This window comes from Actinophytocola sp. (genome assembly GCF_049647105.1).
In the GTDB taxonomy this organism is placed as follows: Bacteria; Actinomycetota; Actinomycetes; order Mycobacteriales; family Pseudonocardiaceae; genus Actinophytocola.
Genome location: NZ_JBARWZ010000280.1, coordinates 1 through 46,740 on the forward strand (window position 1 = coordinate 1; position 46,740 = coordinate 46,740).

35 protein-coding genes are annotated in these 46,740 nt (G+C 70.8%); 21 read left to right on the forward strand and 14 right to left on the reverse strand.

Annotated features, from left to right (window positions below; translation table 11 throughout):
- The 7 genes from WBA97_RS33040 to WBA97_RS33070 all read left to right on the forward strand — a co-directional run.
- Positions 1–814 (forward strand): hypothetical protein (locus WBA97_RS33040; protein ID WP_424234907.1); only part of this gene is annotated, 814 nt, incomplete at its 5' end.
- A 941-nt stretch (positions 815–1,755) separates the two neighbouring features.
- Positions 1,756–2,619 carry an ABC transporter ATP-binding protein gene (locus WBA97_RS33045; RefSeq protein WP_424234940.1) on the forward strand — a complete coding sequence of 288 codons (864 nt, stop codon included), beginning with the start codon at positions 1,756–1,758 and terminating at the stop codon, positions 2,617–2,619.
- Positions 2,616–4,412: an ABC transporter ATP-binding protein gene (locus WBA97_RS33050; protein WP_424234908.1), complete on the forward strand. Its 1,797-nt coding sequence runs from the start codon at positions 2,616–2,618 to the stop codon at positions 4,410–4,412. The genes WBA97_RS33045 and WBA97_RS33050 overlap by 4 nt, the downstream gene beginning before the upstream one ends.
- Complete coding sequence (locus WBA97_RS33055) at positions 4,409–8,377, forward strand: non-ribosomal peptide synthetase (protein ID WP_424234909.1); 3,969 nt, start codon at positions 4,409–4,411, stop codon at positions 8,375–8,377. Before WBA97_RS33050 ends, WBA97_RS33055 begins: the two co-directional genes overlap by 4 nt.
- Positions 8,374–8,601 (forward strand): MbtH family protein, encoded by a 228-nt coding sequence (locus WBA97_RS33060; RefSeq protein ID WP_424234910.1) that lies wholly within the window; start codon positions 8,374–8,376, stop codon positions 8,599–8,601. The genes WBA97_RS33055 and WBA97_RS33060 overlap by 4 nt, the downstream gene beginning before the upstream one ends.
- Positions 8,598–13,613, forward strand: a complete 5,016-nt coding sequence (locus WBA97_RS33065) for an amino acid adenylation domain-containing protein (RefSeq protein WP_424234911.1) — start codon at positions 8,598–8,600, stop codon at positions 13,611–13,613. Before WBA97_RS33060 ends, WBA97_RS33065 begins: the two co-directional genes overlap by 4 nt.
- Positions 13,614–14,447: a phytanoyl-CoA dioxygenase family protein gene (locus tag WBA97_RS33070; RefSeq protein ID WP_424234912.1), complete on the forward strand. Its 834-nt coding sequence runs from the start codon at positions 13,614–13,616 to the stop codon at positions 14,445–14,447.
- Positions 14,448–14,496: 49 nt separating this feature from the next.
- Here the strand turns inward: WBA97_RS33070 and WBA97_RS33075 are convergent, their stop codons facing one another.
- Positions 14,497–15,039 (reverse strand): NUDIX domain-containing protein, encoded by a 543-nt coding sequence (locus WBA97_RS33075; protein WP_424234913.1) that lies wholly within the window; start codon positions 15,037–15,039, stop codon positions 14,497–14,499.
- 116 nt (positions 15,040–15,155) lie between these two features.
- Between WBA97_RS33075 and WBA97_RS33080 the strand changes: the two genes are divergently transcribed.
- From WBA97_RS33080 to WBA97_RS33095, 4 genes are read left to right on the forward strand one after another with little or no spacing between them, the layout of a single operon-like run.
- Positions 15,156–15,992, forward strand: a complete 837-nt coding sequence (locus tag WBA97_RS33080; protein WP_424234914.1) for an isocitrate lyase/phosphoenolpyruvate mutase family protein — start codon at positions 15,156–15,158, stop codon at positions 15,990–15,992.
- Positions 15,989–17,131 (forward strand): phosphonoacetaldehyde reductase, encoded by a 1,143-nt coding sequence (locus tag WBA97_RS33085; protein WP_424234915.1) that lies wholly within the window; start codon positions 15,989–15,991, stop codon positions 17,129–17,131. The genes WBA97_RS33080 and WBA97_RS33085 overlap by 4 nt, the downstream gene beginning before the upstream one ends.
- 32 nt (positions 17,132–17,163) lie before the next feature.
- The gene (locus tag WBA97_RS33090) at positions 17,164–17,931 is read left to right on the forward strand and encodes a PucR family transcriptional regulator (RefSeq protein WP_424234916.1); all 768 of its coding nucleotides are present in this window, start codon (positions 17,164–17,166) and stop codon (positions 17,929–17,931) included.
- A gap of 17 nt (positions 17,932–17,948) precedes the next feature.
- The gene (locus tag WBA97_RS33095) at positions 17,949–19,088 is read left to right on the forward strand and encodes a thiamine pyrophosphate-dependent enzyme (protein WP_424234917.1); all 1,140 of its coding nucleotides are present in this window, start codon (positions 17,949–17,951) and stop codon (positions 19,086–19,088) included.
- On the opposite strand, the gene WBA97_RS33100 is transcribed toward WBA97_RS33095, so the two are convergent.
- Together WBA97_RS33100 and WBA97_RS33105 are read right to left on the reverse strand one after the other, a co-directional pair.
- Entirely contained in the window at positions 19,030–20,181 is a 1,152-nt protein-coding gene (locus WBA97_RS33100) for a glycerate kinase (RefSeq protein ID WP_424234918.1), read from the reverse strand. The two genes, WBA97_RS33095 and WBA97_RS33100, sit on opposite strands and share 59 nt — an antisense overlap.
- Positions 20,182–20,208: 27 nt before the next feature.
- Positions 20,209–21,576 carry a helix-turn-helix domain-containing protein gene (locus tag WBA97_RS33105; RefSeq protein ID WP_424234919.1) on the reverse strand — a complete coding sequence of 456 codons (1,368 nt, stop codon included), beginning with the start codon at positions 21,574–21,576 and terminating at the stop codon, positions 20,209–20,211.
- Positions 21,577–21,711: 135 nt separating this feature from the next.
- Between WBA97_RS33105 and WBA97_RS33110 the strand changes: the two genes are divergently transcribed.
- Genes WBA97_RS33110 through WBA97_RS33135 form a run of 6 tightly spaced genes read left to right on the forward strand, consistent with a single transcriptional unit; the run spans position 21,712 to position 28,065 of the window.
- Positions 21,712–22,752 carry a FomB family phosphonate monophosphate kinase gene (locus tag WBA97_RS33110; RefSeq protein ID WP_424234920.1) on the forward strand — a complete coding sequence of 347 codons (1,041 nt, stop codon included), beginning with the start codon at positions 21,712–21,714 and terminating at the stop codon, positions 22,750–22,752.
- Positions 22,742–23,707 carry a hypothetical protein gene (locus WBA97_RS33115; RefSeq protein ID WP_424234921.1) on the forward strand — a complete coding sequence of 322 codons (966 nt, stop codon included), beginning with the start codon at positions 22,742–22,744 and terminating at the stop codon, positions 23,705–23,707. Before WBA97_RS33110 ends, WBA97_RS33115 begins: the two co-directional genes overlap by 11 nt.
- Before the next feature lie 20 nt (positions 23,708–23,727).
- Positions 23,728–24,462, forward strand: coding sequence for a hypothetical protein (locus WBA97_RS33120; RefSeq protein ID WP_424234922.1), 735 nt, complete (start codon positions 23,728–23,730; stop codon positions 24,460–24,462).
- Between the two features lie 19 nt (positions 24,463–24,481).
- Complete coding sequence (locus WBA97_RS33125) at positions 24,482–26,278, forward strand: nucleotidyltransferase family protein (RefSeq protein WP_424234923.1); 1,797 nt, start codon at positions 24,482–24,484, stop codon at positions 26,276–26,278.
- Position 26,279: 1 nt separating this feature from the next.
- Positions 26,280–26,783, forward strand: a complete 504-nt coding sequence (locus tag WBA97_RS33130) for an NUDIX domain-containing protein (protein ID WP_424234924.1) — start codon at positions 26,280–26,282, stop codon at positions 26,781–26,783.
- 22 nt (positions 26,784–26,805) lie between these two features.
- Positions 26,806–28,065, forward strand: a complete 1,260-nt coding sequence (locus WBA97_RS33135) for an MFS transporter (RefSeq protein ID WP_424234925.1) — start codon at positions 26,806–26,808, stop codon at positions 28,063–28,065.
- Between the two features lie 147 nt (positions 28,066–28,212).
- Here the strand turns inward: WBA97_RS33135 and WBA97_RS33140 are convergent, their stop codons facing one another.
- Positions 28,213–28,926, reverse strand: coding sequence for a TetR/AcrR family transcriptional regulator (locus tag WBA97_RS33140; RefSeq protein ID WP_424234926.1), 714 nt, complete (start codon positions 28,924–28,926; stop codon positions 28,213–28,215).
- Between the two features lie 96 nt (positions 28,927–29,022).
- Here WBA97_RS33140 and WBA97_RS33145 point away from each other — a divergent pair, with 96 nt between their 5' ends.
- Both WBA97_RS33145 and WBA97_RS33150 read left to right on the forward strand, forming a co-directional pair.
- On the forward strand, positions 29,023–30,480 hold the full coding sequence (locus tag WBA97_RS33145; RefSeq protein ID WP_424234927.1) for an MFS transporter: 1,458 nt from the start codon (positions 29,023–29,025) through the stop codon (positions 30,478–30,480).
- A gap of 153 nt (positions 30,481–30,633) precedes the next feature.
- Entirely contained in the window at positions 30,634–31,173 is a 540-nt protein-coding gene (locus WBA97_RS33150) for a DUF3558 family protein (protein ID WP_424234941.1), read from the forward strand.
- Positions 31,174–31,336: 163 nt separating this feature from the next.
- On the opposite strand, the gene WBA97_RS33155 is transcribed toward WBA97_RS33150, so the two are convergent.
- The 10 genes from WBA97_RS33155 to WBA97_RS33200 form a co-directional block, all read right to left on the reverse strand.
- Positions 31,337–31,522 carry a hypothetical protein gene (locus WBA97_RS33155; protein ID WP_424234928.1) on the reverse strand — a complete coding sequence of 62 codons (186 nt, stop codon included), beginning with the start codon at positions 31,520–31,522 and terminating at the stop codon, positions 31,337–31,339.
- A gap of 105 nt (positions 31,523–31,627) precedes the next feature.
- Positions 31,628–32,677 carry a histidinol-phosphate transaminase gene (hisC, locus tag WBA97_RS33160; RefSeq protein WP_424234929.1) on the reverse strand — a complete coding sequence of 350 codons (1,050 nt, stop codon included), beginning with the start codon at positions 32,675–32,677 and terminating at the stop codon, positions 31,628–31,630.
- Complete coding sequence (locus WBA97_RS33165; protein ID WP_424234930.1) at positions 32,674–33,717, reverse strand: HAD-IIIC family phosphatase; 1,044 nt, start codon at positions 33,715–33,717, stop codon at positions 32,674–32,676. The genes hisC and WBA97_RS33165 overlap by 4 nt, the downstream gene beginning before the upstream one ends.
- Entirely contained in the window at positions 33,714–34,844 is a 1,131-nt protein-coding gene (locus WBA97_RS33170) for an acyl-CoA dehydrogenase family protein (RefSeq protein WP_424234931.1), read from the reverse strand. The genes WBA97_RS33165 and WBA97_RS33170 overlap by 4 nt, the downstream gene beginning before the upstream one ends.
- Before the next feature lie 10 nt (positions 34,845–34,854).
- Positions 34,855–35,130 (reverse strand): acyl carrier protein, encoded by a 276-nt coding sequence (locus tag WBA97_RS33175; protein ID WP_424234932.1) that lies wholly within the window; start codon positions 35,128–35,130, stop codon positions 34,855–34,857.
- Complete coding sequence (locus WBA97_RS33180) at positions 35,127–35,996, reverse strand: 3-hydroxyacyl-CoA dehydrogenase family protein (protein ID WP_424234933.1); 870 nt, start codon at positions 35,994–35,996, stop codon at positions 35,127–35,129. The genes WBA97_RS33175 and WBA97_RS33180 overlap by 4 nt, the downstream gene beginning before the upstream one ends.
- Positions 35,997–36,020: 24 nt before the next feature.
- Positions 36,021–41,318 carry an SDR family NAD(P)-dependent oxidoreductase gene (locus tag WBA97_RS33185; RefSeq protein ID WP_424234934.1) on the reverse strand — a complete coding sequence of 1,766 codons (5,298 nt, stop codon included), beginning with the start codon at positions 41,316–41,318 and terminating at the stop codon, positions 36,021–36,023.
- Positions 41,315–41,695, reverse strand: coding sequence for a LuxR C-terminal-related transcriptional regulator (locus WBA97_RS33190; protein WP_424234935.1), 381 nt, complete (start codon positions 41,693–41,695; stop codon positions 41,315–41,317). Before WBA97_RS33190 ends, WBA97_RS33185 begins: the two co-directional genes overlap by 4 nt.
- Positions 41,692–42,876, reverse strand: coding sequence for an FAD-dependent oxidoreductase (locus tag WBA97_RS33195; protein ID WP_424234936.1), 1,185 nt, complete (start codon positions 42,874–42,876; stop codon positions 41,692–41,694). Before WBA97_RS33195 ends, WBA97_RS33190 begins: the two co-directional genes overlap by 4 nt.
- Complete coding sequence (locus tag WBA97_RS33200; protein WP_424234937.1) at positions 42,867–44,150, reverse strand: DegT/DnrJ/EryC1/StrS family aminotransferase; 1,284 nt, start codon at positions 44,148–44,150, stop codon at positions 42,867–42,869. The genes WBA97_RS33195 and WBA97_RS33200 overlap by 10 nt, the downstream gene beginning before the upstream one ends.
- A 618-nt stretch (positions 44,151–44,768) precedes the next feature.
- On the opposite strand from WBA97_RS33200, the gene WBA97_RS33205 reads away from it, so the two are divergent.
- A complete protein-coding gene (locus WBA97_RS33205) occupies positions 44,769–45,002 on the forward strand; it encodes an acyl carrier protein (protein WP_424234938.1) in 234 nt (77 codons plus the stop codon).
- Positions 44,999–46,657 carry a (2,3-dihydroxybenzoyl)adenylate synthase gene (locus WBA97_RS33210; protein ID WP_424234939.1) on the forward strand — a complete coding sequence of 553 codons (1,659 nt, stop codon included), beginning with the start codon at positions 44,999–45,001 and terminating at the stop codon, positions 46,655–46,657. Before WBA97_RS33205 ends, WBA97_RS33210 begins: the two co-directional genes overlap by 4 nt.
- Positions 46,658–46,740 lie beyond the last annotated feature (83 nt).

Here is a 46,740-nt window from a genome sequence, read left to right on the forward strand (position 1 = left end):
GGCCGGGGAACAGCGCTCGCCGGCCGCACGGCCGCGCAGGCACGCGGCCGTCGGCTACTGGCGCACGTTGCTGCGGGCCCTTCCCGACGACATCTTCCCGGTGTCCCGTTCGGCGGGTGAGTCGCCGGGGCGCATCGAGGCGGTCCTGCGGTCGCGGCGCGCATGGTCGAGTCTCGCCGCGGTGAGCGCGGCCACGCGTGTCTCGCCGCAGAACGCGCTGCTGGCGCTGACCGTGGTGGCCGCCGCCGCGGTGACGAGCAGTCATCGGGTGGTGCTGACCCTGCAGTCGGGCAACCGGTTCACGCCCCGGTGGAAGGGGCTGGTGAGTTCGATGAACCAGTACGTACCGCTGCATGTCGACCTGGCCGCAGGCAGCACACCGTTCGCCGGGTTCGCGGGGAGCGTGCAGGCCGCGGCGTTGAAGGCCTACCGGCAGGGGTCATACGACATCGACGTCGTCACCGACCTGGTCCGGTCCGAACGGGACGTGGAACTGGGTTTCGACAACTTCTACAACTTCATGGCGCACGACGTGCCGTCGGTCGCGGGCCTGGCGACCGAGGCGCCGGGACGGATCGAGGAAACGGTTCCCCACCGCCAGATCGGGCCGCGGTTCGACATCAAGGTGCGCAGCGGAGCCGAGTTACCGATCGTCGCGCGGGTCGATCCCGGCCTGCTGCCGAGGGCGGGGCTGCACGGCCTGCTGCGGTGGTACGACGACGAACTGCACCGGCTCGCCGCCTGTCCTGTTGCGACGGTGGACGAGGTACTCGCGAGGTGCGCGCTCGCCGCGGGGAACCGGAGGGCGGCGTGAAGGAGATGTTCCGTGACCGGCTGCGGCTGCTGGCCCTCCTGCCGAGTGCGGGGCGTGGACTGCTGGCCGGCCTGCTGGGCACCTATGTCGTGACCGCGGTCGCGACGGCGGCGACCGCGGTGGCGACGGGCTGGCTCCTCGACAACGCGCTCACCGGGGACGCCGTCGGCGATGTCGTGCCGCCGCTGGCCGTCGTCGCCGTCCTGGTGCTGGCCGGGCAGTGCGTCGAGATCGCACGTGAACCGCTGCAACTGCTGGCCGCGCGCCGGATCGACGGCGCGCTGCGGGCGCGGGTGCGCCGGCTGGTGGCCGAACCGGGCACCATCTCCCACCTCGACGAACCCGCCTACAGCACGGACGTGTCCCGGGCCTGCGAACTCGGCGGCTGGCGGACCAGGACACCGGGTACCGGTGCGGTCGGCCAGATCCTCCTGTCGGGCAGGCTGGCCGGTGCGACGCTCTGCGCGCTCGTGCTCGCGTGGTTCGCGCCACTGCCGGCGGTGGGTCTGCTCGGGCTCACGCTCCTGATGCGGGCGACCATCCGCAGGCAGTGGGTGCGGCTCAGCGTGACCTGGGACGCCCACGCGGGGAACCGGTATCGCATGGAGTACTGGGCCGACCTGCTCACGGGTGCCCCCGCCGCCAAGGAGATCCGGCTCTTCGGCCTTGGCCCCTGGTTCGCGGACCGGCACCGGGCTCAGGCGCGGGGCTGGCTCGATGAGATCTCGTCGCAGCGGCGGGGGATTCTCCGCCGCCAGTGGTGGACGTTCCTGCTCGCGCTGGGCGCCGGGTTCGCGGCCCTGTACGTCCCAGGTGCGGCGCTGGCCGCCGGTGACATCGGCTATGGCGACCTCATCACGATGGTGCTCGCCGCCTGGGGTGTCTTCGCCGCGGGTGCCATGGGCCACGAGGCGTTCGACATCGAGTACGCGATCGGTGCCATGCGGGCGTTCGACCGGCTCACCGAGCACGAGAGCAGCAGCCCGGCGCGCGACACCACCGTGGTGGGTGCCACCGGGCCCGCGGCCATCCGGCTCGAAGGAGTCGGTTTCCGCTACCCAGGAACGGACCGGCTCATCCTCGACGGGCTCGACCTCGAGATCCGCCCTGCCGAAGTGCTGGCGGTGGTGGGGCGCAACGGCGCGGGCAAGACGACGATGCTCACGCTGCTGGCCGGACTGCGCCGGCCAACGGCGGGCCGGATCACGATCGACGGCGTGGACCTCGCGGACATCGACAGTGTCTCGTGGCGCAGGCAGGTCACCATGGTGTTCCAGGACTTCCTGCACTACCCGCTCACGTTCCGGGAGAACGTCGCCCTCGGCGCACCCGAGGTGGAACCCGACGACGACGCGATCCTCGCCTCGGTCGCCGCGGCCGGTGCCTGCGAACTCGTGGACATGCTGCCCGACGGCCTGGACACGCTGCTCACCCGGGAGCACTCCGGCGGCGTCGATCTGTCCGGCGGTCAGTGGCAGCGTGTCGCGATCGCCAGGGCGCTGTTCGCGGTCGCCCACGGCCGGACCGTGCTGGTTCTTGACGAGCCAACCGCCCACCTCGACGTCCGGGCGGAGGCGGAGTTCTACGACCGGGTCATCTCGGCGGTGTCCGGGGTGACCGTGGTGCTGATCTCCCACCGGCTGGCCACGGTGCGCCGCGCCGACCGCATCGTGGTGCTGGACGGTGGCCGGACGACCGAGTCCGGGAGCCACGTCGAGCTGATGGGCCGCGGTGGCCGCTATGCGGACCTGTATCGCCTGCAGGCCAACCGGTTCGCCGCAAGCACGACGGAGGTGTCCACATGAGACGGACGCGTGTGGTCACGGAGATGCTGGGGATCGCCTACGCGGCCGATCCTCGCGCGACGGTCACCGTCCTGGTGCTCGCGTCGATCAACGCCTTCGCGGTCGCGGGAACCGGGCTCAGTGTCCGGCAACTGGCCGACTCGGGCGGTCCCGGCCCCGGCAGGCTGCTGTTCGCGGCCTCGCTCGGCGCGGTGGCCTACGCGGCGATCGCTGCCGTGCACCGGGTGCAGCACAACCTCCAGGTCGACCTGACCGAACGGGTGGACGTGGTCCTCTCCGGGCGTCTTTTCCGCCTGACCTCGACCGTGCCGACGGTCGAGCACCTGGAACGGACGACGTTCCTCGACCGGCTGAGCCAGATCCGGTCCAGCACCGAGACCCTGGCCGGCGCCTGCTGGGGCGCCGCGGGTGCGGCGTCGTCGTTGCTGAGCCTCGGACTCAGCGTGTGGCTGTTGACCGCGGTCCACCCCGCGCTCGTCCTGCTGGTGCTCCTCGCCGTGCCCCCGCTGGTGTTCTCCCGGCGGGCGTCCTCGGCCCTCGGCGACGCGCGGGACCGCACCGCCGACGCCGACCGCCGCGAGGCGCACCTGCACCGGCTGGGCACGCAGGCCGCGGCGGCAAGGGAGCTGCGGATCAGCGGTGGCGACCGCGTGGTGAGCGACCGCGCGAGTGGGTACTGGCAGGCGGTCACGACAGGGCTGGTCCGTGCACAGGGCCGGGCGGCGCTCTGGCAGGCGGCGGGCTGGGCCTGTTTCGCCGTTGGCTACCTCACCGCGCTGGCGTTCGTCGCGTACCTCGTCGCCAAGGGCAGGAGCACTCCCGGTGACCTGCTGATGGTCGCGAGTCTGTCCGGGTACCTGCGCAACCAGCTGCAGACCACGGTGGCCGGGGCGAGCCAGCTCGCCGAGGGCAGGCACACGGTGCGGCACCTGCGGTGGCTCGAGGAGCACGCGGCGCGGACGCGGCACCCGGGCACGGAGCCCCCGCCCGACCGCCTCGACCGAGCCATCTCGCTGCGCGGGGTGAGCTTCACCTATCCCGGGACGGACCGCGAGGTGCTGGCCGACGTCGACCTCGACCTGTCCGCCGGGTCGACGGTGGCCGTGGTCGGCGTGAACGGTGCGGGCAAGACCACCTTGGTGAAGCTGCTGACCGGAATGTACGAACCGACTGCGGGGGAGATCCTCGTCGACGGCGTGCCGCTGCGTGAGCTGGACCTCGAACGGTGGCGTGGCCGGGTCACGGCCGCCTTCCAGGACTTCGGCAAGCCCCAGGTCACCGTGCGGCACGCGGTGGGCATCGGCGATCTGCCCCGTGCGGACGATCGCGACGCGGTGGCGCGCGCGATCGAGATCGCGGATGCCGGTCCGGTCGTCGACCGGTTGCCGTCCGGTGTGGACACCCAGCTCGGGCGGACCTTCGACGGTGCCGAGCTGTCCCATGGACAGTGGCAGCGGCTGGCGCTCGGCCGCGCCGTGATGCGGGGAACGCCGTTGTTGTCGGTGCTCGACGAGCCGACGGCCGCACTCGACCCGCAGACCGAACACGACCTCTACGAACGGTTCGTCGGGGTGGGCCGGGACCGGCGGGCCGACGCGGGCGGGGTCACTCTCCTGATCTCCCACCGCTTCTCCACGGTGCGGATGGCCGACCACATCGTGGTGCTGTCGGCGGGCCGGGTGGCAGAACAAGGCACGCACGACGCGCTCATGGCGCTCGGCGGCCAGTACGCCGAGCTCTACGAGACCCAGAGCCGCGCCTACGCCGCAGGCCAGGAGGACGACGTGCGATGACGGTCCACCACGAGGAGACGACGGCCCTGCCCCTGTCCTTCGCCCAGCGACGGATGTGGTTCCTGCAGTGGCTTTCCGCGCCGCCGTCGACCTACAACCTGCCAGTCGTGCTGCGGCTCACCGGGCCGGTCGACCGCCGCGCGCTCCAGACGGCGCTCACCGATGTCGTCGCCCGGCACGAGCCACTGCGCACGGTGTTCCCCGACCTGGACGGTGAGCCCGTCCAGCACGTCCTGCCGCGATCGGCGGAGCTCACGCCGCTGGTCATGGCGCCGGAGCCGGTGCTGGGTCTCGACAGGGCCCTCCGCGACGCGGCGTCGGCACCGTTCGACCTCGGCACCGGCGTTCCGCTGCGGGCCACGCTGTTCGCACAGGACGACCGCGAGGCCGTGCTTTTGCTGGTGCTGCACCACATCGCGGCGGACGGCTGGTCCATGGCCCCGTTCCTCGGCGACCTCGCGTCGGCGTACCGCGCCAGGGCAGGCGGTGCCGCGCCGACATGGTCCGAGCTACCCGTCCAGTACGCGGACTACGTGTGGTGGCAACAGGATCTGCTTGGTGATCCGGCCGATCCGGACAGCCTGTTCACGCGGCAGGCGACGTTCTGGCGGCGCACGCTCGCGGGTCTCCCTGAGGTGGTGACGATCCCCGCCGACCACCAGCGGCCCTCGGTGGCGAGCCACCGGGGAGCGGCGGTCCCGGTCCGGTGGGACCGCCGCACGCACGCCGCGCTCGGCGAGCTCGGCCGCGCGCACGGCTGCACGGAGTTCATGGTGCTGCACGCCGCACTGGCGGTGGTGCTGGCCCGCCTGGGCGGGGGCACCGACATCCCGGTCGGTACTCCCGTCGCCGGGCGCACCGAGGACGACCTCGACGGGCTCGTCGGGCTGTTCGTCAACACCCTGGTGCTCCGCACCGACCTGTCCGGCGATCCCAGCTTCCGCGAGGTGCTCCGCCGGGTCCGGCGAAGCGACGCCGCCGCGTTCGACAACCAGGAACTGCCCTTCGACGCGCTGGTCGAGTCGCTCGACCTGCCGCGAAGCCTGTCCCACCACCCGTTGTTCCAGGTCATGCTCGCGTTCGAGACCAGCGATGACGCGGTGCCCGACTTCGGAGCGACCACGGCTGCCCGCGTGCCGCTGGATCTCCCGGTGGCGAAGGTGGACCTGACCCTTCAGCTCACCGGCCACCGCGGCGGCCACGGCGAACCCGAGGGAATCGACGGCTACCTCGAGTACGCCACCGACCTGTTCGACGAGCACACCGCGACCGCGCTGTTGGCGCGGCTCGGCAGGCTCCTCGACCTGGTCGTCGCGAACCAGGACCTGCCGATCTCGCGTCTGGACCTGCTCTCGGACCGCGAGCGCCACCAGGTGCTGACCGGGTGGAACGACACGAGCGAGCGGCTGCCAGTGTCCACCCTGCACGCCGAGTTCGAACGGCAGGTCGAGCGCACACCGCACGCGACCGCGCTCGTCGCAGGGGACCGCTCGGTCAGCTACGCCGAACTCGGCGACCGGACGGCGGACCTGGCAAGCAGGCTGGGCGAACTGGGCATCCGGCCGGGCGACGTCGTCGGCGTCGCGCTGCCGCGCTCGGCCGACCTCGTGGTGTCGCTCCTCGCCGTCCTGCGAGCCGGCGCCGCGTACCTCCCGCTGGACCCGGACCTGCCCGCTGCCCGGTTGAGCCACATGGTGCGGGACGCCCGGCCACGGTGCGTGCTCACCGACCGGGTGACCCGCGACGTGCTCCCGCCCGGCACGAACGCCGTGGTGGATCTCGACGGCCGTGCCCTGCGTGGTGACCACCCCGCCGGGCGGCCGACACCGCACCACCCCGCCTACGTGATCTACACGTCTGGCTCGACCGGCACACCCAAGGGCGTGGTCGTCGCGCACTCCGCCATCGACAACAGGCTCCGTTGGATGCAGGACGCCTATCCGCTCGGCTTGGGGGACCGGGTGCTGCACAAGACGCCGACCGGGTTCGACGTGTCGGTGTGGGAGCTGTTCTGGCCGCTGCGCGTCGGCGCCACGCTGGTGCTGGCCGATCCCGGTGAACACCAGGACCCACGCAGGCTGGCCCGCACCATCGAGCGCCACGGCATCACGGTGATGCACTTCGTCCCGTCGATGCTGCGGCCGTTTCTCGCCGAGGTCGTGGACTTCCCCGCCGTGACCCCGAGGCTGGTCGTCTGCAGCGGCGAGGAGCTGCCCCGCGACACCGCGGACGAGTTCCACCGCGTCCTCCCCGGCACGCGGCTCGAGAACCTGTACGGGCCGACCGAGGCCGCGGTCGATGTCACCGCGTACGGGTGTGCGCCCGGCGGTCACGGCCCGGTGCCCATCGGGCGTCCGGTGTGGAACACCAGGGTCCTGGTGCTGGACGCCGGGCTGGGGCCGTGCCCCGTCGGCGTCCCCGGTGAGCTGTACCTCGCCGGGGCGCAGCTCGCGGACGGGTACCTCGGTCGAGCAGGGCTCACCGCGAGCCGGTTCGTCGCCTGCCCGTACGGCGCGGCGGGCGAACGCATGTACCGCACCGGCGATGTCGTCCGGTGGCGGGCCACCGGGATGCTCGAGTTCCTCGGGCGCGCGGACCAGCAGGTCAAGATACGCGGGCAGCGGGTCGAACTCGGCGAGGTCGAGAGCGCGCTGCTGGCCGTCGACGGTGTCGCCGCCGCGGGTGCCGTGGTGCGGGACGACGGCGCGGGCAGAACTCTGGTCGCGTACGTCGCTCCGGTGGCGGGCCGGCCGCTCGACCCGGCGGCGTTGCGGCAGGGCCTGGCCGACCGCCTGCCAGGCGCGATGGTGCCCGCGGTGGTCACGGTCCTCGACGCCCTCCCGCTCGGGCCGAACGGGAAGCTCGACCGGGCGGCGCTCCCCGCTCCGCACCTCGCGGCCTCAGGCGGCCGCCGGCCGGACACCCCGCTGGAACGGCGCCTCGCCGCCCTGTTCGAGGAGGTGCTCGACGTCCCCGGCATCGGCCTCGACGACGACTTCTTCGCGCTGGGCGGTCACTCGCTGCTCGTGGTCCGGCTCGTCCGCCGCATGCGCGCGGACCTGGGTGCCGAGCTGCCGGTGCAGGAGGTGTTCCGAGGACCGACCGTGGCCGCGCTCGCCCGGCGGCTGATGACCGGCGGCGCGTTCCCCGACGACCACCCGGCGCTGCTGACCTTGCGGTCCGGCGGAGGCGGACCGCCACTGTTCTTCCTGCCGCCCGCTGCCGGTCTGAGCTGGTGCTACCTGCGTGTGCTGCCGTACGTCGACAGTGACCGCCCGGTGTACGGGCTCCAGACCCGGCCAGGCGGGCCAGCTCGCTCGGTCGACGAGCTCGCGGCGGAGTTCCTCGTGGAGATCCGGCGGGTCCAGCCACGGGGACCGTACGACCTGGCCGGATGGTCCTTCGGCGGTCACGTGGCGCACGCCGCCGCTGTCCGGCTGCGTGCGGAAGGGGAGCGCGTGCGCGGACTCGTCGTGTTCGACAGCTATCCGAACACGCTGGGCGAGACGCCGCCCGCCGGCGCGGAGCTGCTGGCGGTGGCGCTGACCGACCTGGTCGGCCGCCCGGACGCCTGGCCTGACGGGACCGGCGACCCCAACCACCTGCCCACGAACGTCCTGGACCGGGTGCGGACGGACTTCGCACCGCTTGCCGACGCCGACGACGACGAGATCCGCGCGCACCTCCGGATGGTCATGGAGAACGTGCGGATGCAGGCCAGGTTCTCGCCGGGAACACACGACGGCGACCTGACCGTCGTGGTCGCCGGCCGGGGCCAACCCGCGGATGCGCGGTGGGCGGACGCGTGGGGCGCGTTCGTCAGCGGACGGCTGACCGTCCACACCGTCGACACCGGACACCACCAGATGTTCGACACCGCGTCGGCGGCCACGGGCGCCGCACTGGCGGCCGCGCTGCGCGGCACCGTCCAGCCCGCCGCAGGCAGCGAGGAGGAGCAACCGTGAGCAACCCGTTCGACGACGAGACGTCGTCCTTCCACGTGCTCGTCAACGACGAGCGCCAGTACTCGCTGTGGCCCTCGGGCATTCCCGTGCCCGAGGGCTGGGCGGTCGTCCTCCACGACCGGCCGCACACCGAGTGCCTCGCCCACGTCGAGTCGGTGTGGACGGACCTGCGGCCGCGCGGGCTCGTCGAGGCCATGGCCGCGGCGGACGAGGAGCGGCGGTGAGCACACCATCCGCGGGCGGCTACGCGTCGCCGGTGCGGCTGGTCGAGGACCAGGCTGACCGGACGCCCTCGGCCGTTGCGGTCGAGTGCGGTGGCCGCGTCCTCACCTACGTCCAGCTGAACGCCGCGGCCGACCGACTCGCGTGCCGACTGCGCCGCCGTGGCGTGGGGCCGGAACGACTGGTCGCCTTGATGCTGCCCCGGTCCGTCGACCTGGTGGTCGCCCTGCTGGCGATCGGGAAGACCGGCGCGGCCTACCTCCCGGTGGACCCTCGGCACCCCGCAGAGCGCAACCTCCTCGTCCTGGGCGAGGCCCGCCCGGTGCTGCTCATCGGGGAGGAGGACTCGGTGCCCGGCCCGTACCGCGCAGCCGTGCCGACGCTCATGGTCGGCGCGGACGACACGGATGTCGCGTACTCCGCCGACGAGCCGCCGCCGTGCCGGCCGGACGACCTCGCGTACGTGCTCTACACGTCCGGTTCCACCGGCAGGCCAAAAGGCGTCGCGGTCACCGTGGCCAACCTCGGCTCGATGCTGAGCGCGTTCACCGGCCTGCTCGACCTCGGCGGACACGACCGGCTCCTCGCCGTCACGACGATCGGGTTCGACATCGCGGGGCTCGAGATCTTCGCGCCGCTCCTGTGTGGTGCCCGGGTCGTGCTGGCAACCGACGACGAGCAGCGCGATCCCCGCGGGCTCGCCGCGATCCTCGGTCGCGGGGAGATCACCGTCATGCAGGCGACACCGACGCTGTGGCAGGCGATCGTGGAGTCGGGGCCGGTGAGGTTGGCCGGCGTGCGAGTCCTGGTGGGTGGGGAGGCGCTGCCGGAGAGGCTCGCCGCCTCGCTCGTCGCGGCGGCCCGGGAGGTCACGAACGTCTACGGCCCCACCGAGACGACGGTCTGGTCGACCGCGAGCACACTGCGCCCCGGTGTGCCGGCGGCATCCATCGGCGGACCCATCGAGGGCACCCGTGTGCACGTGCTGGACGGCGAGCTCCGGCCTGCTGAGTTCGGTGAGCTCTACATCGCCGGTCCCGGCGTGGCCAGGGGCTACCTCGGCAGGCCTGGTACGACCGCGGGACGGTTCGTGGCCGATCCGTTCGGCCCACCGGGATCCCGGATGTACCGGACGGGTGACCTGGTGCGGCGAGCCACCGACGGCGACCTCGAGTTCGTCGGCCGCTCCGACGACCAGGTCAAGATCCGTGGCTACCGTGTCGAACTCGGCGAGGTCGAGGCGGTCGCGTCCGCGCGCCTGCCCGTGTCCCGCGCGGTGGCGGCGGTCCGCGAGGACAGCACCGGTGTCCCGAGGCTCGCGGTGTACGTCGTTCCCGTCGCCGGCGCCGACATCGACCCGGTCGCCTTCCGCCGTGTCCTGTCGGGACACCTGCCCGAGTACATGGTTCCGTCCACCGTGGTGGTGCTGACGGAGCTGCCGCGCACACCCAACGGGAAGGTGGACCGTGCGGCCCTTCCCGCCCCCGGTGTGGCGCGGGTGGCGAACGGTGGCGCGCCACGTGACGACCGCGAGGCCGCGTTGTGCCGGATCTTCACCGAGGTGCTCGGCGTGCGGGCAGGACCGGCAGACCACTTCTTCGACCTCGGCGGACACTCGTTGCTCGCCTTTCGGGTGATCGGCCGGATCCGCGCCGAGCTGGGCGCGGAGCCGACGGTCCGCGACCTGTTCGCGGCTCCCACGGCCCGGTCGCTGGCGAGCAGGCTCGACCGTCTCCCGGCCGGCAGGACGCCCCCGGGCAGGCAGTACCGGCCGGACAGGGTGCCGTTGTCGTACGCACAGCGGCGGCTGTGGTTTCTCGACCGGATCGGGTTGCCCGACGGGACGTACAACGTGCCGTTGACCCTGCACATGCGCGGTCCGCTCGATGTCGGCGCGCTACGCGCCGCGCTCGGTGACGTGGTGGCCCGGCACGAGTGCCTGCGCACCGTGTTCCCCGAGGCGGCGGACGGGGAGCCGTGGCAGCGAGTCCTGGACGCCGAGGCGGCCGTTCCCCGCCTGTCCGTCATGGACGGCGAGGACGTGCCCGCGTTCCTCCGCCAAGGGTTCGACCTCGCAGGCGGGCCGGTACTGCGTGCCGGGCTCGTCCGGACCGGCCAGGCGGCGCACCTGCTCTTGCTGGTGGTGCACCACATCGCCTGCGACGGCTGGTCGATGGGACCGCTCGTGGCCGACCTGTGCCACGCGTACGCGGCGCGCAGTGTGGCCGAGGTGCCCGGGTTCGCCCCGCTTCCGCTGCAGTACGCCGATGTCGCGCTCTGGCAACGTACACAGCTCGGCGACCCGGATGAACCCGGGAGCAGGCACGCCCGCCTGCTCGGCTTCTGGCGGACGGCGCTGGCGGGGCTGCCAGAACAGCTGGCGCTGCCCTACGACCGGTCGCGCCCCACCCGCGCGTCCTACCGGGGCGACTCGGTCACCTTCTCGATCGGCGCGGAACCGCACGAGGCGCTCGCCAGGACAGCGCGGCGGGAGGGCGCCACGGTGTTCATGGCGTTCCACGCCCTGCTCGCCGCGCTGCTCACGAAAATCGGCGCCGGCACAGACATCCCCATCGGGACCCCTGTCGCCGGACGGGACGACGAGGCGCTCGCCGATCTGGTCGGGTTCTTCGTCAACACGGTGGTGCTGCGGGCCGATACGTCCGGCGACCCGGACTTCCGCGAGCTGCTGCGCCGTGTCCGGGGTACCGACCTCGACGCGTTCGAGCACGGCGAGCTGCCGTTCGAGTCGCTGGTGGAGGCACTCAACCCGCCGCGCTCGCTGGCACGGCACCCGCTGTTCCAGGTGCTGATGGTCGCGCAGGACACCGGTCCCGCCGCCCGCGCCGCCGCCGGACTCGAGGTGGTGGCCGAGGAGCCCGGAATCGGTGTCGCGAAGTTCGACCTGACCTTCCACCTGGCCGAACGGCCTCCGGTCCACGGCACGCGGTCCGGTGTGGACGTGACGGTGGAGTACTCGACCGATCTGTTCGACGAGAGCACGGTCCGGCGGCTGGCGGCCTACTTCCAGCGGTTGCTGCATGCCGTGCTGGCCACACCGGACGCGCCGGTCAGCGGGCTCGACGTGCTGGCACCCGACGAGCGAAGGCGGGTGCTGATCGAGTGGAACGACACGGCGCACGAGGTCGCTGCGTCGACACTGCCCGGCCTCATCGAGGCGCAGGCGGCCAGGACGCCGGACGTGCCCGCCGTCGTCCACGAACAGGAGTCGGTCACCTACGCCGACCTCAACGCACGGGCCAACAGGATGGCCCGGCTGCTGGCCGCGCGCGGTGCCGGACCGGAAGAGACGGTCGCGCTGGTGGCGCCCCGATCGGTCGACATGGTGGTGGCCCTGCTCGGCGTGGTGAAGACGGGTGCGGCGTACCTGCCAGTGGACCTCGGACACCCCGACGAGCGCATCGAGCTGATGCTCCGCGACTGCGCGCCGATCCTGGTGCTCACCACGACGGACCTCGCGGCACGGATCCCGCCGACCGCCGGCCGGCTCGTCGTGGACAGCGCGGAGGTCGCCGAGAGCCTCGCCGGGCTCGACGGCGCCGACCTCACCGACGCGGAGCGGACCACGCCACTGCTCCCGGAACACCCGCTGTACGTCATCTACACGTCCGGCTCCACGGGCAGGCCGAAGGGCGTGGTGCTGCCCGCCTCGGCCATGGTCAACCTCCTGGCGTGGCACGCCGAGGTGATGCCGGGAGGGACGGGAGTCACGACGGCGCAGTTCGCGTCGCTGGGTTTCGACGCGGCCGCGCAGGAGATCTTCTCGGCGCTGACGTCCGGCAAGACGCTGGCGGTGCCGCGTGATGAGATCCGCAAGGACGTCGACAGGCTGGTGTCGTGGCTGGACCGGTACCGGGTCAACGAGCTGTTCGCCCCCACCCCCGTGGTCGAGGCGGTCGGTGAAGCCGCCCGGCGGCTGGGCGTGGAACTGCCGCACCTGCGGCACATCGCGCAGGCGGGGGAGGCCCTGACGCTGCACCGGTCGATTCGCGAGTTCTGCGCGGCCGGCACCGCGCGGCGGTTGCACAACTACTACGGCCCCACCGAGACCCACGTGGTGACGGGGTGCACGGTGCCGGCCGCCGCGATCGAACGCGGTGAGACGCCGCCGATCGGACCACCGATCTGGAATACCAAGACGTACGTGCTCGACAGTGCACTGCGGCCGGTCCCGGTCGGCGTGCCCGGCGAGCTTTACCTGGCCGGCGTCCAGGTCGCCAGGGGATACCTGAACCGGCCGGGCCTCACCGCCCAGCGATTCGTAGCCGATCCCCACGGGCCGGCGGGGACTCGCATGTACCGCACTGGCGATCTGGCCCGCTGGCTGCCGGACGGTTCGATCGAGTTCCTTGGCCGCACCGACTTCCAGGTGAAGGTCCGCGGTTTCCGGGTCGAGCTGGGCGAGATCGAGACCGTGCTCGCCGGTCACCCCGACGTGGCGAGGGCGATCGTCCTCGCACGGGAGCGGGGGCCAGGTGACAAGCGGCTGGTCGGCTACGTCGTGCCACGGGCCGGTGTGCGCCCCGACCCGGTGGATGTGCGGCGCGCGGTCGCGAGGTCGTTGCCGGAGTACATGGTGCCATCGGCGGTCGTGGTACTCGACACCTTCCCATTGACCCAGAACGGAAAAGTCGACCGAGCAGCCCTGCCGGAACCGGACTACGCCAACGGGGTGCGCGGCACCGCGCCGCGCGGAGAGCGCGAGGCCGCGCTGTGCCGCCTGTTCGCGGCCACGCTCGGCATCGCCGAGGTGGGTGTGGACGACGACTTCTTCGAACTCGGCGGGCACTCGTTGCTCGCGACCAGGCTCATCAGCCGGATACGGGGGGAGCTGCGCTGTGAGCTGAGCATCATCGACCTGTTCGACCGGCCGACGGTCCAGGGCGTCGCCGAACGGATGACCGACGTGCTGCCCCGGCGCCCGGCGTTGCACCGCAGGACATCGGTACGGGTTCCGGACGCCGGAGTGACAAGAGTAGATGGGGGTTTGTGAATGTCCACACAGTACGAACTGTCCGCGGCGGACATCGAGTCATTCCGGGTGAACGGGTTCCTGGAATGCGGGTTCTCCTTCGACGATGCGGAGGTCGAGTTCCTCCGCGAGCTGGCTGACGACGAGTTTCACCGCGACTCGCCTGCCAGGGTGCTCGAGAAGGACGGGCACACCGTCCGGGGCGTCCATGGTTCGCACCTGGTGAACGACGGGTTCGCCCGCCTGGTGCGGAGCCTGCGGACACTCAGGCCCGCGATGGCGGTGCTCGGTGGTGAGGTGTACGTCCACCAGTTCAAGATCAACGCCAAACGCGCGATGGTGGGCGACGTCTGGCCGTGGCACCAGGATTTCATCTTCTGGCACCACGGTGACGGCATGCGGGAGGCCAGGGCGATCAACGTGGCCGTGCTCCTCGACGAGGCCACCGACATCAACGGTCCGCTGCTCGTCCTTCCCGGCTCGCACCGGATCGGCATGCTGGACATCGACAAGCGCCACTCGGACGACGTGTGGGAGACGCACCTGTCGGCGGACCTCGACTACGCGATCGACGCGCCGTTGCTGTCCACACTGACCGCGGACCGCGACATCGTGCCGATCAAGGGGGCGGCGGGCAAGGTCTTCCTCTTCGACCCGCTGCTGGTGCACGGTTCCGGCGCCAACATGTCGCCGATCGACCGACGGATCGTGTTGATCACCTACAACCGCACCGACAACGTCCTGGAAGAGGTCGCCGAACCACGGCCCGAGTTCCTGGCGGCGCGGGACTGCACACCGCTCGTGCTGCTGGACAACGAGAGCGAGGGAGGTTTCGCGCCGGCACGGGTGTGCTGAGCGGGAGATGTCAAGCTGCGTGACAGCGTCGGATCGGGGAGACGTGGGGTCATTCCGCGCGAATGCGGTGAGCGGTCATGAGCAGGCCGGCGATGGTGCGGGCCTCGGTGATCCGGCCATCGACGCACATGGCGACCGCATCGGCCAGTGGGAGCCGTACCGGGCGGAGATGGTGGGTCTCGTCGCCGTCCCGGTGGGCCGGAACAAGGTCGGTGGCGAGGTAGAGGTGCGTGCGCTGGGTGAGGTAGCCAGGACTGAGGTCCATAGTGGACAGGAGCTCGAATCGTCCGGTCAGGCCGATCTCCTCGCTCAGCTCCCTGGCCGCGGCCTGGTCCGCGGTCTCACCATCGTCGATCCCGCCTTTCGGCAGGCACAGTCCTCGTTCGCCGGTGCCGCCGAAGAACTCCTGGACGAGGTGCACCTCGGGGCCAGGCGCGATGGCGACGATCGCCACGCTGTCCCCGCGCTTGTCGACCACCTCCCAGGTGACGACACCGCCGTCCGGCAGCTTGATGTCGCGCTCCAGAACGCTGAACACCCTGCCGTGGAACAAGACCCGCTCGGCCAGCACATCTTCGCGGTCGTCGTTCACCCCGTTCTGCTCCGTTTCGTGGGCGTGGTCGATGGTCGGGGAATTGAAACAGCGGAACCGAATTCGAGATCATGAGGGAGACCATGATGGTATCCAGCTCGTCGAAGGCTGCCAAATTGCGACAGCTGATCGAGCAGGCGGAGGTGGGCAGACTCGTCGGTGCGCACAACGGCCTCGGCGCGAAGCTCGCAGAGGAGACCGGGTTCGACGGCCTGTGGGCTTCGAGCTTCGAGATCTCGGCGGCGCGCGGGCTGCCGGACATGAGTCTGCTGAGCATGGCCGACTACCTCGAAGCGGCGGTGCAGGTGAACGAGTCCAGTTCGTTGCCGGTGCTCGCGGACTGCGACACGGGCTACGGCGGACGTCTCAACGTCGCCTACGCGGTGCGGCAGTTCGAGGCGAACGGCATCGCCGGGATCTGCATCGAGGACAAGATCTTCCCGAAGCGGAACAGCTATCTCGTGGGAGGTCAGGTCCTCGAGGATGTCGACGAGTTCGCCACCCGCATCGAGATCGCGAAGCGGTCGCAGGTGAGCAGGGACTTCGTGCTCGTCGCCCGTACCGAGGCGCTGATCGTCGATCTCGGCATCGAGGAGGCACTGCGCCGTGGCTACGCGTACGCGGACGCGGGTGCCGACGCGTTGCTCGTGCACTCGAAGGCCTCGACCGCGGTCGAGATCCTCGGGTTCCTGAGCGAGTGGCGGGGGACCATCCCCATCGTCGTCGTGCCCACCACCTATGGCGGCTGGAACGTCCGTGCGGCCGCCGAGGCCGGCGTCTCGCTGATGATCTACGCCAACCACGGCCTCCGGGCGGCGACCAGGGCCACCCTCGACGTCCTCCAGCAGATCAGGGAGACCGGTGAGATCACCTCGGTCGAGGACCAGATCGCGTCGATGCGGGACATCTTCCGCTTGACCGGTGTGGACGAATGGATGGTCCTCGAAAAGTGACGCCGAGCCTGCCCGACATCGAGGTCGTGGCCGGCGCGGGCGTCGCGGACCGGCTGCCGGAGTTCGTGGAGCGGTCCGGGGCGCGTCGCGTACTGGTCGTGGCCAGCGCCGCCGGGTTGCGGCGGACGGCCGCGGCGGACCGCCTGGCCTGCGCGCGGGTGGAGACCTTCACCGGTTTCCGCCCGAACCCCGACCTGTCCGATCTCCGCGAGGGTGCACTGGTACGGGCCCGGTTCCGGCCGGACCTGGTGATCGGCGTGGGTGGCGGCTCGGCGATGGACGCGGCGAAGGCCGTCGTCGTGCTGCCGCCCGGCGGGGACGGGCCCGCACCCGAGGAGATGACCCCGGCGGACTACGAGCAGGGGCGGGGCGGGTGCGGGCTGGTCCTGGTGCCGACGACCGCGGGTTCCGGTGCGGAGGTCACGAGGTTCGCGAGCGTCTACGTGAACGGGCGCAAACAGTCCCTTGACCACGACCGCGTGCGCGCGGACCTCGCGCTCGTCGACCCGTACCTCACCGCCACCTGTCCGCGGGCAACGGTGATCAGCGGCGCATGGGACACCCTCGCGCACGCGCTCGAGTCGCTATGGTCGGTCCGGTCGTCGGCCCATTCACGCTGCCTCGCCGCCGCGGCCGCGGCGGGAGTCGTCGCGCTGCTCCGCGAGCCCGGTCTGCTCCGCGAGTGTCGCGGCCGGGAGGAGATGAGCAGGCTCGCCACGATGGCGGGCCTCGCCATCGACCTGACGCGGACCACCATCGCCCACGCGTTCGCCTACCCCCTGACCGCCCGTTTCGGGATCCCGCACGGCGTCGCGTGCGCGCTCAACCTGGTGTGGGTGTTCACCGCCGCGGGTGAGTGCTACCGCGAACGGTGCACCGACCCCCGGGGCGCCGACTTCGTGGCGGAGCGGTTGCGGCAGGTGGCGACCATCGTCGGCGCGGCGTCGCCGCGCGACATCGGCGCGGCGCTGGCGGACCTGATGCGGGTGGGTGGACTGGACGACCGGATGGGGGCACACGGGGTCCAGGCCGCCGACCTGCGGCACATCATCGTCGACGGGTCGAGCCACGAGCGTGCGGGGAACTCCCCGGTCGCGCTGGCCGACGGCGCGCTCGAGGCACTGCTTGCCCGGCTCTGACGCGCAAGCCGAATCGATAGAGGAGATCGTCAATGACTGCTGCTGCGAGGTCAGCGACGGCACGGGTGACCGATCCGCACCACCGAGACCCCGTCGTCATGGCCGCGGTCGCGCTGCTGAGCCGCGCGACCGGCCATGAGACATCGCGCTACATCACGTTGCTGGCCGCCGACATCGGCGGGCGGCCGTGGTCATCGCGGGACGGGCGCGCCATGCAGCGTGCCGGTGCCTTCGAGTGTCCTCGGCCGATGGCGGCGGCAACGGCCGACCGTCGGCAGCTCGTCATGCTGGTGCCGGTCCGGCCCGGCGCCGGTGTGCCGGACGTGCGTGCCGTCGCCGACGAGGTGGTGCGGTGGCTGGCGGTCACCGGGCACGAGCCGGTCGTCGTGGGCTCCGGACTGGTGTGCGGTGACGGCGTCGTCGCGGCTGTGGAGGAGGCGTGCCTGATCCTGCGGGTGGTGCGCGCGCTCGCCTACCCGGCCGGCGCGTACCAGCTCGACGACGTCCCGTTCGAGACCGCACTGGCCCGTTCGCCGGACATCGCGGCCAGGCTCGCGGCCCGGATCGAACCACTGACGGCCAGCGACGCGCCACTGCTGGAGACGTTGACGTCCTATTTGGACAACGGGGCGGACCGCCGCCGGACCGCCCGGCTCCTGTACATCCATCCCAACACGCTGCTCTATCGGTTGCGCCGGGTCCGGGAGCTGACCGGGCTCTCGCCGACGGTGCCCAGGGACATCCTGACCCTCCGCGCGGCGATGATCGCGTGGCGGCTCGGCAGCGTGGAATCCGCATGATGACGAGGTGAGCTGAATTGTCACAGGGTGAGACGGTCGTGCCCGCGTTGACGGGTGCCGAGTTCCTTGACGTGCTCGAGGACAACGGGATCCGCTTCTTGTCCGGGGTGCCGTGTTCGTACTTCTCGGCCCCGCTGCGTCTGCTCGAGGACCATCCGACGTTGCGTTACGTGCCAGCCGTCAACGAGGGCAGTGCTCTGGCGATGTCCTCGGGCGCGCGGCTCGCGGGTGTTCCCGGTGCGGTCATCGCACAGAATTCCGGGTTCGGCAACCTCGTCAACCCGTTGACCTCACTGGTGCTGCCCTATCGCATCCCGCAGCTCGTGATCATGAGCATGCGCGGCTGGCCGGCACCGGAGCCTGGCGAGCAACAGCACATGCTGATGGGACGGGTCATCCCGTCCTGGCTCGAGTCGCTCGAGGTCCCACACTGGACGCTCGAGCGGGGCGGGCGCCCGTTCGCCGACATCATGGCCGAGGCGGCGACCGTGCTCGAGGATCGCCGTACCGCGTTCGTCCTGGTCGGCAAGGGCGCGATCGAACCGGCGCCCCCTCGCTCCGCACCGGCAACCGGCGGAAACGTGCTCCGCGAGGATGTGGTCGCGCTCCTGGCCGACGAACTGCGGGCCGAACAGGTGCTGTCCACCACGGGATACCTGTCCAGGGCGTTGCTCGGTGCGGGAGACCGGCCGGGCAACTTCTACATGCAGGGGTCGATGGGACACGTCGCGGGCATCGGTCTCGGCGCCGCTCTCCAGGTACCCGAGCGGCGGATCGTCGTGCTGGATGGCGACGGCTCGCTGCTGATGCACCTCGGGGCCATGGCGTCGGTCGCCGGATGCGCACCGCGAAACCTCGTGCACATCGTGTTCGACAACCAGGCCTACGAGTCGACCGGAGCGCAGCCTTCCGCGGCGCCGATCGACTTCGCCGCCGTGGCCGCTGCGCTCGGCTACAGGTCGACCGCGACGGTGTCCGTCCTCGCCGGGCTGCGGGATGCGATCCGCGGCGTACTCGACGCCACGGGGCCCGCCCTCCTGGTCGTCGCGGGCGCCACTGGCGGTTCGACCGGCAAGCGGGCGTCCGAGAGCCTCGACATCAGCGAGATCGCGACCCGGTTCGAGCAGAACCTGATGCCGAGGGCCGGGACCCGCTAAGCAGGGCGGCCAGCGCAGCCAGGCCGGTGAACGGCTCGGACATGGCTTCCGCGACACTCCCGACGAGTTCCGCGACGGAGTGGGCCGACACACCGGCCCACTCCGCCACCGGGAGGTCGTCCGACACCTGGCCGCCGAGCACGAGGCACGGCACACCGCGCGCGGCCGCGGCTCCGGCCACCACGGCGGGCAGCTTGCCGCGCAGCGTCTGTGTGTCGACCCGGCCCTCTCCCGTGACGACCAGGTCGAAGCCGGGCAGTTCGTCGTCGAGTCCCATGGTCGCCCACACCAGCTCCGCACCGGAGACGCACCGGCCGCCGAGCGCCATGATCGCCGCGGCGAGTCCGCCGGAGGCACCCGATCCCGGGATCGTGACCAGGTCGGCCGGACATCGCGGCGCGGTCCCGGTGAGGTGACCGGCGAACGTCGCCAGAGCACGTTCCAGTGCGCGTACCGCGCGGGGCGAGGCACCCTTCTGCGGACCGAACACGCGTGCCGCGCCGGACGGTCCGAGCAGCGGGATCGCGACGTCGGCCGCGGCGGTGAGGGAGACAGACCCGAGATCCGGCAGCGATTTCACCGCCGCGCAGTCCTGGAGCGGACCACCGCCCGGTGGCAACGGAACGCCACCGGCATCCATCGCCACCGCGCCGAGCGCGGTGAGCATGCCCGCTCCACAGTCCACGGTGGCCGATCCGCCGAGCCCCACCACCACCTCCCTGGCCCCGAGCGCGACCGCCTCTCCCAGCAGCACGCCAAGGCCGTACGAGGACACCCGCATCGGATTCAGTTCGGCCGGGCTGAGCAGATGCAGCCCGCAGGTCTGCGCGCTCTCGACATAGACGGTGTCACCTGTGACGAGCAGCTGTGCTCGGACGGGCCGCAGCAATGGGTCGCACGCGCGCACCGTGACGCGCTCGCCGCCGACCACCGGGTGGATCACGTCGAGGAAACCGGGCCCACCGTCGGCGAGCGGGCGGAGCACGAGGTCGTCGGCGGGTGCGGTCCTGCGCCATCCTGACGCGATCGCGCGCGCCGCACGGCGCGCTGTGAGCGTCCCGGCGAACTTGTCCGGGCAGATGAGGACTCGCACGTCAATCTCTCCTGCCCATGCGGTCGATCACCCTTCCCGGTACCACGGGCGGTCCTCGTGGAGCATTCGTTCCAGACCGCCGGGGTGCATCGCACCCAGAGCGGTGCGCACCTCAGCGGTCACGCTGCCGTTGATCCGGAGTGCCAGCAGACGCGGATGGTCGGGTGTTCCCTCGATCCCGTAGGCGCACGGGACGAAGGGCATCACGTACGCGGAGTCGCCCGGCCGCAGGACCGTGCGGTGCGCCTGCCCTGCGTGCTCCCAGCGCATCACCAGAGGGTCCGATCCCACGTTGTACAGGTACTGGTGCTGGTAGGTGATCAAAGCGTCGCCCACGTCCCCGTTCTCGCGGTGGGGCCGGATCTCCATGGCACGCGTGTGCGGGTGCATGCGGTTGCCCGCGAGCTCGGTGACCGTGTAGTCCTCCCGGTCCGAGGACGGGTGCGGCCACCTCCTGGCATCCGTGGCCCGGACGAGGCAGATGTCGTTCGGCGAGTCGATGCCGATCGGGAGCAGGTCCCGGACCGAGACCCGCAACGCGTCGGCGAGCACCACGAGTTCGTCGCCACTGGGAGTGAGGCCACCGTCGACCAGTTCCACGACCCGACCGGCAGGCCAACCGGTGCGCCGGGCCAGTTCGTCGACGGACATCGACGCGGCGTCGAGGAACGACCTCATCCGCGGACGTGCCGGGACCGCCTGACCGGCCGCTGCCATCGCGTATTTCCTGGACGTGCCGAGACCGAGCGCGGCGAGTTCGTGCCGCGCGTCGCCGGTCAGCTCGCCCCCGTAGGTGAGGGCGAGGATGTAGGCGGGCTCGTCGGCGTTGCGGGCGGTGAACGTGTGCGGCGAGAACGGCAGGCCCCAGATCGAGTCGCCGGTCCGCATGCGCAGCACGTGCGACCGGCCCGCCCAGCGGTAGTAGTAGTTCACCGGTCCGACGAAGTAGGTGAACTGGTAGAGCAGGTGCCCGTTGTTCCACTGGACCGCCGGGTTGTCGGGGTCGTCGTCATCGACGACCGCCAGCATCCGGATCCACTCCGGGCGGAACGACGCGAGCCGGGACATGGCTGTGTCGCGATATTCGTAGTAGTCGGCGCCGCCCCTGGGCAGGACCCGGGCAGAGACGACGGAGTCCTCGACGGCGACCCTGAGCACGCCGTCCGGGCAGTCGTTGTGGATGGGGAGGATGTCGCGTTCGTTGACCGGCCAGCTCCTGCTGATGGCTGCCAGCGCGGTCCCGGAAATCTCCTGTCGGCCGTTCACCAGGTCCTGGTACTCGGCTTCGGAGAGCCCCAGGTCCTTCGAGGCCGCCGCCGAATTCCGCTTCAGGTCGTTCGCGGTGCTCCGGAGCAGCGCACCCATCCGCGCACGATATCCGACGTCATCGGTCATGGTGTCAAACTAGCCAACACCGGATTCCGCGAAATGTGTTGCTCACGTGGGTTGTGCGAACACACAAAGCGCGTTGCGGGTCTCGTGCCCGGGTGTGACGGTGGGAGCACCATCGGAGCGACGGGGAGCCGATCATTGTCCAGTGCGCGCGTTCAGTTCGACCTGTCCGGCACGCTGCCCGAAGTGCCGATCAGGTCGTCCAGAGTTCTCGACCTCAACGTCCTGCGAGCACGTCTCCGGTTCAACACCAAGGACTCCGAGGCATACTCCTACTTCGCGAGCTTCGCGCCGGACGACTCAACGGCCGACTTCGACTTCACGTGCGTGGACCTCGATCACGATGAGCTTGACGAGTCCGTCCTCTCGCGACTGTCCGATCGCACGATCCGGAGCAAGAGATTTCGCTCCGGTTACTACCGCGGCGCCTACTTCGGCGCACCGGCGTACCTGGTCACCCGTGGCCGTGAATGGCACGTGTACGGCCGGACGCTGGAGAAGATCGTCTGGCCGTACCTGCTCAAGCAGGCGTTGAACGTCTTCGCGCTCGACGCGGGCTACGCGCACCTGAAGGCCGCGGCGTTCGCCCATCCGGACGGCGGTGTCACCTTGCTGGTCGGGGCGAAGGGCAGCGGCAAGAGCGTCTTCCTCACCCGCGCCTGCCAGGGCGGCGCGCGGTTCGTCACCAACACCCACGCGCTACTCCGAGACGGTGTGGTGCACGGGATTCCCTCCGCTCTGCGGGTACGTGACGACGAGTGCTTCGGCGACCTCATCCGGGAGCGCGGGCTGCGTGGGCATCTGGTGGACGGTGAGTACCTCGCCACCCCCGATGTCCTCTTCGGGGACGCGGCCGTGCTGTCCGGACCGGTGCGGAACGTCGTCCTGATGAACTACCTGGACGGCCACCCGGCGCGGTTCGAACGCGTGCCGTCCGATACCGCGTTGTCGTTCCTGGAGCAGTTCGCGTTGGCGCTCAACGTGTACGACCTCAGATACGACCTCCTGGAGCATCTGGACCGGGACGTGGACAGGTATGTCGCCGCGTACGGCGCGATGCGCGATGAGCTCGCCACGTTGTGCGGCCGCGCCAAGTGTTACGTGGCGAATGTGGGCATGCAGGACCCAGCGGTGCGCCGGTCCGTGCTGGCCGAGCTGGCGGTGTCCGATGTCCGTTGACCCCACCGGTCTTCCCTCCTGCGCAGACCTGACGACGGTGCACGGCAAGCTCACGTACTTCCGGAACGAGGAGGGCGGCTACCTGGCGCAGGGGCTCACCGCGGCGTCTGGCGCGTTCGGTGCGGACTTCCACGACGAGATGACAGAGCTGACGTTCCTGCTCGTCCAACCTGACGCGATCGCCAGGCGGCTGGTCGGACGCTGCCTCGATTACCTCGCCGGGCACGGGTTCGTGCCGGTTCTCGCGGTACCGGTGACGCTGACCGTGCCGATGGCCCGGCTCCTGTGGCGGTTCCAGTTCAACGCGAAGACCGACGGCAGCAGGGCACTCGGCGAACTCGTGTACTGCCGGGGGCCGTCGCTGCTGCTGGCTCTGCGGGACCTCGAGACGCACACGAACCTGTCGGCGAGCACGCGGCTGACCGAGCTGAAGGGATATTCCGACCCGGGGAAACGTCATGGCGGCGATCTGCGGTCCGCGCTGGGCACGCCCAACCGGATACTCCGCTGTGTGCACAGCCCCGACGAGATCCTCGATGTGCTGCGCGAGTCGGCGATCCTCGTCGGAGAACCGGGCCTGCGCCAGTACTACGACCGGCTCGCGGCCGCCCGCCGCGACCGCGCGCCGTACGACTGCGGGCAGGCGATCGAGGAGGTGTACTCGGTGACGCCAGCACACGACGTCGACGAGGAAGGTGCCTGCAGGCGATTGCTCGGCAGGCTCGACCGGATCGGCGGCGATACGGAACGGGCGGACGTGGTGGCGCGGATGGCCACCACAGTGCGCCGGGTCGGTGAGGGACCCACCGGGCTTGACTGGGCGCAGTACTCGCGCGACCTGGACACGCTCGGCATCTCCCTGGACGACTGGGATGCCCTGCTCGTGGCGAGCAGCCTGGTCGCGTACCAGAAACCCGGGGCGACGAAGCTGATCGCCAGCCTCAGCAGTCCCTGATCGCGATGGCTGTCATGCAGGTGAGTTACGTATCGGCGCCCGGTTCCGCCACCATCGAGAACCAGGACTTCGTCGTCGCGACCGACCGGCTGGTCTGCGTGCTCGACGGGGTGACCCCGCCCGTGTCCGGTGAGACCGGTTGTGTGCACGGGGTGCGGTGGTACGTCGAGGCGCTGGGCCACGCCATCGTGCGCGCCGCGACCGAGGACTCGTTGCCGGACCTCGTCGCGCGCGGGATCGCCGAGGTCGCCCGTGTGCATGATGGCACCTGCGACCTCCGTCATCCTGGCACGCCGTCCGCCGCTCTTGCCGTGTTCCGGGTTGGCGAGGCGGATGCCGACTTCCTTGTCCTGTGCGACTGCGCGGTCATCCTCGATCAGGACGGCGAGGTGACCGTGTACACCGACGCGATCGCGAAGCATGAACGAGCCCGCCGCACCACCTCGGCGGGGCCGCTGTGGAAGGCGGGCGCCGTACCCGATGCGGCCTTCTCGGCGGTGCACGGCAGTGTGCCGCTGACCGGTCCGCGTAGTCCGGGCCGTGTCGCGCTGACCACCGACGGTGTGACGCGTGCGGTGCTTTCCCTCGGCCTGTGTTCCTGGCGGGGCCTGATGAAGCGCTTGACCTCGACGGGCCCCCACGCGCTCGTGTCCGCGATCCGCGCGGCCGAGTCGGCACATCCCGAGGCCGGTGGCCCGCGGCTGAAGAAGAAACACGACGACGCGACCGCCGTTGTCTGCGAACTTGTCCGGTGAACACCTACGGGAGGTTCAGATGCGCTGGGGCTCCGAGCGCGTCGACGAGACGATCAAGAGGGTGCTGCTCGACTCGTCGTGGGTGGATCCTCCCGACGCTGTCCGAGGGGAACGCCTGCTTGGCAACATCGCGGCGGCCGCCGACGGGACCGACCTGGTCGACCGGGTTCGTGAACAAGGAACCATGTGCCTGTTCGGCCGGACGATCGCCGGGCTCGTCGCCGACGGCCACGGTGAGGTGCTCGGCGAGCGCCTCCCGCTCGACCTCGTGGCCGAGGAGTGCGCGCGCACGGCGAGCTGGATCGATCTCTACTACGCGGAACTGGCCGCTATTCTCAACGCGGCCAAGAGCAGGGGGATCCGCCCCGTCGTGTTGAAAGGCCCCGCCTGGCAGATCGAGTTCTACGCGAACACGAGGACGCGGCCGTTCAAGGACCTCGACCTGTACGTCGACACCGACGAGATGGCGCCCTTCGGCGAGGTGCTCGAGGAACTCGGCTACCGGCAGGCGACCTACGACGCCGCCACCCGCCTGCTGGTGCCGGTCGCGGAGGAACGCAACCGTGCCGCGCTGGCGTCCGGCAGGCACGCCACCCCGCACTTGAAGGAGAGTTCGGTGCCCGGGCAGTTGTTCCGGGTCGAGGCACACGGGCCCCGCAACGACCACAACTTCCACCGGATCGACACGTCCAGCTTCTACGCGAACAGCAGGCCGCTCACGATCGACGGGGCCGAGGGCAGGCAACTGTCGGTGGTGGACTCGCTCGTCTACGCCTGTGCCCACATCCACAAGAACCTCTACGTGCACACGCCAGTGGGACAGGTCGCCATGCCGAAGCTGCGGTGGTTCTGCGATGTGCGTCAGATGTTCCGCGTCCTGCCAGGAACCGACGTGTGGCGCGGTCTCCACGACAGGGCGGCCGGACTGGGGCAGGCCGACGCGGTCTTCCAGGTGCTCGAGTACACCGAGCGCCTCTTCCCCGGTGTCGTGCCTGCCACGCTGCGGGTTCCGCCCGCCGCGCTGTCCGGCACCGTGGCCGACGTCGTCGACGACGTGTGGCGGTACCGAGCCGGTTCGAGCTCCTTCGAGCAGCGGCTGTTCGAACCGCACCTCGACGAGACCAGGTACCTGCGGTTGCGGGAGCGGGGGATCGTGGGCGGAAGGGTGACCGTGCCCGGCATCGGTGCCCGGGACGAGCCTCCCGCGCTGCGCGACTGGCCATGGGAGACCGCGGATGTGCAACGACTGTCCGGTCTCACCGCACCGGACTGGCAGTACTTCGGGACGCATGTCAGCGTCGGTGTGAGACCGAAGAGCGACGAGGAGTTCAGCGCTTCGTTCGCTTTGCTGCGCGCCGGATCAGTACTGGGGGTCCGGGCCGAGATCCGGGATGAGCGTCTCTGGTTCGGCCAGAGGTCGGGTTACTACCACGCGCAGGACTGCGTCCAGCTCTTGTTCGAGGTGCCGCCTGCGAGCAGGCGGGTGTGCAACGTCCTGCTGGTGCCGAAGGCAGCGGACCTGGATCACCCTGCGGCCCTGTTCCACTACTCGGGCAGTGAGCTGGCGGGGACCGAACCCGTGCCGGGCACGCACGTCGAAGCGGCGGTGTCCGGGCACGGCTACGTGATCCTCGCCGGCATTCCACTGGCGGCGCTCGGCATCACCGAGGACACCAACGAGATCGGGTTCGACTTCTGCGCCTACGAGAGTGGGGAGCCCGGACAGGAGCGGCGAATCGTCCTGCAATGGTCCGGCGGCCGCAACAACGTGCGAAACCCGAGCTACTACGGCATCGCGACAATCGGGGACGCCTGACGTGCACGGCGCTCCTGGGGACGCGAAGACATCCTGGCTGCGCTCCCTGCCGAAGAAGCGGACGGCGGTCTCGGGTCTCTTCCGCGACCCTCTGGGACGAGTCCTGCTGCTGTCCCGGGTCTACGCACCGGGATGGGTGCTGCCCGGCGGAATCGTCGAGGCAGGCGAGTCGCCCGCCTCCGCCTTTCGGCGTGAGGTGGCGGAGGAGCTGGGACTGGACCGCGCACCTGGCCGGATCCTGTGCCTGGACTGGGTGCCCGGCGAACAGGGCCCGGACCTGGACGGGTTGGTCGTGGTGTTCGATGGCGGCACCCTCACCCGCGAGGACATCGCGAGCATCCGCCTCCCGGCGGACGAGATCGGCGCCCGCCACTTCGTGGCACCGGACGGGTTGCCGGAGTTGCCGGACCTGCACCGCGGTGCGCGGGTGCTCGCCTGCGTGCGTGCCTGGCGGGAGAACACCGCTCTGTACCTGCAGAACGGCTCCGACCGGCCGGCTTCGTGAACGGGGAGTGAACGTGCCGCGGATGAGGTCGATGGTGTCCGGCGACGACTTCGCAGACCTGCGGACCACCCCGTACCGGCTGTTCTTCACCTCCAGGACCGTCTCGACGCTCGGCGACATGATGCGGCCCGTTGTCGTCGTCGCGGCTGTCGTGGAGGCCGGGTACGGGGCGACCGGGGTCGGCTTCGCGCTGGCCGCGGAGATGGTGCCGTATGCGTTGTTCGTGCTGTTCGGCGGTGTGCTGGCCGACAGGTACTCACCCCGGCGCATGATGATCGGCGCGGATGTGTTGCGGTTTCTCACGACTGGTCTGCTCGCCGCCGGGTTCGCGTTCGGCACGCCGCCGCTGTGGCAGATCCTGGTGCTGCTCGGACTGAACGGCCTGGGTTCTGGCCTGTTCCAGCCGGGGGTGGCGAGCGTGATCCCGCGGGTCTCCTCGGATGTGTTGCGCGGGAACGCGATCCTGCGCCTGTCGGAGTCGGTGATGACCGTGCTCGGCCCCGCCTTCGCCGGTGTCCTGCTCGCGGTGACCGATCCGTGGTCGGGCATGGCCGTCGACGCGATCACCTTCGCGGTCAGCGCGATATGCCTGTGGCGCCTGCGGATTCAGGAAACAACCACCGAGAAGGTGTCGCTGCGCCGAGGACTCGGGCAGGGCTGGCGCGAGTTCCGCAGCCGGGAATGGCTGTGGGGCACGATCGTCGTGTGGATGTGGAGCGGCCTCCTCTGCCGCGGCCCGAGCCAGACCCTGGGCGCCAGCTTCATCGTCGCGGAGCGCGGTGCGACCACGTACGGCATCGTCATGGCGATCTACGGCGCGGGAAACGTGGTGGGCGGCTTCGCCGCACTGAGGCGCAGGCCGCCTCGCCCGCTGGTTTCCGGTGCCGCGGCGGTCACGACGTTCGCGATGAGCCCGCTGGTCGTCCTGTGCGGGTTGCCAACGCCATGGATCGCCCTGGGCTTCTTCGTCCATGGCGTCGGTGCCACGTTCTGGTTGGTGCTGTGGCACTCGACGATCCAGACCCACGTACCTCCCGATGCCCTGAGCCGGGTCCACTCCTTCGATGTCGCGGGTTCGCGGGTGGCGACACCGGTCGGGCGGGCGGTGGCCGGCCCAGCGAGTGAGCTCATGGGGCTGCGTCCGGTGCTCGCCGTCGCGGTCGTGACGGCGGTCGCGGTGCCTGCGGCCCTGTTGTCCATCCCGGCGGTGCGCGCCATTCGCGCGAACTCAGCGGACGAGGAGACCGCCGAGATGTCCGACGGGCGGCACCAACGGTCGTGACCGCGGTCTTCAGTCGCTTGTGACAGCCGGAATGGTTCAGCGCCACCGTCACCACGGCCGCACCCACCGGTCGACCTTCGAGCGTCGAACCGCTGATGTTCCGGTCGGGCGCCCGCCACCGCTGTGGCGAGCGCGACGGCACTGGTGTCAGGCCTTGGCCTGAAGGCGCACACCTGCCAGCGTCAGCTCCAGCGCGGCGAGGAACTGCTCCTTGTCGTCATGGCCGTCGAACTCGTCGACGATGTCGTGCACGAACGGGAACTCTCCCGCGTCGAGCGCACGCCACGTCTGTGCGTAGCGGCCGAGGAACTCATCACGATCCACGCTGCCGTTGATCACCTCCTGGGGTGGCTCCTGCCCCATGTCGGCAGCGTTGCCGACCACGACGCCCACGATGGCCGACACGGCATGGAACCGCTGTCGTGGTGTGAGATCGAGCCGGAGCGTCTGCTGCCCCAGTTCCTCGTAGAGACGCAACGCGTTGCCCTGGATGTCGATGTTGCGCATGAAGTGCGCACCCAGCCACGGTCGGTCCACAACCGCGTCGAAGAGCGTGACGGCCATCATGCGCAGGTCGTCGATCGGGTCACCGCTGCCCGTCTGCTCCTTGACGGTGGCCAGTACCCCGCCGAGCACGTGGTCGATGGCGCGCTCCACCAGGTCGTCCTTGCCCGAGACGTACCAGTAGATGCTGCCGACGCCGGTGCCGAGCCGGGTGGCGAGGGCGCGGAGGGTCAGCGCTGACGCGCCAGCCTCGTCGAGCAGGGCCACGGCCGCGGTGAGGACGGTCTCGAGGGAGTGCGAGGCGCGCCGACGTTGCCGGGCTGGACGCTCGGCAGGCCGTGGTCGCGGGCGGGTCATGGTGTCTATCCAATCACAACTCCGCCCCCTGATCGAACCTTGTTCTATAGTAGAACGACGTTCGATAGTCGTAGAGGAACCGAGAGGGGGAACGCCATGACCGTCAGCGCCACCGCGCCCGCCGCATCGCGCACCTACCCGTCCCTGCGCGCGGCCTGGATCCCGCTGGCCGCGCTCTGCCTGGCCTTTTTCGTCGAGATGGTCGACAACACGCTGCTGTCGATCGCGCTGCCCACGATCGGTCGAGACCTCGGCGGCGGCACGACCGCGCTGCAGTGGGTCGCCGGCGCGTACTCGCTCACCTTCGGCGGCCTGCTCCTGACGGCAGGGTCGATGGCCGACCGGTTCGGGCGCCGACGAGTGCTGCTGCTCGGCCTCGCCGTGTTCGGCCTGCTGAGTCTTGGCGTCGTCGCGGTCGCCAGCACCGGGGGACTCATCACACTGCGTGCCGGCCTCGGTATCGCCGCCGCGGCGATGGCGCCCATCACCAACTCACTGGTCTTTCGCCTGTTCGACGACCAGGCACTGCGCATGCGCGCGATGACCCTGATGATCGTCGTCGGCATGTCCGGCTTCGTCCTCGGCCCACTGCTGGGCGGCACCGCCCTGGCCCACGTGGAGTGGCAGTGGCTTCTGATCGTCAACGCCCCGATCGCCCTGATCGCGGCCATCGGCGTCCGTCTCGGCGTCCCTGCCGACCAGCCGCAGGACCTGACCCGCGACAGGCTCGATCTCCCGGGCGCCGTGCTCAGCATCACCGCCATCGGCCTCGCCTGTTTCTCGCTGACCAGCGGCGTCGAACACGGCTGGCTCTCCGTAATCACGGTCGCCTCGGTCTTCGGCGCCACTGCCTCGGCGGCCGCGTTCGTGCGACACGAGCGCCGCAGCGCATCGCCGATGCTGGACCTTCGCCTCTTCTCCAACGGCACCGTCCGCGGCGCGGCCATCGCGCAGATCGGAACGGCCATCGCGATGGCCGCCGTGATGTTCGGGCTGATCCTGCACTTCCAGTACGCCTACGGCTGGAGCCCCGTACGGGCCGGCCTGGCGAACCTGCCGATCATCGTGACCATGATCGTCGCCACCCCCCTGTCCGAGTGGCTCGCGAAGAGGTTCGGCCACCGCATCGCCTGCCTGGTCGGCGCGGCCTGCCTGACCGGCTCCCTGGCCGGCCTCGCCTGGGGCGTCGACCACGGCTACGTCGCCATCGCGGTCTGCATGGTCGTGATGACCATAGGGCTGCGCACCGTCATGACGATCTGCGCGGTCGCGCTCGTCGAGGCGATGCCGGGCAACCGCACCTCGATCGGCACCGCGCTCAACGACACCGCCCAGGAGGTCGGGAGCAGCGTCGGCACCGCCGTGGTCGGCACCCTGATCGCCGCACTGGTCACCACACAACTGCCGGTGGGCACCTGGAGCGACGCCCTGGTCACCTCGTTCTTCCACGGCGAGCGCATCACCTACGCCGTGCTGGCCGTCGTCGTCGGCCTGATCACGGCGGGCGGTGCGCTCTCGCTCACCCACTCAAACGCCACCGAAGAGCCGGCCTGAGCCGGATCGTCGAACGAAGCGGTGGTGTGGGCGGACCACCGGCCCGTCCTGGAGCGGCCGCGGTCTTGTCCAGTGGAGGTGGCGGCTGGTAGACCTTCTCGTCTCGTGAGGATCACTGGGGGAGATGTGCGCGCTCGTGGTGTGGCTGTCGTGATGGCCCTGGTGTTGCTGGGTGGGTGCGCGGCTGAAGAGGGGGCCCCGGCTTCGGCTCCGTCGACGACGGTGACGCAGCCGTCTCGGCCGTCGGCGCCCGCTGTGATGAGTCCGATCGACCTGTCGGCCTACAACGCGTGTGATCTGATCGGTCGTGCTGATGCGGGCATCGTCGGGTACGACGCGGACGTCCACATGGGGCTGGGCGACGATGAATGCCATTACTCCTCCGACAGTGGCGGTGTGGGCGGCATGGTGATCACTGTCTATCGGGACGCGTCGCCGCTGGTGTCGGCTTACAAACGGGACGCGGAGACCTACGAGAAGTTCACGCCGTGGGACTTCCACGGTTACCCGGGGGTGGTCGAGGCGGAGACGATCAAGGGTGGGGTGTGCGTGGTCATCATCGGGACGGCTGACGACCAGGGCGTGATGGCGCTGAAATACCCAAACCAAGGCCACGACCCGGAGAAGAGCGACGTGACCTGCCTACTGCTGACATTGCTCGGCGAGCGGATCGTCGAGAACCTCGGCTTGTGACCAGCCGCCTGTTCGATGATTGATCAGCAAATTGACACCGCGTCGAACGCGGGAACAAGGGGGCTGGTGTCACCCGATGGGAGTAATAATCCGGTATTTTCGCCGGGCTTGACGCTGGATATCCCGTGCGCAGGAAACGTCCTGTTGGGACGGACGTGATCGATCAGATGATGCCGCCCTGACCGGAAAGCCGGGCGCGAAGCTCTGCGCGAGTACGTTCCGCGTCGCGGTCCTGGACGTCGCAGCTCCCGGTCAGTCGTGGTGGTGGCGTGACCTGCACCCTGCGATTGCGTTCCAATCCGTAAACAACAGCGGATACGAGGATCGCAACTACGAGGTAGGCCATCATGTCTATATGATGCTCCTCACCTACTCCCTCGCGCCAGTCCGCAAAGGCCGCTAATGGGTGCCACCCGGATGGATTAAGCGAATCCTGGAATGTGGACGGCTGGAATCAAGTGACGGATTCCGCGGCCTTGAGGAGGCGGTCGTTCTCCTCGGGTAGGCCGATCGTGATTCTGGCGCCATCGCCGGGGTAGCAGCGGGTGACGATGCCGTTGGCGAGGCAGTGTTGGTCGAAGCTCGTGGTTCGGTCCCCGAGGGGGAGCCAGACGAAATTGGCGTGAGGAGTGGGGACGGGCCTGCCCAACGCCGCCAACGCGGTGGCTACCCGGTCGCGCTCGACGCCGAGGGTCGCCGCGGTCCTGGCTACTTCGGGTGCCACTGACAGGGCGGCGATGGCGGCTGCTTGCGCGACACTGCTGAGGGCGAAGGGGATCCGGACCTTGTCGACCGCCTCGATCACCTGCTTGTCGGCGACGAGGTAGCCGACTCGTATTCCCGCCAGGCCGTACGCCTTCGAGAAGGTCCGGAGGACCGACACGTTCGGATACCGTTCTCGCAGCGCGATTCCGTTGACCGGGGTGGCCGCGTAGTCGTGGTACGCCTCGTCCAGTACGACCAGCACGGTCGGCGGCACGGCCGCCAGGAAGGCTGCCAGCGACTGGCGGCCGACCGTGGTCGAGGTCGGATTGTTCGGGTCGCACACGAATATCACGCGGGTTCGCGGAGTGATCGCCGCCAGCATCGCGGGAAGGTCGTGGGTCCAGTTCGTGTCGAGGGGGACCGCGACGGGAACCGCTCCCGCGATGCTGGTGACGATCGGGTACGCCTCGAAGGAGCGCCAGGCGAACATGACCTCGTCCCCGGCGCCGGGCACACAGCACGCCTGAACCAGTTGCTGGCACAGTGCCACGGATCCGCAGCCGACCGCCAGCTGCTGGACGGGAACACCCACGTGCTCGGCGAGGCGGGCACGCAGGGCGGTGGCGGCCGGGTCCGGGTAGCGGTTGATCCGGCCGGCGGCGCCGGCGACGGCCGCGATGACCTCTGGTGGTGGCGGGAGCGCGGACTCGTTGGCGCACAACAGGATTGGGTCCGGCGGCAGTGGTCCGGACACGTAACCGGGCAGCTGGGCGAGATCCACGCGGAGGTGAACGGTCATGACCGCGCCACCTCGACGAACGGCGGATCCGCCGGAATGGCGGCCAGGTCCGCGGTGAAACGCACCAGGTCGCCATCGCGGCCGGTTTCCTGGAAGCCGTTGAACCTGAACGACACCAGCATCATCCGGTTGCGGTCGGTCGGCCGGAACTCCGCCTCCAGCACGGCCCCGGCGTCGCGGGCGGCCCGTTTCAGGTGGTTGAGCAGGATCGTGCCGACCCCGCGGGAGATCACCCGGCAGGACATCAGCAGCAGCTTGATCGTCCAGACCTCTGGCCCCTTCTCCAGCAGGGTCAACCCGATCGTGCCGTACGGGCCGAAGCGGTCGGTGAGGCGGGCGACCAGCAGCAGGTGCCGGTCGGAGTCGCGGAACTTCGCCAGGTCCGCCTTGTCGTAGGTCAGGCCGGTGGTGTTGAGCTGGTTGGTGCGCACCGTCAGCTCGACGGCCCGGTCCAGGTCGTCCGTGCCCGCGGCCGCGATCTCGAACCGCATGGCCAGGTCGGCGAGGAAATCCTCGCGTGGGCCGGCGAAGTCGGCCTCGATCCGTTCCCTCCGTGCGGCGGCCTGATACATCGCCCGCCGCTCGCCCGACTCGACCGTGACGATCTCCGGTGTCAGCTCAGGGCGGTCCAGCAGCCCGGCGAGCTCGCGCGTGTCCACGCACAGCACCTGCGGCAGCGCGTGGGCCACCTCCGCCCGTTCGTACGGCTCGTCGTCGATGAAGCAGACCGTGTCGACGCCGAGGTCGAGGGCCTCGACCACCGCCTGGACGGAGGCGGACTTGGCGTTCCAGTTGATCTGCGGGTGCAGGAAGTACTCGGCCATCCCCAGTTCGGTGAGCCTGCGGAACGCGAGGTCGTGCTCGTTGCGGCTGGCCACCGAGTTGAGGATGCCGCGCCGGTCCAGCTCCACGATGGTCTCGCGGATCCCGGGCCGCAGCGGGACATCGCCGTCCTCGAGCAGGGTGCCGTCCCACACCGTGTTGTCCAGGTCCCAGACCACGACCTTCACGATCCTGGCCGCACGCACGTCGCTCGTCATCGCGCGCTCTCCCGCGCTGCCTGCCCCAGGTGGATCTGCTGCATCTGGGTGCTCCCCTCGATGATCTCCATGATCTTGGCGTCGCGCAGCAGCCGCTGCGCCGGGTGTCGTGGGCCGCAGCCTGCGGCGCCGAAGAGCTGGACGGTGTCCGCGGCCGCGGCGAAGGCGGACCGGGAAGCGAAGTACTTGGCCGTCCAGGTCGCGGTCACGGTGCGCGGGTCGCCCGCGTCCTTGAGCTCGCCGGCCTCCCGGCACAGCAAACGGGCCGCGGCGAGGTTGGTGGCCTGCTCGGCGAGAAGCCGCCGCACCAACTGGTGTTCGCTCAACGGCTTGCCGAAGGTCTGCCGCGAGTCCGTGTGCGCCAGCGACAGGTCAAGGCACGCGGCGAGCAACCCGACGCAGCCCCAGGCCACGCTGTAGCGCCCGATGTCCAGCGCGCTGGTGCCGACGGCGGCGAGGCCGAAACCGGGCCGCCCCACCAGGTTCTCCTCGGCCACGAAACACTCCGTGAACCGCAGGTCGGCCGTCATCGACGCGCGGATGCCGAGCATCCCGGCCACCGGCTCGACGACGAGACCGGGGGTGTCGCGGGGCACCATGAACGCGGTCAGCCGGTCCTCGTGCCTGGCGAAGACCAGGTAGACGTCGGCCAGCTGACCAAACGTCGTCCATCGCTTGTGCCCGTCCAACACGTAGCCGCCTGCCACCCGGCGAGCGGTGGTGGCCAGGGCGGCGGCGTCGCTGCCCGCCCCGGTCTCGGTGAGCGCGAACGCCCCGATCGTCGCGCCTGCGGCCAGCCCTGGCAGCCAGTTCGCGCGCGCCGCGGCGCCGCCCCAGCGGGCGATCGCGTGCACGGCCATGCTGTGCACGGTGAGCAGGCTGCGCACCGACGAGCAGCCGAAGGCCAACTCCTCGTTGAGCAACCCGAACGACACCGCGTCCATCCCGGCCCCGCCGTGCTCGACGGGGGCGAGCGCGCCGAGCCATCCCCGTTCGGCCATGGCGGCGACGAGGTCGGCGGGCAGCCGTTCCTCGGCGTCCCAGCGGTCCGCCTCCGGGGTGATCCGTTTGGCGGTGAACTCGCGCACGTCGTCACGCAACCGCTGTTGACCGGCGGTCAGCCGCATCCCGGTTCTCCTAGGCCGCGACATCGCGCTTGCGCGCGACGAACCCGACGATCCTGGCGATGCTGCGGAAGTTGTCCAGCTCCAGGTCCTCGTCGTCGATCGTGAAGGCGAACTCGGCCTCCAGGAACAGGATGAGCTGCATCGCGAACAGCGAGTTGACGTACCCGGCTGCGAACATGTCCTCGTCGTCGTCCAGTAGCTCCTGCCGGAAGTACTGCCCGAGGAACTCGCGGACCTGGTCCCGGGTGGCCTGCGTGATCATGGCGATCTTCTCTCCCGTCGTCATGCCTTGGTCGGGTACTGGTAGAAGCCCGCGCCGCTCTTGCGGCCGAGCAGTCCGGCGTCGACCATCCGGCGCAGCAGCGGGCACGGCCGGTACTTGGTGTCGGCGAACTGCTCGTACAGTCCCTGGATGGACAGCAGGATGGTGTCCAGTCCGATCAGGTCCGCGGTCTCCAACGGGCCCATGGGGTGGCCGAAGCACTTCTTGAACAGCTGGTCGACGTGCTCGGCCGGGGCCACGCCCTCGTGCACCACGAACGCGGCCTCGTTCACGGTGAGCATCAGCACCCGGTTGGTCACGAACCCGGGGGAGTCCCTGACCACCACGCAGTCCTTGCCGATCCCGGCCAGCGTGTCCCGGGTGGTCGCCACGGTCTCGTCGCTGGTGTGGTGGCCCCGGATGACCTCCACCGTCGGCTTGCGGGTCACCGGGTTCATGAAGTGCGTGCCGATCACCCGGTCCGCGCGCCCGGTGATCCCGCCGACCTGGGTGATCGGGATGACCGAGGTGTTCACCGCGAACACCGTGCGCGCCGGGCACACCGCGTCGATCTCCCGGTAGACGGCCTCCTTGGTCCGCCAGTCCTCGGTCACGTTCTCCACCACGAAGTCGACCTCGGCGAACCCGTCGTACCCGGTGGCGAACTCGATGTTGGCCAGCACCTCGGCCGGGTCCGCACTCGGGCCGCCGTGCAGGCGGGCGAACCGCAGGTTTGTCCGGATCGTCTCGCGTGCGCCGTCGAGCGCCCGCTTGCCGATGTCGACCAGGACGGTCCGGTGGCCTGCCGTCGCGAAGACCTGGGCCACCTCGCTGCCCATCACCCCCGCCCCGGCCACGCCGATGGTGGCCCGCGCCGTCGGTTCGCTCACTGCGCCTCCCTGTGTGGTGAACCGCTACCGCGCGGTCCTGGCCTCGGCGACCGTCTCGGCCAGCCTGGCCACGGTCAGCGCGTCGAACAACGCGCCGAGTGGCAGCTCGATGCCGAGGTCGGCGCGCAGCCGGGCGCTCAGCTGGATGCCGAGCAACGAGTGGCCGCCCAGCTCGAAGAAGTGGTCGTGCACGCCGATCCGGTCCACGCCGAGCAGCTCCTGCCAGATTCCGGCCAGCGTCCGCTCGGTGTCGTCGCGCGGCTCGGCGTAGGCGGTGAGCAGGTTCGGTCTCGGGTGCGCGTCGCCTCGGGCGGGCTCGACGGGCGCCGTGATCTCCTCGGTCACCTCCGCGAGGTCCCGGGTGCTCACGACGACCTGGGCCGATCGCGCCCCGCCGAGGATCCGCAGTAGCGCCTCGACGCCCTCTGCCGTGCTCATGCCGGTGGCGAGCTGCCGTTGGACGAAGTCGGACCCGGCCCTTGGCTGCGAGAACGTGGGCAGACGGTAGGGCGCCACGTCGTCGGCGGTGCCGTCGCGCGCGCCGGTGAGCCGGGCGGGCAGGTCGGCGGCGTGCTTGAGGACGAACCCGGTCACGGCGACCAGTTCGGTGCCGTCCTCGGCCAGCAGCGTGAAGTCGCCGGTGACCGTCTCGCGGTCGGCGGTGTCCGGCTCGGTGTAGCGGTGGTGGCTGAAGACCCGCCTCGGCAGGCGGCCGGACATGGTCAGCCGCCCGTAGGAGATCGGGATGCGCAGCTTCGTGCCGACCGACAGACCGACGTAGGCGGCGCCGATGTCCATCAGCGACGGGTGCAGCGCGAACGCGGCCAGGTCGTCGCAGAACTCCGCAGGCAGCTCCAGCTCGGCCAGGTACTCGCCGTCGCAGGCCCACATCCGGCGCAGGCACAGCGACCGGCCTGCGAAGCCCATCGGCCCCGCGTTGGTCAGGCCGACGGTTTCGGTCATCCGGTTGATCAGCGCAGGCAGGTCGTGAGTGCGCCCGGTCGGCTCGGCCGGGCCGACGAGACCGGTGGAGTTCCACTGCCAGCCGTCACCGAGGCGGCTCGCCACCGAGAACGACCAGCCATCGCCCGCCTTCTCCAGCACCACCCGGACGTCTTTCTGGCCGGTCTGGTCGAGGACGATCGGCGTGGCGAAGGTGACCTCGCGCAGTTCGACCAGCTCGTGCCCGGTCCGGTCGGCGAACGCCGCCCTGGCCAGTTCGAGGTGGCCGGTGCCGGGGACCACCGGGTGGCCCAGCATCCGGTGCTCGTCGACCAGCCAGGTGTCCTCGGCGGTGAACGTCGAGCCGTAGACCCCGCCTGCGTCGGTGTCCGCGACGCGCTCGTCGAGCAGCGGGTGCGCAGGGGCCGGGCGACCGGCGGTCCTGGCGGCCATGCCGATCTCGCGCCAGGCGTCCCAGTTCACCGAGATCGTGCGCGGCCCGCCAACGGCGTCGACGTGCTGGGCCAGCGCGTCGAGGTGGGCGTTGGCCGCGCAGTAGTCGACCTGGCCCGCGCCGCCCGTCACCGCGATCAGCGACGAGAACAGGGCGACGAAGTCGACGTCGACGCCGTCGCAGGCGGCCAGAATCGCCCGTGCGCCGGCGACCTTCGGCGCCAGCACCCGGTCGGCCTCGGCAAGGTCCTTGAGCTGGATCACCCCGCCACCGGCCACGCCTGCCGCGTGCACCACGCCGTTCAGCGCGCCGAAGCGGCCGACCGTGTCCCGCACGATTTCGCGCATCCGGTCCGCGTCGGTGACGTCCGCGATGTGTGTCACGACCCGCGCGCCCAGTGCCAGCACGCGTTCGGCGCGGTCGCCGTCGGGCCGGGACCGGCCGACGAGGACCAGGCTGGCGTCGACCGTCGCGGCGAGGTGCTCGGCCAGCGCGAGGCCGACGTCGCCGAGACCGCCGGTGATCAGGTAGACCCCGCCGGTGCGAAGACCCTCCGCCGAGGGCAGACGGGCCGGGGCGAACTCCTGTCGCCACCGTTGCCCGCCGCGCAGCGCCACGACCTCGTCGGTGATCGGGGCGCTCACCTCCGCGAGCAGGGCGTCGTCCAGCCGTGCCGCGCGCCAGCCGGTGACCGTGGGGTCGCCGAGGTCGATGGCACGGCACCGGACCGAGGGGTTCTCCTTCGGCCACACCCGGCACGGACCCAGCACCGTGGCCTTGTCCGGCCGGGAAACAAGAGTGTCGCCGAGCGGGTGTAGATCGCTCGTGACCACGGAGACCTCGATCGGCTCACCGCCGGCTCCCACGGCCTTCGCCAGCCGCACCAGGCTGTGGAACCCGATGGCGTCCCGCGGTTGCTCCCCGGCGCGGTCGGTGACGGTCCAGCAGTGCGCGATCCGCGTCGGCGCCACCTCGGCCAACAGCCGGCGGTAGTGCTCGTCCTCGTCGGGGGAGACGGTGACGCGGTCGTCGTCGCCGCGCCACCCCGTGCCCTCGGTGGCGACCGTGACCACGTTTCCCTTGGCACGCAGCCGTTCCGCCAGACGCGTCCCGACACCGCAGGCGTCCGCGAACACCAGCCACCGCTGTGGTTCCGCCGCCGACGCCGGGACTTCGGCGGGTTCCCAGACCGGGACGTGGAACCAGTCGTCGAGACCGCGCCGGCCCGTCGCCCGCGTGGTCGGCGCGGCCGGCATGGCGAACCCGGTTCCGCCGTGCCTGACCGGCTCGAAGGGGTAGGTGGGCAGCGCCACCGTGACCGGCTCGTCTCGGCCGTGGGTGGCCGGCCAGTCGACGGGAACGCCAGCGAGCCACAGCTTCCCGGTGGTCTCCGCGACGACCGCGGTGTCGGCCCGGCCGTCGAACGACGACGGCAGGCTGTCCAACGTCAACGCCGTGTCGTCGTCGGCGGGCCGGGTGGACAGCATGAGCCCGCCGAGCGCCCTGCCCGGCCCGACCTCCAGGTACACCTGTCCCGGGGTGGACCACAGGGCCCTGGCGCCGTCGGTGAACCGGACCGGGGAGCACAGGTGCCGCGCCCAGTAGCCGGGATCGGTGGCGTCCGCGTCGGTGATCCAGTCCCCGGTCACGTTCGACAGGAACGGGATGGTCGGCGCCGACCGGGCGAAACCCTTCGCCACCTCGGTCATCGCGTTCGCCGCCTGCGCCATCATCGGCGAGTGGAACGCGTGTGTCGTGTTGAGCGCGCGGGTCGCGACGCCGTCGGACGCGAGCCGTGCGCGCAGCGCCTCGACCGCCCCCGGGGGACCGGCGACCACGCACAGGCTCGGCCCGTTGACCGCGGCGAGCGCGAGGTCGTCCGTCAGCAGCGCCTCGACCTGCGCCGCAGGCAGCGGCACGGCCGCCATGGCGCCCTCGGGCAGCGCGTCGATCAGCGTCGCCCGCCGGGCCACCAGTTCCAGTGCGTCCGGCAGGGTGAGCACGCCGGCCAGGCAGGCGGCGACGTACTCGCCGAGGCTGTAGCCGATGATGGCGTGCGGCCGGACCCCTCTGGCCAGCCAGACGCGGGCCATGGCGTACTCGACGGCGAACAGCGCCGGGTGCGCGACGGCGGTGGCGGTGAGTCCGGTCGCGGCGGCGCCCCGGCCGAACAGGCTCCGCAGATCAGGCCCGGTGCGACGGGGCGGCTCGCCGGGGTACAGCGCGGCCCGCAGGTCGACATGACCGGCCAGTAGGTCGGCGCACTCGTCGAACCGCTCCCGGAAGCACGGCTCCGACTCGTAGAGCCCGCGTCCCATCTGCGGGTACTGATCGCCGAGGCCGGGGCACAGGAACACCACCGACTCCCGCTCGGCGGCGCGCTCGGCGCCGAACAGCCGGGCCGGGTCGCGTTCGGTGAGCGCGGCCGCGGCCTGGGCGGTGTCGGCGGCGATCACGACTCCTCGGTGCCGCAACGGCCGGCGGCCGCGTTGCAGGGTTGCCGCGACCGAACCGAGATCGAGGCCGGGGCGCTCGGCCAGCCACGCGCCGAGCCGGCCGGTCGCCGTCTCCAGCGCCTCGGCGGTCCGCGCGGACAGCGGCAGGGCGTGGTGCGGCACGGTCGAGGCCGGCGCGACGCGTTCCGGCGCCTCTTCCAGGATGACGTGCGCGCCGGCGCCGCCGAGGCCGAACGAGCTGACCGACGCCCGTCGCGGGTGGTCGGCCGCGGGCCAGCCGGCACGCTCGACGGCGACCAGGAACGGCGAGGCGGCGAAGTCGATGCGTGGGTTCGGCGTGCGGAAGTGCAGACCCGGCGGGATCTCCCGGTGCCGCAGCGCCAGCACGGCCTTGATCAGCCCGGCGACGCCAGCGGCGGTGTGCGTGTGCCCGATGTTGGTCTTGACCGACCCGATCGGCCGCTGCCCGGCGGTCCACCCCGCCGCACGGTAGGCCCTGGTCAGCGCGTCGATCTCGATGCGGTCGCCGAGTGGCGTGCCGCTGCCGTGCGCCTCGACGTAGCCGATCGTGTCCGGGTGCGCGCCCGACCTGGCGAGCGCCGCGCCGATCAACCTGGCCTGGCCGTGCACGCCGGGGGCGGTGAAGCCGACCCGGTCGCCGCCGTCGTTGCCGATGGCGGAACCGAGCACGACCGCGCGGATGTCGTCGCCATCGGCGATCGCCGAGGACAGCCGCTTCACCACCACGACGCCCATGCCCTCGCCCAGCACCGAACCGTCGGCGTCGGCGTCGAACGCGCGGCAGTGGCCGTCGGGGGACAGGATGCCGCCGCGCTGGTAGACGTAACCGGGCACCTGACCTGCCCGCACCGTCACGCCGCCTGCCAACGCCAGGTCGCACTCCCCGGACAGCACCGCCCGTGCGGCGAGGTGCAGCGCGACCAGCGAGGTCGAGCACGCGGTCTGCACCGTGACCGACGGGCCGTGCAGGTCCAGCTTGTAGGCCAGGCGGGTGGCCAGGTAGTCGGCCTCGTTGGCGATGTTGCGGGCGAACACCTCGGCGTTGGTGCGTGCGGGCACGAGGTCCGGATGGTCGTTGCGGTAACCGCCGACGAACACGCCGACCGAACCGCCCGCCCGCTCTGGCACCCACCCCGCGTCCTCCAGCGCCGTCCACGCGCACTCCAGCAGCAGCCGGTGCTGCGGGTCCATGATCCCGGCCTCGCGCGGGTTGATCCCGAAGAACCCGGCGTCGAACTCGTCGGCCCCGGCCATTTCGCCCAGCACGGGGACGTAGTCCGGGTCGTCGAGCACGGCGGCGGGGACCCCAGCCGCACGCAACGCGTCGCGGTCCAGTTCTGCGAGCGACTCCACCCCGGCACGCAGGTTCGCCCAGTACCCGGCCGCGTCCATGGCGCCGGGGAACCGGCAGGCCAGTCCGACGATCGCCACCTTCTCGCTGGTGGTCACCGGTTTCGTCCCTCCATGGAGTTGCCCGCGGCGGCGGCCTGGGCACGGTTCTGCACGCCGAGCTTGGTGAACGCCATGTGCAGGTGCTGCTTGACGGTGCGTTCCGAAATGGACAGCTCGGACGCGATGTCCCGGTTGGAACTGCCGCACTGGACCAGGCGCAGCACCTGGCGCTGGCGCCGGGTCAGATCCGGGCCTGCCGCCTCGGCGGCGTGGGCGTTGCCACGCGCGTCCACCAGCCTGCGCAGCGCGGCGCACGCGTCCTTCACCAGTTCCTGGGAGGCGGCCGAGTGGGCCAGCGCGAGTTCGATGGTGGCCAGCACGTCCGCCAGCAACTCGGTCTCGTCCGGCTCGCCGTCCGCCGGTGACACGCTCACCCGGCACGCACCGACGAACTGAGCGCCAGCCGCGAGATGTCCGCGCCGGTGCGCCCGTCGACGGCCAGGTCCACGCAGATCTGGCCGAGCAGCGGGACGAACTTGAAGCCCCAGCCCGCCGCGCACACCACGAGCTTGTCGCCGTCGGGCACCAGGTCGGCCGCCGTGCCGAGGTAGAACTGGCGCTGCGGGTCGGTGGGCAGCACGGCCAGGCACGTGCTGCTGCGCACCGGCGTCGGGTCCAGCGCGGGCAGGTGCCTGGCGACCCAGGTGGTCAACCGCTCCACCTGGCGCGGGGCAGGCACACCGGTCGCCATGGCTGCGTGCTTCAGCGGGCTCACCTCGAACACCGGACCCAGCCGCACCTCGTCCCGTGGCGACCACGGGTTGCGGCCGAACCCGTAGAACAGGTTGGTGTCCTCCTCGGTCGGCTGCTGGAACACGAACCAGAACGGGAAGTCCCGGTCCGGCTGGGCGAGCCGCAGCGCCACCAGCGCCAGTTCGTAGATCCCGACGTCCAGCGGGGCGCCGAGCGGGGCGAGCAGGTCGTTGACGTACGGGCCGTTGGCCAGCACCACCCGCCGCGCCCGATAGACGCGCTCGTCGGTCCGGACCGTCACGCCGTCGCCGTCGGGCTCGACCGCGAGGACCGTCTCCCCGCCGCGCAGGCGCGCGCCCGTTGCCTGGGCCAGCGAGTACAGACCACCCAGAGTCGCGCGCACGTCGATGGTCCCGCCGTCGGGCTGCAGGAAACCCGCGTAGTGGCCGGGCAGGTCCTGGAAACCGAAGCGGCGCTCGATGTCACGGGCCGTCAGCCACTCGTAGGGGACGTCGAAGTTGTCCATGTGCACGGCGGTCTCGTCGATGCGGCCCTCGTTGGTGTGCACCTCGACGTCGCCGAACCACAGGCTGCCGATCTCGTGGATCAGCTTGCGGTCCACCAGTCCCTCCAGCCGTCGCCACAGCGGCAGCGTCTCGAGGGTGAGCCGGAACAGGTCCTCCTGGGTGTACTGCAACCGCCAGTGGCGTTCGGCACCGCTGGTTCCGTTGGTCTCGTTGAGGAAACCGGTGCGCTCGAGCACCAGCACGCGCAGTCCGCGCTCGGCCGCGTTCCACCCGCACGACAGGCCGACGGGTCCACCGCCGACGACGATCAGGTCGTAGGTCTCGGTCAGAGCCATGATGTGCCCCCTGTCGGTCCGGTGCCGGCCCCGACGGGCGCGGCGGGTCGGCCGGCGGCCTCGGCCAGCACGGTGTCCAGCGCCGCGAGCATGTGATCCACCTGGTCGTCGCGCAGTGACGGGTAGCAGGGCAGGTTCACCTGCTCGTCGAACCACAGCCGTTCCGCGGTCGGGCACTCGCCCGGTCCGTGACCTCGGTGGCGCCACTCCGGCTGCAGGTACAGCGGGAGGTAGCGCAGCTGCATCTGGACGCCGAGTTCCTCCATGCGTGCCAGCACCGCGTCCCGGGTCATGCCGAACTCTGGTTCGAGGAAGAACGTGTACAGGTGGTAGGCGTGGGTGCTCTCGGGCGGCACCGTCGGCACCCGCACCCCGGGCACACCAAGCAGCCGTTCCTCCAGCCGGGCCGCGATCGACCGGCGCCTGCCAACCAGTTCGGCGAGCCGTGCCATCTGCACCAGGCCCACCGCGGCGCTCGCCTCGCTGAGGGTGGCGTTGCTGCCCGCCCAGCGGACCTCCCTGCACAGCCGGGTGTAGGCCTCGCCGGAGTGCACGGCCCAGGTCGGCGCCAACTCCGTGCCGCGGATGAGTCCGGAGACCGGCTCGTAGTCGCCGTCGGCGTCGTTGGACCGGATGCGGGCCACGCGCTGGGCCCAGTCGTCCCGGTCGAAGGTGAGCATCCCGCCTTCGCCGAGGGTCGTGATGTTCTTGCTGGAGTGGAAACTGAAGCAGCCGATGTCGGCGAGCGCGCCAGGTCTTCGTCCGTGGTAAGTGCTGCCCAGCGCGTGCGCGCAGTCCTCAACCACAAGGATGTCGTGTTTTCTGGCGATCGCCATGATCCGGCCCATGTCAGCGGGGAAACCGCCGTAATGGACCATGAGTAACGCGCGGGTGCGTGGCGTGACCAACGCGGCGAACGCGTCCGGGTCGACGTTCATCGAGTCCGCGTCGATGTCGCAGAACCGGACGGTGACCTCGTGGTCCAGCAACGGCTGGATGGTCGCCTTGTAGGTCTGCGGGGTGACGATCACCTCGTCGCCGGGACGCAGGTTGAGCAGGTGCACCGCGAAGGCGAGTGCCACCGTGCCGCTGGTCACCGAGAACGCGTGCCGCGTGCCGGTGGTGGCGGCGAACGCCAGGTCGAAGCGGTCCCGCGCCGGGCCCTGGGACAACGCCCCGCCCGTCTCGATCACCTCCGTGACAGCGGCGATCTCCGCGTCGCTCAACACGCTGCCGATGGCGGCGCACGGCACCCTGAACCGGCTGGCCGACATGGATCCAACCCTCCTCTAGGACGGCGGCCATCGCCCCTGACTCCACAGTGGATCTTCGGCGTTGACTTCGTCTTGCTTTCTCGTGCATCCCCCGGATGACGATTTTGGTGATCGACACAGGCGCGATGATCGGGTCGCTCTATTGGCGATCATCCGAGTCGTCCTGTCGTGCCGGGTTTCGACCCCACGATGCTGGCCGATTCCCGCCAGTACGACTATCCGCCAACCGGAGGAAAATCCGGGTTCTAGAATCTGTGCTCCACCGGCGGCGATCTTTGGTGCTGTTCAGCGTAGCCGCGGGGGCGTAAGGACGCGGCAGGGTAACGGTTTTCCGCCGGGTTCTAGCACCACGCCCGGCGCGGACGACCGCCGATCCGCCTGTGGGCAGGGAATCACCGCAGCTGCGGGCCGCTGCCGCCACGACATCGTCCGGTGTTTTCCCACGGTGGCGGCGAAGTTGCGTTCTCGGTGCGGCACTGGCATCCTGCCAGCGGCCCGACTCCACGTCGCAGACGGTGGTCGGCCGAAATTCCGGCGCACAATACGCATGGTCGTAGGGACGCCGGCCCGTTAATTCCCGTCCGAATGGACGAATCCCACGCTATGGGAGGGCACCGAATGTCGCCCCTGTCCGCTGTGCGGCACATTCTCGTGGAAATCGGAGTGCAGGAGGACGCGCTCGCCCCGGACCGCGCGCTGCGCGCCGATCTTGGCCTGGACTCCACCGAGACGACCGAGCTGGGCCTGGCCCTGGAGAAGTGGCACGGTGTCACGGTCGACCTGTGGGACCGGCACGACTACACCATCGAGGAACTGGACCAGTTGGTGGCCGGGAAGCAGACGTCGGCGTGACCGGGGTGCACGCGGCCTACCGGACCGTGCCAGAGGACCGCGCGATGCGCTACCGCGAACGCGGCTGGTGGCGCCAGGAACTGGTGGACCGGTTGGTGCTGCGCAACGCCGACCACCGCCCGGACCACCCCGCGGTGATCGCAGGCGACCGCGTGCTGACGCACGGGGAGTTGGCCCGCGCGGTGGAGGTCGCCGCCGATCGGCTGGCAGGCATGGGGATCACGCCGGGGTCGCCGGTCATGGTGCAGCTGCCCAACGACCTGGAACTGGTCGTGCTGGTGCTGGCCCTGCTGCGGCTCGGCGCCCCGCCCGTGCTCACGCTGCCCGCGCTGCGTGAGCACGAACTCACCCACATCCTGGCCGCCACCGAGGCCGTCGCGATGGCGGTGCCGGCCCGGCTGCGTCGTTTCGACCACCTCGCCATGGCGAGGACCCTGCGCGAGCGCTCACCGAGCCTGCGCACCCTGCTGGTCGCGGGCGACGACGGCACCCGAGGCGCTGGCGAGGTCGACCTGCGGCGGCTGTGCGACCCGGCCCCGCTGCCAGAGGACGCGACCCCGGCGCCGGAGCTGTCCGCGCCGACATCCGCCGACATCTCCGTGCTCCTGCTCTCCAGCGGCACCACCGGTCCACCGAAGTCCATCCCTCGGCTGCACGAGCCCTACGGGTACATGCTGCGCGCCGCGGCCGAGCTCGCCGAGGTGACGCCGGAATCGGTGTACCTCGCGGTGATGCCGGGGACCCACGGGTTCGTCCTCGGCTGTCCCGGCGTGCTGGGTGCGCTGGCCGCCGGCGCGACCGTGGTGCTCGGCTCCGCCGAGGATCCGAGGGCAGCGCTGGCGCTGGTGGCCCGGCACCGGGTCACGCACTGCGCGCTGGTGCCCGCGCTGGTCGCCGTGTGGACCGACCACGCCCGCACGGGGGAGCACGACCTGTCCAGCCTGCGGGTGCTGCAGGTCGGCGGCGCCCGTCTGCACGCCGCCGCGGCGGCCGACGCCGAGGCCGTGCTGGGCACGCGGGTGCAGCAGGTCTACGGCATGAGCGAGGGCCTGCTGAACTTCACCCTGGTCGACGACCCGGACGAGGTGGTGCACGGCACCCAGGGCAGGCCCGCCTCCCCGGACGACGAGATCCTGGTCGTCGACGAGGACGACCGCCCGGTCCCGCCCGGCGAGCGCGGCGAGCTGCTGACCCGTGGCCCGTACACGATCGCGGGCTACTACCGCGACCCCGACGCCGACGAGCACGCCTTCACCCCGGACGGCTTCTACCGTACCGGCGACCTGGTGCGGCTGGATCTCTCCGGCAACATCGTGGTGGAGGGCCGGACCCGGGACGTGATCAACCGAGGCGGCGAGAAGATCTCCGCGGAGGAACTGGAAGCAGCCCTGGTCGAACACCCCGACCTGCGGACGTGCGCGGCGGTGGCCAAGCCGCACCCGGTGCTCGGCGAGATCGTCTGCCTGGTCGCCGTGCCCGCCGACGGCCGCACCGTCGACCTGCGTGAGGTGCGGGCCTACCTGGACCGCCTCGGCCTGGCCCGGTACAAGCTGCCCGAGGAGCTGGTGGTGCTCGACGCGCTGCCGATGAAGGGCGTCGGCAAGATCGACAAGGTCAGCCTGCGGGCTCGGGTGACCGGTTCGACTGATTGTTGACCGGGCACTGTCACCGCACGCCCAGCAGGCGCAGCCCGGCGGCGGTGCCCGCGGCGATCAGCACGATCGCCGCGAACGGCAGC

What these genes read in the sequence shown, in the direction of transcription:
- WBA97_RS33045 (WP_424234940.1), top strand. Translation starts at nt 1,756, where the DNA reads ATGCGGGCGTTCGACCGGCTCACCGAGCACGAGAGCAGCAGCCCGGCG.
- WBA97_RS33050 (WP_424234908.1), top strand. Translation starts at nt 2,616, where the DNA reads ATGAGACGGACGCGTGTGGTCACGGAGATGCTGGGGATCGCCTACGCG.
- WBA97_RS33055 (WP_424234909.1), top strand. Translation starts at nt 4,409, where the DNA reads ATGACGGTCCACCACGAGGAGACGACGGCCCTGCCCCTGTCCTTCGCC.
- WBA97_RS33070 (WP_424234912.1), top strand. Translation starts at nt 13,614, where the DNA reads ATGTCCACACAGTACGAACTGTCCGCGGCGGACATCGAGTCATTCCGG.
- WBA97_RS33090 (WP_424234916.1), top strand. Translation starts at nt 17,164, where the DNA reads ATGACTGCTGCTGCGAGGTCAGCGACGGCACGGGTGACCGATCCGCAC.
- WBA97_RS33105 (WP_424234919.1), bottom strand. Translation starts at nt 21,576, where the DNA reads ATGACCGATGACGTCGGATATCGTGCGCGGATGGGTGCGCTGCTCCGG.
- WBA97_RS33115 (WP_424234921.1), top strand. Translation starts at nt 22,742, where the DNA reads ATGTCCGTTGACCCCACCGGTCTTCCCTCCTGCGCAGACCTGACGACG.
- WBA97_RS33125 (WP_424234923.1), top strand. Translation starts at nt 24,482, where the DNA reads ATGCGCTGGGGCTCCGAGCGCGTCGACGAGACGATCAAGAGGGTGCTG.
- WBA97_RS33135 (WP_424234925.1), top strand. Translation starts at nt 26,806, where the DNA reads ATGAGGTCGATGGTGTCCGGCGACGACTTCGCAGACCTGCGGACCACC.
- WBA97_RS33140 (WP_424234926.1), bottom strand. Translation starts at nt 28,926, where the DNA reads ATGACCCGCCCGCGACCACGGCCTGCCGAGCGTCCAGCCCGGCAACGT.
- WBA97_RS33145 (WP_424234927.1), top strand. Translation starts at nt 29,023, where the DNA reads ATGACCGTCAGCGCCACCGCGCCCGCCGCATCGCGCACCTACCCGTCC.
- WBA97_RS33150 (WP_424234941.1), top strand. Translation starts at nt 30,634, where the DNA reads ATGGCCCTGGTGTTGCTGGGTGGGTGCGCGGCTGAAGAGGGGGCCCCG.
- WBA97_RS33155 (WP_424234928.1), bottom strand. Translation starts at nt 31,522, where the DNA reads ATGATGGCCTACCTCGTAGTTGCGATCCTCGTATCCGCTGTTGTTTAC.
- hisC (WP_424234929.1), bottom strand. Translation starts at nt 32,677, where the DNA reads ATGACCGTTCACCTCCGCGTGGATCTCGCCCAGCTGCCCGGTTACGTG.
- WBA97_RS33165 (WP_424234930.1), bottom strand. Translation starts at nt 33,717, where the DNA reads ATGACGAGCGACGTGCGTGCGGCCAGGATCGTGAAGGTCGTGGTCTGG.
- WBA97_RS33170 (WP_424234931.1), bottom strand. Translation starts at nt 34,844, where the DNA reads ATGCGGCTGACCGCCGGTCAACAGCGGTTGCGTGACGACGTGCGCGAG.
- WBA97_RS33175 (WP_424234932.1), bottom strand. Translation starts at nt 35,130, where the DNA reads ATGACGACGGGAGAGAAGATCGCCATGATCACGCAGGCCACCCGGGAC.
- WBA97_RS33195 (WP_424234936.1), bottom strand. Translation starts at nt 42,876, where the DNA reads ATGGCTCTGACCGAGACCTACGACCTGATCGTCGTCGGCGGTGGACCC.
- WBA97_RS33200 (WP_424234937.1), bottom strand. Translation starts at nt 44,150, where the DNA reads ATGTCGGCCAGCCGGTTCAGGGTGCCGTGCGCCGCCATCGGCAGCGTG.
- WBA97_RS33205 (WP_424234938.1), top strand. Translation starts at nt 44,769, where the DNA reads ATGTCGCCCCTGTCCGCTGTGCGGCACATTCTCGTGGAAATCGGAGTG.